We start from the raw sequence: 56,544 nt of genomic DNA, 5'->3' as shown, positions 1-56,544 counted from the left end.
ACCGTGCAGAAGCTGCGCATCCGGTACGCCAAGCGCGGCCGGCTGCGCTTCGCCTCGCACCGCGACCTCGCCCGGGCCCTGGAGCGGGCGCTGCGCCGCGCGCAGGTGCCGATGGCGTTCTCCGCCGGGTTCACCCCGCACCCCAAGATCTCCTACCTCGGGGCGGCGCCGACCGGGGCGGCCAGCGAGGCCGAGTACGTGGAGATCGGTCTCGCCGAGCGCCGCGACCCGGAGGAGGTCCGGGCCGCCCTGGACGCCGCGCTGCCGCCGGATGTCGCCGTCCTCGAGTGCGTGGAGGCGGCCGAGGGCACCGGGGCGCTGGCCGACCGGATCGACGCGGCCGTCTGGCGGATCGAGCTGCCCGGTGTCCCGCCCGCCGACCTCGCCGCCGCGCTGGCGGAGTTCCTGGCCCGCGACGTGGTCGAGGTGCCGCGGCGCACCAAGAACGGCCTGCGCGACGTCGACGCGCGGGCCGCGGTCGCCCGCGCGTCGGCGGGCGCGGAGGCAGGTTGTGCCATACTGGACGTGGTCGTCCGGCAGGTGACGCCCGCCGTTCGACCAGACGACGTGGTGGCCGCTCTCGCTGCCGTCGCCGACCTGCGCCCGCCGTCGCCCCCCCGGGCCGTGCGTGAGGCGCAGGGCCGGCTCGACGACGACGGGACCGTGGCCGATCCGCTCGGTCCCGACCGTGCGGCGCGCACCCGCTGCCAGGGGGAGCACGCGGCGGTCTGACCGGCGAACCGGCGCCCCGCCCCGTCCGCGCGCACGGCTGCCAGACGTGCCGCACCCGAAGACCCGGCACCACCGCACCACCCCGCACCACCGGTCCCGGCCCGCGGCAACCGCCGCGCAGGGACCGCCCACAGACTTCGCGGGTCGGGCGACCCGCCGCACCCCGTGCGGACGCCCGCCCGCCCTGACCCCGCGCTCCTGCGCGGCCGCCAGTCGCGAGATCGGCGCCCGGGAGCGTACGAGGAGGCCCTCGTGGCAGAGCAGAACGACGACACCGGCACCACCGCGGAGACGCCGGAGGCGGACCCCGCCGAGCAGGCGCTCCCCGGCCGGCCCGGGGAGGACGGCGCGGACGCCGACGCGACCGCGGAGGGCGAGGAGGCGGAGACCGCCGAGCCCGAACCCGAGCACGAGCCGGTCTCCCCGTTCGGCGCGCAGTTCAGCTCCCCGGAGCCGACCGCCGTCGTCGCCCGCCCGCGCCGCCGGGCCACCCGCCCGGCCGCCGCGCCCGACCCGGGTTCCCTCGAGCCGGTGCTCCCGCCGGCGCCCGTGGTCCCGGCGTTCGTCAGCTTCGTGGCCCCGCACGCCGAGGCCGCCCCGGCCCCGCGCCGGCGCAGCCGCCGTCCCGCCGAGAGCCCGGAGGCCGACGACGCCGAGCTCGCGACCGAGACCGAGCGCGACGAGGACGCCGCGCCGGCCCGCCCGCGCCGGAGCCGCTCCCGGCGCCGGCCCGAGCCCGAGGACGTCGAGGCGGCCCCCGCCGCGGACGAGGACGTCGAGGAGGTCGAGGAAGGCGCCGACGACGGCGACGCCGAGGACCGCGACGACTCCGCGACCAGCGGCAGCCGGCGGCGCCGGCGCGGCCGCCGCGGCCGCGGGCGCGGCCGCACCGCCGACGAGGCGGAGGACGCCGAGGACGCCGACGAGGCCCGCGAGGAGCAGGCCGACGAGGACGCCGACGACGACGCCGGGGACACCGACGCGGCCGACGCCGACGACGACGGCGAGACCGAGGAGGCCGAGACCGGCTCCAGCACCCGCCGCCGGCGCCGTCGCCGTCGCCGGGGCAGCAGCGAGGACCGCGGCGAGACCGGCGAGGAGGAGCGCCCTGAGCGCGCCGGCCGCGACGGCCGGACCACCAGCGACGACGACGTCCGCGGCGTCACCGGCTCCACCCGGCTGGAGGCCAAGCGGCAGCGCCGCCGGGACGGGCGCGACAACGGCCGCCGCCGGGCGCCGATCCTCACCGAGGCCGAGTTCCTGGCCCGCCGCGAGGCGGTCGACCGCAAGATGGTCATCCGCCAGCGCGGCGAGCGCACCCAGATCGCCGTGCTCGAGGACGACATCCTCGTCGAGCACTACGTGACCCAGGCGCAGGCGACGTCCTTCGCCGGCAACGTCTACCTCGGCCGCGTGCAGAACGTGCTGCCCAGCATGGAGGCGGCGTTCGTCGACATCGGCAAGGGCCGCAACGCCGTCCTCTACGCCGGCGAGGTGAACTGGGACGCCGCCGGGCTGACCGGCAAGCAGCGCTCGATCGAGCAGGCCCTGAAGTCCGGCGACAAGGTCCTCGTGCAGGTCACGAAGGACCCGATCGGCCACAAGGGCGCCCGGCTGACCCAGCAGATCAACCTCCCCGGCCGGTTCCTGGTCTACGTGCCCGGCGGCTCGATGACCGGAATCAGCCGCAAGCTGCCCGACACCGAGCGGCAGCGGCTCAAGGACATCCTCAAGAAGATCGTCCCCGAGGACGCCGGCGTGATCATCCGGACCGCCGCGGAGGGCGCCTCGGAGGAGGAGCTCACCCGCGACGTCAACCGGCTCAAGGCGCAGTGGGAGGTCATCTCGCAGAAGGCGTCGTCGACGAGCAACGCGCCGACGCTGCTCTACGGCGAGCCCGACCTGGCCATCCGGGTCATCCGCGACGTCTTCAACGAGGACTTCAAGGAGCTCGTCGTCCAGGGCGACGACGCCTGGGACACCGTCGAGGCCTACGTCGCGCACGTCTCCCCGGAGCTGGTCGGCCGGCTGACCCGCTACGCCGGCACCGGCGACGTCTTCGCCGACCTGCGCGTCGACGAGCAGCTGGCCAAGGCCCTCGACCGCAAGGTGTGGCTGCCCTCCGGCGGGTCGCTGGTGATCGACCGCACCGAGGCCATGACGGTCATCGACGTCAACACCGGCAAGTTCACCGGCTCCGGCGGCAACCTCGAGCAGACCGTCACGCGCAACAACATGGAGGCGGCCGAGGAGATCGTCCGCCAGCTCCGGCTGCGCGACATCGGCGGCATCATCGTCATCGACTTCATCGACATGGTGCTCGAGAGCAACCGCGACCTCGTGCTGCGGCGGCTCACCGAGTGCCTGGGCCGCGACCGCACCAAGCACCAGGTCGCCGAGGTCACCTCGCTCGGCCTGGTGCAGATGACCCGCAAGCGGGTCGGCCAGGGCCTGCTCGAGGTCTTCTCCGAGCCGTGCGAGCACTGCCGCGGCCGGGGCGTGCTCGTGCACACCGAGCCGGTGGACGAGCGGCGCCGGGGCGGTGGGGGCAACGGCGGCGGCAACGGCCGCCGTGACACCGGCCGCACCGAGCGCGAGCGGGACAAGGCGGACAAGGCCGCCGAGAAGGTCGCCGAGAAGGTCGAGGAGCCCGAGGAGGCGACCGCCGAGGTCACCACCGACGAGGACGGCGAGGTCGTGCGCACCGGCGGCGGCCGGCGCAACCGCGGCCGGCGCAACCGCGGCCAGGCGGGGGAGGAGCGCGCGGCCGAGGACGCCGCCGTGCTCGTCGCCACCGTGACCGGGGCGCCCGCCGAGGCGCCGGCCGATGGCCCGGTCGACGTCCCGGTCGAGGTCGGTGCCGACGCCCCGGCCACCGAGGAGCCGCCGGCCGGCGACGAGGCGGTTGTCACGGACGTCGTCGAGGACGTCGTCGAGGTCCCCGGCGAGACCGTCGCCGCCACGGCCGAGGCCGAGTTCGCGCCCGCGACCGCCGAGCCCGAGCCGGTCGCCGTCGCGGAGCCGGTCGCCGTCGCGGAGCCGGTCGCCGTCGCGGAGCCCGCCGCGGTCGCCGAGCCCGCCGCGGTCGCCGAGCCGGCGGCCGTGGCCGGGAACGGGGCGGTGGCCGAGGAGGTCTCCCCGGAGGTGGCGGCGGCACCGCGACCCCGCCGCCGTCGGGCCGCCAGCCGCCCGGCCGGTCCGCCGGCCTGACCCGGGGCCCGGTCGGCCCGTGGCGGGCGGTGGGACCCTGCAGCGGGCCCGACCGGGCTCAGGTACGCTGGTCGGGTTGCACCGCCCCGGCTGCGCACTTCCCGGTGCCGCCGCGCCGGCGAGCGCGACCCGTCCAGCACCCGGCGCCGAACCGGTTCGTGCGCGCAGGACACAGAGCGAGAAGCGAGAACGAGGAGTCAGTGGTGTACGCAGTCGTGAAGGCCGGCGGCAGCCAGCACAAGGTGGCTGTCGGGGACCGGTTCACGGTCAACCGCCTGGCTGGTGAGGCGGGCGACACCGTCACCCTCCCGGCGATCCTGCTGGTCGACGGCGCCGACGTCACCAGCGACGCCGCGGCGCTGGCCAAGGTGACCGTGACCGGCGAGATCGTCGGTCACGGCAAGGGCCCGAAGATCCGCATCCACAAGTTCAAGAACAAGACCGGCTACCACAAGCGGCAGGGTCACCGTCAGCCCCTGACCGACGTCGTGGTCCGCGACATCACGAAGGGCTGACGCCGAGATGGCACACAAGAAGGGCGCCTCGTCCTCCCGCAACGGCCGCGACTCCAACGCCCAGCGGCTCGGGGTCAAGCGCTTCGGTGGTCAGGTCGTCAAGGCCGGCGAGATCATCGTCCGCCAGCGCGGCACCCACTTCCACCCCGGCCTCGGGGTCGGTCGTGGCGGCGACGACACGCTGTTCGCGCTGCAGCCCGGTGCCGTGACCTTCGGCACCCGCCGGGGCCGCAAGACGGTGTCCATCACCGCCGTCGAGGCCTAGCAGAAGGACCCCTCTGCCCCCTCCGCTCGGGCACGCTCGCGGCGGGGTCCTGCAGAGCGGCCGAAGACTCCCGCGGGCACCCCGGCGTCGGTCTCGACGTCGGGGTGCCCGTGTTCGTGACAGCAGCTAGGAGCCCGCAGCAGTGGCCGCGTTCGTCGACCGGGTGACGGTGCACGTCGCCGCCGGCAACGGTGGGCACGGCGTCGCCTCGGTCCACCGCGAGAAGTTCAAGCCGCTCGGCGGGCCCGACGGCGGCAACGGCGGCGACGGCGGCGACGTCGTCCTCGAGGTCGACCCCAACGTGCACACGCTGCTCGACTTCCACCACCGCCCGCACCAGAAGGCCGGCAACGGCCGCCCCGGCGCCGGCAGCAACCGCAACGGCGCCCGCGGCGAGGACAAGGTGCTGCGGGTGCCCGAGGGCACGGTCGTCGTCGTGGACGGCGAGCCCGTGGCCGACCTGATGGGCGCGGGCACCCGGGTCGTGCTCGCCCGGGGCGGCAAGGGCGGGCTGGGCAACGCCGCGCTGGCCAACCCGCGGCGCAAGGCCCCCGGCTTCGCCCTGCTCGGCGAGCCCGGTGAGACGGTCGACGCCGTCCTGGAGCTCAAGAGCATCGCCGACGTCGGCCTGGTCGGGTACCCGTCGGCCGGCAAGTCGTCGCTGGTCGCCGCGATGTCCGCCGCGCGGCCGAAGATCGCCGACTACCCGTTCACCACGCTGGTGCCCAACCTCGGCGTCGTCCGCGCCGGCGACGTCACCTTCACCATGGCCGACGTCCCCGGTCTCATCCCGGGTGCGTCCACCGGCAAGGGCCTGGGGTTGCAGTTCCTGCGGCACGTCGAGCGCTGCGCCGTCCTCGTGCACGTGGTCGACATGGCCACGATGGAGCCCGGCCGCGACCCCGAGACCGACATCGACGTGCTCACCTCCGAACTGCGGGAGTACGGCGGCGACGAGCTCGACCTGGTGGGCCGGCTGCGGTTCGCCGTCCTGAACAAGATCGACGTGCCGGACGGGCGCGACCTGGTCGACCTGGTGCGCGAGCCGCTGGAGGCCCGCGGGCTGCGGGTGTTCCCGGTCAGCGCGGCCACCGGCGAGGGGCTCGCCGAGCTCGGCTACGCCCTGGCCGCCGCGGTCGAGGAGCACCGCGCCACGCTGCCGCCGCCGGAGCCGGTGCGGGTCACCCTCACCCCGCGGGCGGTCGACGACTCCGGGTTCACCGTCGAGCGCGACCCCACCGACCCGGAGGGGTTCGTCGTCCGCGGCGCCAAGCCCGAGCGCTGGGTGCGGCAGACCGACTTCACCAACGACGAGGCCGTGGGCTACCTCGCCGACCGGCTCAACCGGCTGGGCGTGGAGGAGGAGCTGGCCCGGGCGGGCGCGGTCGAGGGCGACGCGGTCACCATCGGCGACGTCACCTTCGACTGGGTGCCCACGCTGCCCGCCGGCACGCTGTCGGCCGAGGAGGCCGCCGGCCTCGGCGGCCGCGGCACCGACAACCGGCTGGAGGCGACCGGGCGGGTCGGCGCCGCCGAGCGGCTGGCCGCCAAGAAGGCCCGGCGGGTGCCCTACGAGGTCACCGACGAGGGCTGGACCGACGAGGAGCTGGAGGACCTGGAGTGATCGCGCGCCCGGACGTCGCCGAGGCGCAGCGGGTCGTGGTCAAGGTCGGCTCCTCGTCGCTGACCACGCTGCCCGGCGGGCTGGACGCCGAGCGGCTCACCGCGCTGGTCGACGTCCTCGGGGGGCTGCGCGCCGCCGGCCGCGAGGTCGTGCTGGTCTCCTCCGGCGCCATCGCCGCCGGCCTGGCGCCGCTGGGCATCGCCGGGCGGCCGCGCGACCTGGCCACCGCGCAGGCGGCCGCGAGCGTCGGGCAGCTGCGGCTGGTGGAGACCTACGCCGAGGCCTTCGCCCGGCACGGGGTGACCATCGGGCAGGTGCTGCTCACCGCCGACGACCTCACCCGGCGCAGCCACTACCGCAACGCCGAGCGCACCCTCGACCGGCTGCTGGCGCTCGGCGCCCTGCCGATCGTCAACGAGAACGACACGGTGGCCACCGAGGAGATCCGGTTCGGCGACAACGACCGGCTCGCCGCGCTGGTCGCGCACGTGGTGCGGGCCGACGCGCTCGTCCTCCTCTCCGACGTCGACGGCGTCTACGACGGCGACCCGCGCAAGGGCCCGGCCCGGCTGCTCGACACCGTCCGCGACCCGGCCGAGCTCGACGCGGTGGAGCTGGGCACCGCCCGGCGCAACGGCGTCGGCACCGGCGGCATGGCCACCAAGGTCGAGGCGGCGCTGATCGCCGCGCACGCCGGCGTGCCCGTGGTGGTCACCTCGACCCCTCGGGCCGCCGCCGCGCTGGCCGGCGAGCAGGTGGGCACGCACTTCGCGGTCATGGCCCCGCGGCCGCGCACGCGGCAGTTCTGGCTGCGCTTCGCCACCCGGCCGCGCGGGCGCCTGCTGCTCGACGCCGGTGCGGTGACCGCCGTCCGCGAGCGGCACGCCTCGCTGCTCGCCGCCGGCATCACCGGCCTGGTGGGGGAGTTCCTCGCCGACGACCCGGTGGAGCTCGTCGGCCCGGACGGCGTCGTCGTCGCCCGCGGCCTGGTGGCCTACGACTCCCGGGAGCTGCCGCGGCTCCTCGGCCGCAAGACCACCGAGCTGGAACCGGAGCACCAGCGCGAGGTCGTGCACCGCGACGAGATGGTGCTGGTCCGGCGCCCGTCCCTGGGCTGACAGACTGCGACCGTGACCGTCCGACCCATCCGCGAGCTCGGCGACCCGGTGCTGCGCACGCCCGCCGACGAGGTCAAGGCGTTCGACAAGGACCTCGCCGCCCTCGTCCGCGACCTCGAGGAGACCGTCGACCACCCCGGCCGGGCCGGGCTGGCCGGCCCGCAGATCGGCGTCAGCCTGCGGGTCTTCTCGTACAACATCGACGGCGTGATCGGGCACATGGTCAACCCGACGATCACCCATCGCTCCGAGGAGACCCAGGACGGCGACGAGGGGTGCCTGTCGGTGCCCGGCATCTGGGCGCCGACCGTGCGCGCCATGTGGTGCGTCGCCGAGGGCTTCGACGTCAACGGCAAGCCGCTGCGCCTGGAGGGGGAGGGGCTGATGGCCCGCTGCCTCCAGCACGAGGTCGACCACCTGGACGGGAAGGTCTTCCTCGACCGGCTGACCGGCGACGCCCGCAAGAACGCGCTGCGGGCGCTGCGCTCGCGCTGACCGCTCAGGGCAGGACGGCGACCGCCTCGACCTCCACCAGCAGGTCGGGCTCGCCCAGCCCCGCGACCGGCAGCAGGGTGACCGGCTTGACCGGGTCCTTGCCCATGCGGGCCGCGGCGCGGGCCACGCCCTCGCCGAGGGCGGCCAGCTTGTCGCCGCTCCAGTCGACGACGTAGACGGTGAGCTTGGCGACGTCGTCGAAGCTGCCGCCGACCGCCTCGAGGGCCGCGGCGACGTTCAGGTACGACTGCTCGACCTGGGTGGCGAGGTCGCCGGCGCCCACGGGGGTGCCGTCGGCGGTGCGGGCCACCTGGCCGGCGAGGTAGACGGTGCGCGAGCCCTGGGCGACGGCGACCTGGCGGTAGTGCTCGGGCTGGGGCAGGGCGGCGGGGTTGAGCAGCTGGACCGGCATGGCGTTCTCCCTCTCCAGGGTTGCATGACGTTGTTATGCATAACAGCTTTATGTATCCTGGGCAAGTGCCGCGCGCTGCCGATCCCGCCGTCCGGACCGCCCTCGTCGAGCGGGCGGCCGAACTGCTCGCCCGCCGCGAGCCGGTGACCCTGCGCGGCCTGGTCGAGGCCACCGGCACCTCGACGATGGCCGTCTACACCCACTTCGGCGGGATGCCGGGGCTGTGGCGGGCGGTGCGCCAGGAGGGCTTCACCCGGCTGAACGCGGCGCTGGACCGCGTGCCCCGGACCGACGACCCGGTGCGCGACCTGGCCGCGCTGGGCTCGGCCTACTGCGGCGTCGCGGTGGCGAACCCGCACCTGTACCGGGCGATGTTCGACGCCGCGGCGGAGCTGGAGGACCCCGAGGCGGCAGGTGCGGGCCTGGTGGCGCTGGCGGAGTGCGCCGGGCGGGCGCGGGAGGCGGCGCGGTTCGACGCCGACCCGCAGGACCTCGCCGTCCGCCTCTGGGCCGCGGGCCACGGGCTGGCGATGCTCGTGGTCACCGGCGTGCTGCCCGCCGACGCGCTGGACGCGCACGGGCCGGCGCTGGCCACCGCCGTGTGCCTCGAGGCCGGTGACGAGCCCGAGCGGTGCCGGCGCTCGGTCGCCGGCGGGTGGCGCGTCCCGCGCTGAGTTCTGGGTGCGAACCGGGCCGCGTACCCTCGCGGACGTGTCCGACGTCGCCGACCTGCCGCTGATCGGAGCCGCCGCGCTGCGTGCGCGCGCGGCCGCCCGCGTGCTGCGGACCCTGCCCACCGACGTGAAGGACGGCGCGCTGGCCGCCGTGGCCGACGCGCTCGTCGAACGGGCGGACGAGATCCTCGAGGCCAACGCCGCTGACGTGGCGGCCGCCCGTGCCGACGGGACGCCGGAGTCGACCGTCGACCGGCTCCGCCTGGACGCCGGCCGCGTCGCCGGGGTCGCCGACGCGCTGCGCACCCTGATCGCGCTGCCCGACCCGGTGGGCGACGTCGTCCGGGGGTCGCGGCTGCCCAACGGGCTGGAGCTGAAGCAGGTCCGGGTGCCGCTGGGCGTGGTGGGCATCGTCTACGAGGCGCGGCCGAACGTGACCGTCGACGCCGCCGGGCTGTGCCTGAAGAGCGGCAACGCGGCCCTGCTGCGCGGCTCGGCGTCGGCGTTCCGCACCAACACCGTGCTGGTGGCGGTGATGACCGAGGCGGCGGCCAAGGCGGGGCTGCCGGAGGGCTCGATCGAGCTGCTGCCGGCCGACCGCGCCTCGGTCGGGGAGCTGCTGGGCGCCCGCGGCTTCGTCGACGTCGTCATCCCGCGCGGTGGCGGGTCGCTGATCCAGCGGGTGGTGAACGAGGCGAAGGTGCCGGTCATCGAGACCGGCGAGGGCAACTGCCACGTCTACGTCGACGCCTCCGCCGACCCCGCGATCGCCGAGGCGGTCGTGCTCAACTCCAAGACCCACCGGGTCAGCGTCTGCAACTCCGCCGAGACGCTGCTGGTGCACCGCGACGTGCCGTTCCTGCCGCGGCTGCTGGCCGCGCTGGTCGAGGCCGGGGTCACCCTGCACGGCGACGACGCCGCCCGTGCCGCGCACGACGGCGTGCTGCCCGCGACCGACGAGGACTGGGCGACCGAGTACCTGTCGATGGACATGGCCGTCCGCGTCGTCGACGACCTGCCGGCCGCGCTCGACCACATCGCGCGCTGGAGCACGGGGCACACCGAGGCGATCGTCGCCGACTCGACGACGGCGATCGCCGCCTTCACCGCCGGGGTCGACGCGGCGGCGGTGATGGTCAACGCCTCCACCCGGTTCACCGACGGCGGCGAGTTCGGCTTCGGCGCCGAGATCGGCATCTCCACGCAGAAGCTGCACGCCCGGGGGCCGCTGGGGCTGCCGGAGCTGACCTCGACGACCTACGTCGTGACCGGGAACGGCCACACCCGCTAGCTAGGAGACGTCTTGCCCCTCCCGCCGACGCAGTCCCCGCAGTTCTCCTCGGTCGCGGACGTCAGCAAGCGGCTGTCGACGGCCGGCTACCTGCCCGACGCGCAGATCGCCACGACCGTCTTCCTCGCCGACCGGCTGGGCAAGCCGCTGCTGGTCGAGGGGCCGGCCGGGACGGGCAAGACCGAGCTGGCCAAGGCGCTGGCGACGGCGACGGGCGCGGAGCTGATCCGGCTGCAGTGCTACGAGGGCCTGGACGAGGCCCGCGCGCTGTACGAGTGGAACTACAAGAAGCAGCTGCTGCGCATCCAGGCCGCGCAGGGCACGGACGGCGCCGACTGGGCCACCGTGCACGACGACATCTTCGGCGAGGAGTTCCTGCTCTCCCGGCCGCTGCTCACCGCGATCCGGCGCACCGAGCCGACCGTGCTGCTCATCGACGAGACCGACAAGGCCGACGTCGAGGTGGAGGGCCTGCTGCTGGAGGTGCTCAGCGACTTCCAGGTCACCATCCCGGAGCTGGGCACGGTGACCGCGGCCCGCCGGCCGACCGTCGTCCTCACCTCGAACGCGACCCGGGAGCTGTCGGAGGCGCTCAAGCGGCGCTGCCTGTACCTGGCGCTGGACTACCCGTCGGCCGAGCGGGAGCGCGAGATCGTGCTCTCGCGGGTGCCCGACCTGGCGCCCGGGCTGGCCGAGCAGCTGGTGCGGACCATCCGCGCGCTGCGGGCGCTGGAGCTGAAGAAGTCGCCGTCGATCTCCGAGACGCTGGACTGGGCGCAGACCCTGCTGGAGCTGGGCCTGGACACCCTCGACGAGGGCGCGGTGAGGTCGACGCTGGGCGTGGTGCTCAAGCACGCCAGCGACCAGGAGCGGGCCGCGGCCGAGCTGCGGCTGAACTGATGGGCGCGCCGTCCACCTCGCTGGAGCCCGGGGGGCTGGCCGGGCACCTCGACGGCTTCGTGCGCGCGGTGCGCGAGGCCGGGATCCCGGTGGGGATCAGCCAGGCGGTCGACGCCGCCGAGATCCTCACCGTGGTCGACCTGCTCGACCGGGAGCAGCTGCGGCACGGGCTGGCGGCGGTGCTGCTGCAACGGGCCGCGCAGCGCCCGGCCTACGACGTGCTGTTCGACCTGTGGTGGCCGCTGGGCGACCGGCCGGCGGCGGCCGGACCGTCCGACGAGGACGGCGACGGCGGGGGCGAGCCCGGGACGACGCTGGACCTGCCGGACGGCGACCCGGGGCAGGTGGCCGACCTGATGCGCGAGCAGCTGCTGCAGCTGCTGCTCGACGGCGACGACGAGGCGCTGCGGCGGTTCGCCCGGCAGGCGGTCGAGCTGCTGGGCCAGGCGACGCCGTCGCCGTCGGGTCAGTCGTTCTTCAGCTACCGCGTGATGCGCGCGCTGTCGCCGGACACGCTGGTCTCGCGGCTGCTGGCCGGGCTGCTCGGCGGCGCGGAGCGCGGCGGGCTGGCCGAGCAGGTGGCCCGGCAGACGATCCGGGAGCGGCTGGCGGCGTTCCGGGCGGCGGTGGAGGCGGAGGTGCGGCGGCGCTCGGCAGAGCAGCGCGGCCGCGACCGGGTGGCGAAGAGCGCGGTGCGGCCGCTGGCCGACCAGGTGGACTTCCTGCGGGCCCAGCAGGCCGACCTGGCCGAGCTGCGCCGGACGGTGGCGCCCCTGGCCCGCCGGCTGGCGGTGCGGCTGTCGGCGCGGCGGCGGCAGGGCCGGGAGGGGCGGCTGGACTTCCGCAAGACGGTGCGCGCGTCGCTGGGCACCGGCGGCGTGCCGGTCGTCACCCACCACCGGCCGCGGAAGGCGCACAAGCCCGAGCTGGTCGTGCTCTGCGACGTGTCGGGCTCGGTGGCCGGGTTCAGCCACTTCACGCTGATGCTCACCCAGGCGCTGCGCGAGCACTTCACCGGCGTGCGGGCGTTCGCCTTCGTCGACTCGACCGACGAGGTGACCCGGTTCTTCCGGCCGGGCGCCGACGTGGTGGATGCGGTGGCCCGGATCGGGCGGGAGGCCGACGTCGTCTCCTTCGACGGGCACAGCGACTACGGCAACGCCTTCGACGTCTTCCTGGACCGGTGGCCTTCGGCGCTGGGCCCGAAGTCGTCGCTGCTCGTGCTCGGGGACGGGCGGACGAACTACCGCCGGCCGGGTGTGCCGGTGCTCGCGGAGATGGTCAAGCGGTGCCGCTCGGCGCACTGGCTCAACCCGGAGCCGCGCCGGTTGTGGGGCAGCGGGGACTCGGCGGCTGACCAGTACGGCGAGGTCGTCGACATGGTGGAGTGCCGCGACGCCGCCCAGCTCGCCGACTTCGTCACCACCCTGTGACCCGGGGCCCGGGTCGCCTCGTCGACACGGCGGCCTGTCGGCACCCCGACACGGCCGGGGCTCACCGTCGCGGCCGGGCTCGTGACCGGACGACGGATCCGGCGTCCGCGGGAGCGGGGCACGGTGCCCGGACGTCGCAGCCGGTCCCGCGCAGGCCGGCCCGGGCGGGCACCGGTTAGGCTCGATCGGTGGCCGGCGGTCGGATCGGGGTGATGGGCGGGACGTTCGATCCCATCCACCACGGCCACCTGGTCGCGGCGAGCGAGGTCGCGGGGCTGTTCGGCCTCGACGAGGTGGTGTTCGTGCCCACCGGCCAGCCGTGGCAGAAGAGCGACCGCGAGGTGGCGCCGGCCGAGGACCGCTACCTGATGACCGTCATCGCCACCGCCTCCAACCCGCGCTTCTCCGTCAGCCGGGTGGACATCGACCGCGGCGGCCCGACGTACACCATCGACACGCTGACCGACCTGAAGGTGCAGCGGCCCGACTCGGAGCTGTTCTTCATCACCGGCGCCGACGCGCTCTCGCAGATCCTCAGCTGGCGCGACAGCGAGCGCTGCTTCGCCCTGGCGCACTTCATCGGCGTCACCCGGCCGGGCTTCACGCTGGCCGACGCGCACCTGCCCGAGGGGGTGGTGAGCCTGGTCGAGGTGCCGGCGCTGGCGATCAGCTCCACCGACTGCCGCGACCGCGTCGCCCGCGGGATGCCGGTCTGGTACCTGGTGCCCGACGGGGTCGTGCAGTACATCGAGAAGCGGGGGCTCTACCGCCAGGGGCGCCCCGCCCGCCGGTCGGGCGACGTCCGCGACGGCCGGCCGGCCGGTGACCGCCCGACCTACGACCGGCCGCCACCGGCCGCGTCCAACGGCGGCCCCACCGGGTCACCGTCCTCCGAACCACCGTCCCCCCACGCTGTCGAGGTGCCCCGATGACCGCCTCCGCCGAGGCGCGAGAGACCGCGTTGGTCGCTGCCCAGGCCGCCGCCGACAAGCTGGCCACCGACGTCTCGATCGTCGACGTCAGCGACCGGCTGGCCATCACCGACGCGTTCGTCCTCGCCTCCGCGCCCAACGAGCGGCAGGTGCAGGCGATCGTCGACGAGGTCGAGGAGCGGCTGCGCCGGCAGGGCATCAAGCCGGTCCGCCGCGAGGGCGTGGCCGAGGCCCGCTGGGTGCTGCTCGACTTCGTCGACGTGGTGGTGCACGTGCAGCACGCCGAGGAGCGGGCGTACTACGCGCTCGAGCGGCTCTGGAAGGACTGCCCGGTCATCCCGTTCGTCGACCGCGACGCCGCCCGGCACGCCGCCGGCATCGACACCGGTGGGCCGGACGGGGGTGGCGACGGAGCGGGCGCGGGGCCGGCCGGGACGCTGTCGGCCGACGACGTCGACCCGGGCAGCGCCGATCCCACGCCGCTGACACCCCCGCCGGCCGCGGACCCGACCGACCGGTGACGGCCGCGCCCGCCGCGCTGCCCGTGCCGCGGCTGGTGCTGTGGCGGCACGGCCGGACGGAGTGGAACGCCGCCGGGCGCTTCCAGGGGCAGCTGGACCCGCCGCTGGACGACGAGGGCCGGCGGCAGGCCGCGCGCGTCGCTCCCGTCCTCGCCGCGGGGCTGCCGGCGGGCGACACGGTCGTGGTCTCCAGCGACCTCGGGCGCGCCGTCGAGACCGCCAGCGAGCTCACCTCGGTGCTCGGCGTCCCGATGCGCGTCGACGCCCGGCTGCGCGAGCACGGCCTCGGCTGCTGGGAGGGCCTGACCCGCGACGAGGTCGCCGACCGCTATCCGGACCAGTACGCCGACTGGATGGCCGGCCGCCCGGTCCGCGGTCGCGGTGGGGAGGAGGCCGCGCAGGTGGTCCAGCGCGCGCTCGCCGCCCTGGCCGACCTCCCGGAGGCCGCCGTGGCAGTCGTGGTGACGCACGGGGGCACCGCCGGCCGGGTGCTCGAGGCGCTGCTCGGCCTGGGCCCGGAGCACCGCCGCGTGTTCGGCCCGCTCGGCAACTGCGCGTGGAGCGAGGTGCGGTACCAGGAGCCCCGCTGGCGGCTGCTGCGGCACAACAGCTGGGTGCCGGCCGGCGTCGAGGGGGTCGGCCCCGTGCCGGGTACGGGCACCCGGGCGGGGGCGACGCCCGAGGAGGCCGCGCCGCCCGCGGCCGGTGACGCCGACGCCGCCAGTTGAGCCTTTCGGGCGACCCGGCCACCGTCGGGCGTACGGCAACCGGTCGGCGGCGGGCTAGCCTCGGCCGGTGCCCGTCGCCGTCGTCACCGATTCGACGGCCTACCTGCCCGCGGAGCTCGTCGAGCGGTACGGCATCGAGGTGGTGCCGCTGTACGTGGTCCTGCCCGGCCGCTCGGGCAGCGAGGGCCGGGACATCGGCCCGCAGGACGTCGCCGCCGCGCTGGCGGCTCGCGGGAAGGTGTCGACCTCCCGGCCCACGCCGGGGGACTTCGTGGCGGCCTACCGGCGCTGCCTCGACGGTGGGGCGGAGCGCATCGTCTCGGTGCACCTCTCCGCCGAGCTCTCGGGGACCTGGGACGCCGCCCGGCTCGCCGCCAACCAGGTCGGTGAGCACGTCGTGACGGTCATCGACTCGCGGGCCACGGCGATGGGCACCGGGTTCGCCGTGCTGGCCGCCGCGCGCGCCGCCGCGGACGGGGCGGAGGCGGCCGCGGTCGCCGACGCGGCCCGGGCGACGGCCGCGGCCACCCGCACGCTCTTCGTCGTCGACACCCTGGAGCACCTGCGCCGGGGCGGGCGGATCGGCGCCGCCGCCGCGGTCCTCGGTTCGGCGCTGGCCGTCAAACCCGTGCTGCACGTCGCCGACGGCAAGGTCGTCCCGCTGGAGAAGGTGCGCACCGCGGCCCGGGCGTTCAACCGGCTCGTGCAGCGGGCCGTGGAGACCGCGGGCAGCGGCCCGGCCTCGCTGGCGGTGCACCACCTGGCCGCCCCGGAGCGGGCCGAGCGGCTGGCCGCCGAGCTGCGGGAGCGGCTGCCGAACGCCGCGGAGCTGCACGTCAGCGAGCTCGGCGCCGCGATCGGCGCGCACGTGGGCCCCGGCGCCGTGGGCGTCGTCGTCGTGCCCGCGCCCGAGGAAGCGGCGCCCGACGCGGCGGAGGGCACGGCACCGGGACCGGAGCCCGCGGGGGAGTGAGGTCGGCACGGCGGGCAGCCTGCCCGCCGGCGGGGCGGACCCGCCGTCCGCCGTCCACAGCCGCCGCCCGGATCCACAGCTCCGTCGCGAGCCGCCCGCGCCCGGTGCCCGTTCCCTAGCGTCGCGCCGGTGCGCACCTCCTCCCGCCGCATCGACGACGCCGACGTGATCCGGGCGCGGCTGCGTGCCCTGCTGGCCGAGAGCGACCGGACCGGCGGCTGGGTGCCCGACGGCGACGGCGACCTCCCGCCGGATCCGCCGCCCCCGACGCTCGCGGACGCAGCCGGCGAGGAGCCGGAGGACGACACGGTCCCGCCCCCGGCTGTCGGCCGCCACCGGGCGCCCGCGACGGCCGTGCGGCTCGACCCCGGCCGCCGCGGTGCCCGCTCCCTCTGGATCGCCGGGCTGCTGGCCGCCCTGCTGCTCGCCGGGTGGACCTGGCTGGACCGTCCCCGGGTCGAGCCCGTCGCACCGGCCGAGCCGAGCGGCGCGGCGCCGACCGACGCGCCGTCGGTGGGCGCAGCCGCCGAGACGGCGTCCACCGTCGTGGTCTCGGTGGTGGGCCTCGTGGCGCGCCCGGGGCTGGTGACCGTGCCGTCCGGGTCGCGGGTGGCCGACGCGGTCGCGGCGGCCGGCGGGCTGCTCCCCGAGGCCGACCCGGCATCGGTGAACTTGGCCGCCGTGGTCACCGACGGCCAGCAGATCGCCGTCGGCGTCCCCGGGGCGCCCGGCGCCGCACCGGCCGGGAGCCCCGCCGGCACGGCCGGCCCGCTGGACCTGAACGCCGCCACCGAGGCCGACCTGGACGCGCTGCCCGGCATCGGGCCGGTGCTCGCCCAGCGCATCGTCGCCCACCGCGAGCGGCAGGGCCGGTTCACGACCGTCGAGCAGCTCGACGACGTGCCGGGCATCGGCCCGGCCATCTACGCCCAGCTGGTCGACCTGGTGACGGTGTGAGCACCGGCCGGCGGTGGACGTGGCTCGACCTCCGGCTGGTCCCGGCCGCCGCGACGTGCTGGCTGGTCACGCTGGCGGCGCCGGCGGTGCCGCCGGCGTGGCTGGCGGGGGTCGCCGCGGCGGCCGGCGGGCTGGCTCTCGCCCTGGGGGTGGCGCGCCGTCGGCCGGCCGTCCCGGTCGCGCTCGGCGTCCTCGCCGCGCTCGCCCTGGCCGCGACCGCCGGAGCCGTGCGCGGGTGGCAGCGGGACGCCTCGCCGCTGCGCGCGGCGGCCGCGCAGGACCGCGGCGTCGAGGTGGAGCTCGTGCTCGACGACGTGCCGCGGCGGCTGAGCGGCGGCGGTGCCGCGCGGGTCGTCGCCGACGCCACCGTGCGCAGCCTGCGCCTCGGCCCGGTGACCACGCGGGTGGACGACGCCGTGCTGCTGTTCGCCCCGGCGGAGGGCTGGGCCGAGCTGGCGCCCGGGCAGCCGGTGCGCGCGCGGGCGGGGACCTCGCTGCCGCGGGAGGGGCACGTGGTGGCGGTGCTGGGCGCCCGCGGCCCGCCGGAGCTGCTCGGGGAACCGGGCCGGGCCCAGCGCGTCGCGGCCACGGTCCGTGCCGGCCTGGCCGACTCGGCCGGGCGCGTGCTGGGACCGGAGGCGGGTGGGCTGCTCCCGGGCCTGGTGGTGGGGGACACCAGCGGGATGGACCCGGTGCTGGAGGAGGAGTTCCGCCGGACGGGGCTGGCGCACCTGACCGCCGTCTCCGGCGCGAACGTGGCGATCGTGGTGGCCGGCGTGCTCTGGCCGCTGCGCCGGCGGGCGGCCGACCGGCGGGTGCAGGCGCTGGTCGGTGGCCTGGCCCTGGCCGGCTTCGTGGTGCTCGCCGGGCCGAGCGCCAGCGTGCTGCGCGCGGCGGTGATGGGGGCGGTCGCGCTGCTGGCCCTGGCGGCGGGGCGGGAGCGGGTGGCCGTGCCGGCGCTGTGCGCGAGCGTGCTGGTGCTGCTGGCCGTCGAGCCGGCCCTGGCCGCCGACGCCGGCTTCGCCCTCTCCGTGGCCGCCACCGCCGCGATCGTGCTGCTGGCGCCCGGCTGGTCCCGCGCGCTGCGCGGGCGGGGCCTCCCGCTGCCGGTGGCCGACGCCCTCGCGGTCAGCGCGGCGGCGGGCCTGGCGACCGCCCCGCTGGTGGCCGCCCTCAGCGGCCAGGTCAGCCTCGTGTCCCTGCCCGCGAACCTCCTCGCCGCACCGGCGGTCGCGCCCGCGACCGTGCTCGGCCTGCTCGCGGCGCTGGCCGGTCCCGCGCTGCCGGCGGTGGGCGATGCCCTCGTGTGGCTGGCCGGCTGGCCGGTCCGGTGGCTCGTGCTGGTCGCCGAGCGCGGGGCGGCCGTGCCGGACGCGGCGGTGGGCTGGGCCGGGGGCCTCGGTGGAGCCGTCGGTCTCGCCGTCCTGCTGCTCGCCGGCGCCCTGGTGCTGTGGCGCTGCCCGCGCGCCCGCCCGCCGGCCCTGGCCGTCCTCGTGGGCCTGCTCCTGCTCGGCTGGCCGCTGCGCCAGGCGGTGCGCGGCTGGCCACCGCCGTCGACGGTGGTCGTGGCCTGCGACGTCGGGCAGGGCGACGCCCTCGTCGTCCCCACCGGGCCCGGGGAGGGGGTGCTGGTCGACACCGGTCCCGACGTCGCCGCGGTGGACCGGTGCCTGCACCGCCTGGGCGTCGACCGGCTGCCGATGCTCCTGCTGTCCCACCTGGACGCCGACCACGCCGGCGGGCTGGCCGGAGCCCTCGACGGGCGGCGGGTGGACGTCGTGGCGACCGGTCCGCTGTCCCCGGCCGACGAGCGCGTGGCCGCCGTCGACCGGCTCGCCGCGGCCGCCGGCGCCCGGCGGGAGGTGCTCGTGCCGGGGGACCGGCGCACGGTCGGACCCGCGCGGCTGGACGTGCTGGCGCCGCCACCGGCCGTCGCGACCGCCGGCGCCGAGCCCAACGACCTGTCCGTGGTGGCGCGGGTGACCGTGCACGGGGTGCGGGTGCTGTTCACCGGCGACCTCAGCGCGCAGGCGCAGGCCCGGATCGTCGCCCGCGGCACCGACCTGCGCGCCGACGTGCTCAAGGTCCCGCACCACGGCAGCGCCGACGTCGACCCCGGCTTCCTGGCCGCCACCGGGGCACGGGTGGCCCTGATCTCGGCCGGGGCCGACAACACCTACGGCCACCCCGCGCCGTACGCGCTGCGGCTGCTGGCCGGTGACGGCATGCGGGTGCACCGCACCGACCGGGAGGGCGACCTCGCCGTGGCCGGCACCGCGGGCGACTGGGGCGTCGCGGTCACGGGCGGCGGGGCCCTCGCGGCCGGCCCGCCGACGCGCGACGCGGGTGCGCCGGGTCTCCCCGCACCGGCCCGGGATCGTCGGCCCGCCGTGACACCATGCAGGCGTGGCAGCGGCACCTCCGGCACCGACCTCCCGGCTCCGGGTCGTGGTGGGGGAGGAGGAGCTGCTGCGCGCCCGGGCGGTGAGCGCGGTGCGCGCCGCCGTGCTCGAGCGCCACCCCGACGCCGAGGTCCACGACCTGGTCGCGGCCGGGCTGCCGGTCGGCCAGCTGGCCGACGTGCTGGCCCCCTCGCTGTTCGGCGGCCACCGGCTGGTCCTGGTCGGCGGCGTCCACGAGGCGGCCGGCGCCCTGGCCGACGCCCTCACCGCCTACACCAAGGACCCCGACCCAGACCTCACGCTGGTGATCGTGCACGCCGGCGGCAAGCGCAACGAGGCGCTGGTCAAGGCCTTCAAGGCCGCAGGCGCGGCGGTCGACGAGTGCGCCAAGATCACCTCACCCGGCGACCGGGCGGCGTTCGTGCGCAACGAGGTGCGGTCCGCCGGCGGGCGGATCACCCCCGACGCGCTCGCCGCGCTGGTCGAGGCGGTCGGCAACGACCTGCGGCAGCTCTCCTCGGCGGCGAGCCAGCTGGTCTCCGACTTCGGCGGCACCATCGACGCCGACGCGGTCGCGCGCTTCCACCGCGGGCAGGCCGAGGTCACCGGCTTCACGGTCGCCGAGAAGGTGCTGGTCGGCGACCGTCAGGGGGCGGTGGAGACGCTGCGCTGGGCGCTGGAGCGCGGCGTCGCGCACGTCCTCATCGCCGACGCGATCGCCGACGGCGTGCGGACGGCGGCCCGGGTGGCGAGCCTGAGCAGCAGCAACCCCGGCGACCTCGCGCGCACGCTGAAGATGCCGCCGTGGAAGGTCAAGCGCGCCCAGGCGCAGTCGCGCGGCTGGAGCATCGACGGGCTGCAGCGGGCCATCGGCGTGACGGCCGAGCTCAACGCCGACGTCAAGGGCGCGGCCGCCAGCGCCGACTACGCCCTCGAGCGGGCGGTGCGCCGGATCATCGAGATCCGCACCGAGACCCGGCGGGACCGCGCCGTCCGGGGGCGCTGAGCCGCGCACACCCCCGGGAACGCGACGAGCCCCCGTCCCGGCGGGGACGAGGGCTCGTGCGGAGAGCGGCGGCGCGTCAGCCCTGGAGGCCGGCGAGCTGCTTGGCCATGCCCGACTTGCGGTTGGCGGCCTGGTTCTTGTGGATGATGCCCTTGCTGGCGGCCTTGTCGAGCGCCTTGCTGGCGGTCGCCAGCGCGGTGGCCGCAGCCTCGGCGTCCCCGGCGTCGGCAGCGGTGCGGAACCGCCGGACCGCCGTCTTCAGGGCGGACTTGACCGCGACGTTGCGCTGCCGCCGCCGCTCGTTGGTCTTGATCCGCTTGATCTGGGACTTGATGTTCGCCACGCGTGAGCCTCGGTGTCTGGAAGGGAATGCCTGCTGTCCAACGTCCGGGCGCACGTGCGCACGCGGACCGGCCTGCCAAGATACCAGCGTTCGACGAGCCGTCCCACCCCGGGCCGATCCGCCGTCCGGCACCCCGCCGCGCCGGTCGGTGAACCGTCGGCGGTCCCGTGGGACGATGGCAGCACTGTGACGACTCCCGCTGCCACCGACCCGGCCCGCATCCGGAACTTCTGCATCATCGCCCACATCGACCACGGCAAGTCGACGCTGGCCGACCGGATGCTCGAGGTCACCGGGATCATCGAGGCACGGCAGATGCGCGCCCAGTACCTCGACCGGATGGACATCGAGCGCGAGCGCGGCATCACCATCAAGGCCCAGAACGTGCGGCTGCCGTGGGCGGTGGACGGGGTCGACCACGTCCTCCACATGATCGACACCCCGGGCCACGTCGACTTCACCTACGAGGTGTCCCGCTCGCTGGCCGCCTGCGAGGGCGCCGTGCTGCTCGTCGACGCCGCCCAGGGCATCGAGGCGCAGACGCTGGCCAACCTCTACCTGGCGCTCGAGAACGACCTGCACATCATCCCGGTGCTCAACAAGATCGACTTGCCGGCGGCGCAGCCCGAGCGGTATGCCGAGGAGCTCGCGCACATCATCGGCTGCGACCCCGACGACGTGCTGCGGGTCAGCGGCAAGACCGGCGAGGGCGTGCCCGCGCTGCTCGACAAGATCGTCGCGGAGATCCCGGCGCCCACCGGCAAGGCGGAGGGCCCGGCCCGCGCGCTGATCTTCGACTCGGTCTACGACATCTACCGCGGGGTCATCACCTACGTCCGCGTCGTCGACGGGCGCATCTCCGCCCGCGAGCGGATCAAGATGATGTCCACCGGCGCCACCCACGAGCTGCTCGAGATCGGCGTCATCTCCCCGGAGCCCAAGCCGGTGGACAGCCTCGGCGTCGGCGAGGTCGGCTACTTCATCACCGGCGTGAAGGACGTCCGCCAGTCGCGTGTCGGCGACACGGTCACGCTGCTGAGCACCCCGGCGGCCGAGGCGCTCGGCGGCTACCAGGACCCCAAGCCGATGGTCTACTCCGGCCTCTACCCGATCGACGGCAGCGAGTACCCGCTGCTGCGCGAGGCCCTGGACAAGCTGCTGCTCAACGACGCCGCGCTGGTGTACGAGCCCGAGACCTCCGCGGCGCTGGGTTTCGGCTTCCGCGTCGGCTTCCTCGGCCTGCTGCACCTGGAGATCGTGCGCGAGCGGCTCGAGCGCGAGGGCGGTCTCTCCCTCATCTCCACCGCGCCCAACGTCGTCTACCGCGTGATCATGGAGGACGGCACCGAGCACACGGTGACCAACCCCAGCGACTGGCCGAGCGGCAAGATCGACAAGGTCTTCGAGCCGGTGGTCAACGCCACGATCATCGCGCCGAGCGACTACACCGGCACGATCATGGAGCTCTGCCAGAGCCGCCGCGGCAGCCTCACCGGCATGGACTACCTGTCCGAGTCGCGCGTCGAGCTGCGCTACACGCTGCCCCTCGGCGAGATCATCTTCGACTTCTTCGACGCCCTGAAGTCGCGCACCCGCGGCTACGCCTCCCTCGACTACGCCGAGGCCGGCGAGCAGGAGGCGCAGCTGGTCAAGGTCGACATCCTGCTGCAGGGGGAGCCGGTCGACGCCTTCAGCGCGATCGTGCACAAGGACAAGGCCTACAGCTACGGCGTGATGATGGCCGGCAAGCTGCGCGAGCTCATCCCGCGGCAGCAGTTCGAGGTGCCGATCCAGGCCGCCGTCGGCAGCCGGGTGATCGCCCGCGAGACCATCCGCGCCATCCGCAAGGACGTGCTCGCCAAGTGCTACGGCGGTGACATCACCCGCAAGCGCAAGCTGCTGGAGAAGCAGAAGGAGGGCAAGAAGCGGATGAAGATGGTCGGCCGCGTCGAGGTGCCGCAGGAGGCCTTCGTCGCCGCCCTGTCCAACTCGTCCGAGCAGTCCTCCGCGAAGAAGTGAGCGGCCGGGAGGTGAGCGGCCGCGTCGAGGCTGTCTGCGTCTCCGGCGCCGACCTCTACCGGCTGCCCACCCGGCGCAGCGGCATCGACAAGAAGCCGGTGGCCGGCCGGGTCGCGGTCCACCCGCTCGGCCTCGACGGCGACGTGCAGGTCAACAAGAAGCACCACGGCGGCGAGGGGCAGGCGGTCTACGCCTACGCCCAGGAGGACGCCGCGTGGTGGGAGCGCGAGCTCGGCCGCGAGCTGCCGGCCGGCCGCTTCGGCGAGAACCTGCGCACCAGCGGCCTGGACCTCGACGCGGCGGTGATCGGCGAGCGGTGGCGCATCGGCACCGCGCTGTTCGAGGTGACCGCGTGGCGCACCCCGTGCGCCAACTTCGCCGAGTACTGGGGCGTCCCCGACCTGGTCAAGCGCTTCGCCGCGCGCGGCGCCACCGGCGCCTACCTGCGGGTCCTCGAGACCGGCGAGCTCGCCGCCGGCGACGACGTGCAGGTCGTCGCGCGCCCCGACCACGGGGTGACGGTCGGGGAGGCCTTCCGGATCGTGACCACCCAGCAGGCCCGGCTGCCCGAGCTCGAGCCGGTCCTGCCGTTCCTCCCGCTCAAGGACCAGCCCAAGCTGGCCCGGCGGATCGCCGCCCGGACCGCCACCCGCGCCTGACCGCGCGGGCGTCAGTGCAGCCAGGGCGCGTAGGACAGCCCGACGACGCACCCGTCCACCGACTGCAGCCGGGCCACCGTCTGCCCCCACGGCTCGGTGCGCGCGCCGTGCAGCAGCGGGAACCCCGCCTCCTGCAGCTCGGCCGCGCCGCGCGCCACGGCGTCGGCGTCGGCCAGCTCGAACTCGATGCTCACCTGCGGCACGCGGCGGTCGGCCGGCCAGGTGCCGGTGCCGAAGCACGCCTGCGCGGCCTCGGCCAGCGGCCAGACCCCGAAGTGCTTGCTGCCCCCGATCCGCTCGCTGGCGAAGTACTCGCCCTCCAGGCGCTCGAGCGGCAGGCCCAGGGCCTCGACGAGGAGCCGCCGGCTCTCCGGCGGGTCCGCCGCGACGACGCTGACGCTGGCGATGAACAGGACCTCCACCCGGCGCAGTCTGGCCCGCGACGGGGCGTCGGTGGGTCCCGCGCGCCGCGGCGCGCGCTACCGTCCCCGCGGTAGGCCGGGGCCCCTCCTGGCAACGGGGAGGTCGTCATGCTGCTGCGCCGCGCCGGCGCCGCGCTGCTCGCCGCCGGGCTCGTCCTCGCCGGGTGCGGCGGCGGCTCCGACGAGTCCGCGCCCGACCTGCTCGAGCGCGCGGAGACGACCCTCGACGCCGCCGACAGCGCCCACTTCGTGCTCAGCAGCGACGGCGCTCCCGCCACCGGCACCCTGCTGGTCGGCGGGGAGGGGGACATCCTCCGACCGGCGTCGTTCCAGGGCACGCTGCAGGTGCAGACCGCCGGGGCCACCGCCGACCTCGAGGTCGTCTCGATCGACGGCACCGTCTACGCCCAGCTGCCCTTCGTGCAGACCTGGAGCGAGATCGACCCGGCGCAGTTCGGCTTCGGCGACCCCGGCGCGCTGCTCGACCCCGACACCGGCATCTCCCAGCTGCTCGGGCAGGCCGAGAACGCCGAGCTCGGCGACGAGCGGCGGGTCGACGGCGAGGTGGTCCGCGAGGTGACCGCCGAGCTCCCCGGCCAGCTGGTCGCCGACCTGCTCACCAGCCAGGACCCCGATCGTGCGGTGCAGGCCCGCTTCGCCGTCGCCACCGAGAGCGGCGAGCTGCGGCGCGCCGAGCTCACCGGGCCGTTCTTCACCGCCGAGGACGACGGCACCTACACCCTCGAGCTCAGCGACTTCGGGGCCGATGTCGAGATCAGCGCGCCGCCCACCGGCTGAGCCGGCGACGGCCCCCGCGGTCCCCGGCCTGACCGCCGTCGTCCTCGCGACCCTCGCCGTCCTCGTCACTGCGGCCGACACCTACGTCGTCGTCCTCGCCCTGCCCGACATCCTCACCGGGGTCGGCGTCGGCATCGACGAGCTGCAGAAGGCCACGCCGGTCGTCGGCGGCTTCCTGCTCGGCTACACCGCCACCCTGCCGCTGCTCGGCCGGCTGGCCGACCTGCGCGGGCGGGCGCCGGTGCTGGTCGGCTGCCTGCTGCTGTTCGCGCTGGGCTCGCTGCTCACCGCCACCGCGGTCTCCCTGGGTCCCGCCGTCGCGGGCCGGGTGTTGCAGGGCGTCGGCGCCGGCGGGCTGGTGCCGGCCACGCTCGCCCTGGTGGCCGACCGTTGGCCGCCCGAGCGCCGCGCCCTCCCGCTCGGCGTCGTCGGCGCGGTGCAGGAGGCCGGCGCCGTCCTGGGCCCGCTGGCCGGCGCCGCGGTGCTCGCCGTCTCCGACTGGCGGGCGATCTTCTGGCTCAACCTGCTGCTCGGCCTCGGCCTCGCCGCCGGCGTGCTGGTCACCGGCCGGGCCCGCCGCCCCGACCCGGTCGGCCTCGCCCTGGCCGCCCTCGCGTCGGTCGCGCTCGGCCTGCAGCTGGCCGAGCCCGCCGCGCTGGCCGAGGACGTCACCCTGGGCCTGCTCTACGTCCCGGTGCTCGGCGCCGTCCCGGCGTCGACCCCGCTGGTGCTGACCGCGGCCGCCGCCGGCCTGGCCACGGTGGTGCGCGCGCTGACCCACCCCGACGGCGCCGTGCTGCCCCTCCGCGGGCTGCGGCGGCTGGCCCGCGAGGTGGACGTCGTCGGCTCGCTGCTGGTCGTGGTGGCCCTCGGCTGCCTGGTGTGGGCCTTCGCCGCCGCCGACCCCACCACCCAGGTGGTCGCGCACGGGCCGGTGCTGCTGCCAGTCGCCGCGCTCGCGGCGGTCGCCTTCGTGGTGCACGAGCGGCGCGCCGCCGACCCGGTCCTGCCGCTGGCGGCGCTGCGGCCGGTCGGGGCCTGGGGCGCCCTGCTGGTCAACCTGCTCGTCGGCGTCGCGCTCGTGGCCGCACTGGTCGACGTGCCCCTCTTCGCCCGCGCCACCACGACGCCCGGCGACCAGTTCGGCGCGGCGCTGGTGCTGCTGCGGCTGCTGGTCGCCGTCCCGGTCGGCGCCGTGGCCGGCGGCTGGCTGTGCCGGCGGGTGCCGCCGCGGGTGGTGGCGGCAGTGGGCACGGCGCTCACGGCGCTCGCGCTGGCGGCGATGACCCAGTGGGACGAGCGGTCGCTGGACGGCGCCGGCTCCTGGGCCGTCCTGCTCGCCGCCGGGCTCGGCTTCGGGCTGGCGATCGCGCCGGTCAACGCCGTCCTGCTGGACGTGACCGGCCCGGCCGTGCACGGCAGCGCCGGGGCGCTCGCCGTGGTGGCCCGCACGGTCGGCATGCTCGTCGGGCTCTCACTGCTCACCGCGGTGGCGCTGCGCCGGTTCACCGCCGAGGTGGCCGCGATCGGCTCGCCGGTCGAGCTCTGCCCGCGCACGCCCGCCGACTGCCCCGCCTACGACGCGGCCACCGACGCCGCCGTCCTCACCCAGCTGCACACCGTCTTCGCGGGCGCGGCGGTCGCCGCCGCGCTGGCCGCCGTCGCCGCGCTCGTGCTGCTCCGGGCGCCCCGCGCCCGACCGGTGGGCTGAGCGCGGCGCGTCAGGCGGCTTCGGGCTCCAGCGCCTCGCCGGCGTCCGGCGCGGCCTGCCGGCCGAGGCCCGCGGGGAGCCGGACGGCGGCGAGCGCGGCGACGGCGGTCAGCGCGGCCGCGGTCCAGAGCCCGGCGCGGAACCCGTCGAGGAGCCCGGGCGCGGTGCCCGCGGCGCCGGTCACCGCCCCGGCCACCCCCGCGATGCCCGCCAGCCCGAGCGCCGGGCCGAGCTCCTGCGACGTGTTGACCACGCCGGCGGCGGCGCCCCGGTCGGCGGGGGGCACCGCGGCCGTCGCCGCGACGAACACCGGCGCGTAGCTCAGCGCGCTGCCGGTGCCGACCAGCAGCAGCGCCGGCAGGACGTCGGTCCAGTACGAGCCGGAGACGCTCATCGCGCTGAGCAGCAGCATGCCGGCGGCGCTCAGGAGCAGGCCGGCCACCAGCGGCACCCGCACGCCGCGGCTGGTCACGAGCCTGGCCGCGATCGGCGACAGCGCCATGATCAGGCCGGTGATCGGCGCGAAGGCCAGACCGACGGCGAGGGCGGACCAGCCGAGCACCACCTGGAGGTACAGCGTCGTGAAGAACAGGCAGGCGGCGACCGTGGCGGCCGACGTCGCGAGGACCAGGTTCCCGGTCAGCACGCCGGGCGCGCGGAGGAGTCGCCCGTCGACGAGCGGCGCCGACGCCCGGCGCTGCTGCAGGACGAAGGCCCCCAGGACCGCCGCGGCGATCGCCAGCAGGAGCAGGGTCGGACCACGCAGCCCGCGGTCGGGCAGCGACGCGATCGCGAGGACGGCGGGCACGAGGCCGGCCACGAGGAGGACGGCGCCGCCGACGGGCAGGCGGTCGCCGGGCACCCGGGACTCCCGCAGGACGCGCAGCGCCAGGACGACCGCGGCGATCCCCACCGGCAGGTGCAGGTAGAAGATCCACCGCCACCCGAGCGTGTCCAGCACGACACCGCCGAGCACCTGGCCGGCGATCGCGCCACCGGCGCCGACGGCTCCCCACGCCCCGAGCGCCGCGTTGCGCGCGGCCGTGCTGTCGAAGCGGGCGAGGAGCAGCGCGAGCGCGTTCGGGCTGACCAGTGCGGCCCCAACACCCTGCAGCGCCCGGGCGGCGAAGAACTGCCACGGCGCCTGGGCCAGCCCGACCAGCAGCGACGACGCGGTGAAGACGACGAGGCCGGTCACGAACAGGCGACGCCGGCCGAGCACGTCACCGGAACGGCCGGCGGCGATGAGCAGGCTGCCGAACGTGACGGTGTAGGCGACCGCGGTCAGCGCGAGCTGGGTGTCGGGCAGGCCGAGCGAACCGCGCAGGGTGGGCAGGGCGACGTTCACGACGACGACGTCGACGATCAGCATGAACTGGGCTGCGCACAGCACGCCGACGGCGAGCCGGTCGCTGCGGGTCATGGTGGCTCTGCTTCCGGCCATCAGGAGCTCCTCGGGGGCGGAGGGGTCGGTGGGCCTGCGCCGCTGAATGTAAACGAACGACCATTTACTATCAACCCCGTGCGCGCTCTATCCGCGCCGGCCGCGGGAGGAGGGGTCAGCTGCGGCGGACGAGGCCGAGCAGGGCGTCCAGCCGCCGGGCGACGGCCTCCGCAGGCCGGCCGTCCGGGTCGAGGCCCCAGGACACCAGGGCGCCGTTGTAGGTCGCGTGGACGAGGGAGCCCAGCGCGTCGGGGTCGGTGTCGTCCGGCAGCTCGCCGGCGTCCCGGGCCGCGGTCAGCACGTCGACGACGGCGGCCAGGACCCCTTGCGCGTGACGACGGGCCAGGGCCTGGAACTCGGGGTCGGAGAGGTCCAGCAGCAGGAGGGACAGGTGGTTCGCGAACTCCGCCGGGGTCCGGAGCGCGGCCGCCTCGTCGCTGAGCACCTCGACCAGACCGGCCAGCTTGCGGTCACCGGTGGCGGCGGCGCGGATCCGCCGCGGTGCGGCGTCGACGTCGTGCGCCGCGAGGGCGAGCAGGAGCCCGCGCCGGGAGCCGAACCGCTGCAGCAGCGTGGCGGGCGCCAGCCCGACGCGGGTGCCGACGTCGGCGAGCGTGAGGCGGGACGGCCCGACCTCCCCGACCGCAGCGGCGGTCGCGGCGAGGATCGCCTCGTCGTCCACGGTCCGAGGGCGGGGCACGCCGCGACGGTAGCCGCTGGCGCGGCGATTCGTGGAGGAGCGCTCGGTCCGGTGCACGACGAGTCGACCCCCCGCCGGACGCGCGACCTCCGAGCGGCGCGCGGCACTACGGTGGGCCCCGGTCCGGCGGACCGCCGGACCGGGCCGCAACCCGAGCGGAGGCTCCCATGCCCGTGGGGATCGTCACCGACGTGCCGGCGCCGATCGAGGTGTACGACGCCCTCCACGCGGAACTCCTCCGCCGCTTCCCCGGAGCGGCCGCGGGGCTGCTGCTGCACGTCGCGCGGCCCACCGCGGGCGGCTTCCAGGTCCTGGAGGTCTGGGAGTCGCGGGAGGTGTTCGACCGCTACAACGCCGAGGTCGTCTTCCCGCTGATGGCCGAGCTCTCGGGCGGCGCACCGCTGCCCGCGGCCCCGCCGCCGGAGGAGTTCGAGGTCCGCGGGCTCGTCCTCCAGGGCGCCGAGGTCCGGGTCTGAGGACTCGCGCTCAGAGGGTGAAGACGATCTTCCCGTTCGTCCGCCCCTCGAGCATGCGCGCGAAGCCCTCGCGTGCCCGGGGCAGCGGCAGCTCCACGTCGATCTGCGGCCGGACGCCGGTGACCCGGCACATCTGGACGAGGTCCTCGAGCTCGTCCCGGGTCCCCATGGTGGAGCCGATGACCGACAGCTGGGTGAAGAACACCCGGTTGAGCTCCGCGCCGGGGTTGAAGCCGGTGGTCGCGCCCGAGGTCACCAGCACGCCGCCCGGCCTGAGCGACTTGACGCTGTGCGACCAGGTGGCCTCGCCGACGGTCTCCATGACGCCGTCGACGCGCTCGGGCAGCCGGGCCCCGGTCTCGAAGGCCTGGTCGGCGCCGAGGGCCAGGGCCGCCTGCCGCTTCTCCTCGCTGCGGCCGGTCACCCAGATCCGGTAGCCGGCGGCCGTGCCCAGCGCGATCAGCGCGGTGGCGACGCCGCCGCTCGCGCCCTGCACCAGCACCGTCTGCCCGGGCCGCAGGCCGGACCGCACGAACAGCATCCGGTAGGCGGTCAGCCAGGCGGTGGGCAGGCAGGCCGCCTCGGCGAAGGACAGCTCGGCCGGCTTGGGCAGCAGGTTCCGCCGGGGGACGGCGACCCGCTCGGCCATCGTGCCCTGGTGCAGCTCGCTGAACAGCGTGCGCTTGGGGTCGAGCGTCTCGTCACCGGTCCAGCCGGGGCTGGCGACGACGCCGTGGACGACGACCTCGTTGCCGTCCTCGTCGAGCCCGGCGGCGTCGGTGCCGAGGATCATCGGCATCCGCTCCTGCGGCAGGCCCACCCCGCGCAGGCTGAACAGGTCGTGGTGGTTGAGCGAGACCGCCTTGACCCGGACCGTCGTCCAGCCGTCGGGCGCCTCCGGCTCGGGGCGCTCCCCGATCTCCAGCACGGAGAGCGGGTCCTTCGGTGCGGGCGTCGAGACGAAGGCAGCGAGCATGACCCGCAAGCTAACGAACGACCACGACCGCGTCCTGGCGGGGGACGAACTCGCCGATCACCGGGGCGCCGGGCACCTCGCCGCCGAGCAGCAGCCCGCCGGAGGTCTGCGCGTCGGCGAGCAGCAGCGCCTCGCCCTCGTCGACCGCCGAGAGGTCGGCGTGCGGGCGCACCCAGTCGAGGTTGCGGCGGGTGCCGCCGGAGACGAAGCCGGCCGCCAGCGCCTCCCGGGCGCCGGCCAGGTACGGGACGGCGGCGGCGTCGACCACCGCCGTCACGCCGCTGGCCCGGGCCATCTTGTAGAGGTGGCCGAGCAGGCCGAAGCCGGTGACGTCGGTGCCGGCCCGGATGCCGGCCGCGACCGCCGCCCGGCCCGCCTCGCGGTTGAGGGCGGTCATCGAGGCGACCGCCTCCTCGGAGACCTCGCCGGTCTGCTTGTGCCGGCTGTTGAGGACGCCGACGCCCAGCGGCTTGGTCAGCGACAGCGGCGTGCCGGCGACCGCGGCGTCGTTGCGGATCACCCGGTCGACGTCGACCAGGCCGGTCACCGCCATGCCGTACTTGGGCTCGGGGTCGTCGATCGAGTGGCCGCCGCCGACGTGGCAGCCGGCCTCCCGGGCCACGTCGAGGCCGCCGCGCAGCACCTCGGCGGCCAGCTCGGCGGGCAGCACGTCGCGCGGCCAGCCGAGCAGGTTCACCGCCAGCACGGGGGTGCCGCCCATGGCGTAGACGTCGGAGAGCGCGTTGGCCGCCGCGATCCGCCCGAAGGTGTACGCGTCGTCGACGACCGGGGTGAAGAAGTCGGTGGTGAGCACGAGGCCCTGGCCGCCGGCGATCCGCACGACCGCGGCGTCGTCGCCGTCGTCGAGGCCGACGACGAGCTCGGCGGCCGGGGCGGCGGGTCCGCCGGCGGTGAGCCCGGCGACGACGGCCTCGAGCTCGCCGGGCGGGATCTTGCAGGCGCAGCCCCCGCCGTGCGCGTACTGGGTCAGCCGGATGGTGGCGGGCGCGCTGGTCACCGCCCGAATCTATGCGCGGATCAGGACTTCCCGCCCGGCAGCACGGTCAGCCGCGGCGGGGTGCCCGGCCGGGCCGGCGGCGCGGTGCGGCCGAGCGCACGGCCGGCCGGGTGGGTGCGCGAGGGGGCGCCGAACAGCGCCGGGTCGCGGCGGGGCGCGGGCTCGGTGGTGAGCTCGACGGCCTCGACGCGGTCCTCGCGGAACCAGCGCGGCGCCTGCCGCTCCCGGCACCACGCCACCAGGAACCAGTGGTCGCTGCTGCGGGCCAGCAGCTGCGGCTCCACCTCGCGGCGCGTCGCCTGCCCCTTGCCGTCGCGGTAGCGCAGGACGAGCACCCGGTGCCGGGCGACGGCCTGCTCGACGACGGCGCGCATCTCGGCCGACCGGCCGGCCTCGGCGCTGACCCACAAGCTGGTGGCCAGCAGCTGCGCGCGGCGCTGCGGGTCGGGCTCGAGGACGTCGAGGACCTTCTCCAGCGCGCCCCGGCCGGCGTCGGCGTAGGCGCCGTCGGGCTGCGCGGCGAGGGCGACGGCGACGGCCGCGGCCTCCTCGGGGGTGAGGGCGAGCGGCGGCAGCGTCGCGGCGGGGCGGTGCTCGGTGCGGGCCATGCCGGGATGGTGACGGGGGGCACCGACAGTTCTGCGCGGCCGACCGCCACGTAGGCTGCCCGGCGGAGGCGTCAGGGTGCCTGGTGGCCCCCGCGGCCTCTAAAGCCGACGTGACCGAGCAGCTCGGTCAGGCGGGTTCGATTCCCGTCCGCCTCCGCCACCTCCCTCCCGCGCCTACGCTTCGGGCGTGGTGATCACCGACCCGCGCCGGCAGGTGCCCCGCACCGACGCGCTGCTCGCCGAGCCGGCGCTCGCCGCGGCGGCCGAGGCGCTCGACCGGGCCCTGGTGAAGCGGGCCGTGCAGGAGGTCCAGCACCGGATCCGGGCCGGCGAGCTGGCGCCCGCGGCCGCGGTCGCCGCCGTCCTGGAGTCGCTGCCGCCGACCGCGAGCAGCCTGCGCCCGGTGCTCAACGCCACCGGAGTTCTGGTGCACACCAACCTCGGCCGGTCCCCGCTGTCGCCGGCCGCCGTCGCCGCCATGGCCGCCGCCGGCGGCACGACCGACGTCGAGCTGGACCTGCCCTCCGGCCGCCGCGGCCCGCGCGGGGAGGCGGCGATCGCCGCGCTGCTGGCCGCCGTCCCCGCCGCCGAGGCCGCGATCGTGGTGAACAACTGCGCCGCCGCCCTGGCGCTCGTCGCCACCGCGCTCGGCCAGGGGCGCGAGCTGGTGCTGGCCCGCGGCGAGCTGGTCGAGATCGGCGACGGCTTCCGCATCCCCGAGCTGCTCGCCTCGACCGGCGCCCGGCTGCGCGAGGTGGGGACGACGAACCGGGTCACCGTGGACGACTACCGCGACGCGCTGCACGACGACACCGGCGCCGTGCTGAAGGTGCACCCGTCGAACTTCGTCGTCCGCGGCTTCACCCGCTCGGTGCCGGTGCGGGAGCTGGCGGCCGCGCTGCACGGCAGCGGCGTGCCGCTGGTGGCCGACGTCGGCTCGGGCCTGCCCGCCCCGCACCCCGCGCTGCCCGACGAGCCCGACCTGCAGTCGACCCTGGCCGACGGCGCCGACCTCGTGCTGGCCAGCGGCGACAAGCTGCTCGGCGGACCGCAGACCGGCCTGGTCCTCGGCCGCGCCGACCTCGTGCAGCGGCTGCGCCGGCACCCGCTGTACCGGGCGCTGCGGGTCGACAAGACCACGCTGGCCGCGCTCGAGGCGACGCTGCGCGGGCCCACGCCGCCGGTGCGCGCGATGCTCGCCGCCGACGTCGAGGGGCTGCGGGCCCGCGCCCGCGCGCTCGCCGGGCGGCTCGCCGCGGCCGGGGTCGACGCCCGGGCGGTGGACAGCGAGGCCCGGGTGGGCGGGGGAGGGGCGCCCGAGCACCCGCTGCCCAGCGCGGCGGTCTCGCTGCCGCCGTCCTTCGCCGAGCCGCTGCGGCTGGGGGTGCCGCCGGTGGTCGGCCACCTGACCGACGACCGCACGCTGCTCGACCTGCGCAGCCTGCTCCCGGCCGACGACGAGGCGCTGGCCGGCGCGGTGCTGGAGGTGGCCCGCGCGTGGACGTGATCGCCACCGCCGGCCACGTCGACCACGGCAAGTCCACCCTGGTGCGGGCGCTCACCGGCATGGAGCCCGACCGCTGGGAGGAGGAGCGCCGCCGGGGGCTGACCATCGACCTCGGCTTCGCCTGGACGACGCTGCCGTCGGGCCGGCGGCTCGCGGTGGTGGACGTGCCGGGCCACGAGCGCTTCGTGGGCAACATGCTCGCCGGCGTCGGCCCGGTGCCCGCGGCGCTGGTGGTGGTCGCCGCCGACGACGGCTGGTCGGCGCAGACCGCCGAGCACGTCGCCGTCCTCGACGCCCTCGGGGTGCGGCACGCGCTGCTCGCCGTCACCAAGGCGGACCTGGCCGACCCGGCGCCGGTGCTGGCCGACGCGCGCCGGCGGCTGGCGACGACGTCCATGCGCGACGTGCCCGCGGTGGCGGTCAGCGCGGTCACCGGCGCGGGCGTCGCCGACGTCGCCGCCGCCCTCGACCGGGTGCTGGCGGCCCTGCCCGCGCCCGACCGCGCGGCGCCGGTGCGGCTGTGGGTCGACCGGGCGTTCACCATCCGCGGCGCCGGCACCGTGGTCACCGGCACGCTGGCCGCCGGCGCCGTCGCGCCCGGCGACCGGCTGGAGCTGGCCGACCGCGAGGTCGTCGTCCGGGGCGTGCACTCCCTCGGCGAGCCGGTGGAGCGGGCCGCCGCCACCGCGCGCGTGGCGCTCAACCTGCGCGGCGTCGCGCTCGAGGAGCTCTCCCGCGGCGACGCGCTGCTCACCCCCGGCGCCTTCCGCCGCACCGACCAGGTCGACGTCACCCTCGACGCGGTGCCGGAGGACCGGCTGCCCGCGGAGCCGGTGGTGCACGTCGGGTCGGCGACGGTGGCCGCGCGGCTGCGGCCGCTGGAGGGCAGCGCGCTGCGGCTGCGGCTGGCCGCGCCGCTGCCGCTGCGGGTGGGGGACCGGCTGCTGGTGCGCGATCCGGGCACCCGGCGGGTGGTCGGCGCCGACGTGCGGGACGTCGCCCCGCCGGAGCTGCGCCGGCGCGGCGCCGCCCGGCAGCGCGCGGCGGAGCTGGCCGCCCAGCTGCCGGGGGCGGCGGGCGCGGTCGCCGACCTGGCCCGGCGGCGCGTCGTGCTGGCCGACGACTTCGCGGCGATGGGCTGGCCGGTGCCCGAGGGGACGACGACGGTCGGGCCGTGGCTGGTGGCACCCGGGGTGCTCGACGAGCTGGGCGCCCGGCTGCCCGGCGTGGTGGCCCGGTACCGGCAGCTGCGGCCGCTCGAGCCGGGCCCGCCGGTCGACGTCGTGCGGCGCGCGCTGGAGCTGCCCGACGCCCAGCTGGTCGGAGCCGTCGTGCGGCCGCCGCTGGCGCTGCGCGACGGGCGCGTGGTCGAGGCGTCCGCGGGCCTGCCGCCGGCCGTGCAGCGCGCGGTGGACCAGCTGCGGGCGCGGCTGGCGGACGCTCCGTTCGCCGCTCCCGAGGCCGGTGAGCTGGCCGCGGCGGGGCTCGGCCCGCGGGAGCTGGCGGCGGCGGTGCGGGACGGCCAGCTGGTGCGGATCGCCGACGGCGTCTACCTCGCGCCCGACGTGCAGGGCCCGGCCCGCGCCGCGCTGGCCGGCCTGCCCGCGCCGTTCACCCTGAGCCAGGCCCGTCAGGCGTGGGGCACCAGCCGCCGGGTCGCCGTCCCGCTGATGGAGTGGCTCGACGCCCGAGGGGTGACCCAGCGGCTGCCGGACAACTCCCGCCGGCTGCGCTGAGCCCGGTCAGCCGGCCGCCGCGCAGGAAGGCCTCGCGCTGCTCGGTCTCCTCGTCGCGCACCGGCAGCGTGGACACGTCGGTCGTCTCGACCAGGTCCTCGGGCCGCACCGGCTCGGGCAGGTGCCGGAAGCGCTCGTCGTCGCGCCGCTCGGTCATGGCAGGAGTGTGCCGGTGCTAGTGCTCCGCTGCTAGTGCTCCGCCCACCAGGGTGGGCAGAGCACTAGGACGCCGGTACCCACCTGGCGGGCCGCTTCTCCCGGAAGGCCGCGATGCCCTCCTGGCCCTCCTCGCTCGCGAAGAACCGGGCCGAGAGCTCCAGCAGCTCGTCGAACCGCAGGGGAGGAGCGCCGGCGCGCAGCAGCCCCTTGGTCTCGGCCAGCGCCGCGGGCGCGCCGGCCGCCAGCGCGCCGACCTGCTGCGCGACCACCGCGGAGACCTCGTCGTCGGCGGTGACCAGGTCGACCAGCCCGCCGGCCGCCGCGGCGGCGGCGTCGAACACCTCACCGGTGAGCATCAGCCGGTGCGCGACGTGCGGCACCATCCGCGGCAGCACCACCGCCGAGATGACCGCGGGCACGACGCCGATCCGGACCTCGCTGAACGCGAACGTGGCCGACCGCCCCGCGACCACCACGTCGCACGCGGCCAGCAGCCCGACCCCGCCGGCCCGCGCCGGGCCGCGGACGGCGGCCAGCACCGGCTTCGGCGACGACCAGATCGCCTCGAGGATCTCGGGGAACTCGCGCACCCCCTGGTCCTGCACGCCGCCCCCCGCGGCCTCGGACAGGTCCATGCCGGAGCAGAACACCCGCCCGGTGTGGTCGAGCACGACCACCCGCACCGCGTCGTCGGCGAGCGCCTCGGTCAGCGCGGCGCGCAGCTGCGCGCGCATCGCGCGGGACAGGGCGTTCCGGTTGGCGGGGGAGTCGAGGGTCAGGGTCGCCACCCCGCGCTCGACCGTGACCTTCAGGACGTCGTCGTCGCTCACGGCCGCCGATCCTGCCGGTCGGCGCCGCCGACGGGGGACACTGGGAGCAGATGGACACCTTCGAGCTGCCGGAGACCGCCCGCGACGGCCTGGCCACCACGCCCTTCGGGCTGTACGTGCACGTGCCGTTCTGCGCCACCCGCTGCGGCTACTGCGACTTCAACACCTACACCTCCGAGGAGCTGGGCCCCGGCGCCAACCGGTCGGAGTACGCGGGGACGGCGATCGCCGAGCTGCGCGCCGCCGCGGCGGCCCTCGGCCCCGATCTCCCGACGGTGCGCACCGTCTTCGTCGGCGGCGGCACGCCCACGCTGCTGCCCACCGACGACCTGGCCGCCGTCCTCGCCGAGGTCCACCGGCTGTTCCCGGTCGCCGGCGACGTCGAGGTGACCACCGAGGCCAACCCGGAGACGGTCACCCCGGCGTCGCTGGAGCGGCTGCGCGCGGCCGGCTACACCCGGGTCAGCCTCGGCATGCAGTCGGCCGCCGAGCACGTGCTCGCCGTCCTCGACCGCCGGCACACGCCCGGCCGGGCCGTCGAGGCCGCCCACGAGGCGCGCGCCGCCGGCTTCGAGCACGTCAACCTCGACCTCATCTACGGCACGCCGGGGGAGACCGACGCCGACTGGGCGGCCTCGCTCGACGCCGTGCTCGCCGCTCCGGTCGACCACGTGAGCGCCTACGCGCTCATCGTCGAGGAGGGCACCCGGCTGGCCCGGCGGATCCGTCGCGGCGAGCTGCCGATGCCGGACGACGACGTCCTGGCCGACCGCTACGAGCAGGCCGACGCGACGCTGCGCACGGCCGGCTTCGAGTGGTACGAGGTCAGCAACTGGGCGACCGGCGACGCCGCCCGCTGCCGGCACAACGAGCTGTACTGGGCCGGCGCGAACTGGTGGGGGATCGGCCCGGGCGCGCACAGCCACGTCGGCGGCCTGCGCTGGTGGAACGTCAAGCACCCGGCCGCCTACGCCGAGCGGCTGACCCGCGGCGAGAGCCCGGCCGCCGGCAGCGAGCGGCTCGACGACGCCGACCGGGCGCTGGAGGCGATCATGCTCGGGCTGCGGCTGCGCGACGGCCTCCCGCTCACCGCGCTGTCCGACACCGGCCGCCGCCGCGCCGCCGCCGCCGTCGCCGACGGCCTGCTGGAGCCGGCGGCGCACGCCGGCGGCCGCGCCGTCCTCACCGACCGCGGGCGGCTGCTCGCCGACGCCGTCGTCCGGGACCTGACCGACTGAGCACCCCCGCATGACGGATGTCAGGGCGGACCGACGACGTCCCGCACTGCCGCCGGGGGGGTCGCCTCGGCCAGGCTCGACGCCGTGCCCATCCCGCTCGCCCTCGACGTCTCGGGGCTGACCGTCCGCTTCGGCGACACCGTCGCCGTCGACGGCGTCGACCTCGCCATCCCGCGCGGCCAGACCGTCGCCCTGCTCGGTCCCAACGGCGCCGGCAAGTCCACCACCGTGAACGCCGTCCTCGGCCTGCTCCGGCCGGCGGCCGGCACGATCCGGGTGCTCGGCCGGTCGCCGGCGGCCGCGGTCCGCGCCGGCTGCGTCGGCGCGATGCTCCAGCACGGCGGGCTGCCCAGCGAGGCGCGCGTCGGCGAGCTGCTCGACCTGGCCCGCCGCAGCTACCCGAACGCCTGGCCGCTGGACGACCTGGTCGCCACCGCCGGCATCGACGGCCTGCTCGGCCGCACGACCGACGCGCTCTCCGGCGGCCAGCGCCAGCGCGTGCTGCTCGCCCTCGCCCTGGCCGGCGAGTCGCCGCTGCTGCTGCTCGACGAGCCGACCTCGGCCATGGACGTCGAGGGCCGCCGCGCCTTCTGGACGACGATGCGCGAGCTCGCCGGGCGCGGGCACACCGTCGTCTTCGCCACCCACCACCTCGAGGAGGCCGACGCCGTCGCCGACCGCGTGGTGGTCGTCGCCGGTGGGAGGGTCGTGGCCGACGGCCCCGCCGCGCAGGTCAAGGCCCGCGCCGCGGGCCGGACCATCTCGTTCACCACGGCCGACGTCGGCCGCTTCGACCACGTGCCCGGCGTGACCGCCACCGACCGCCGCGGCGACACCGTCGCGCTCACCACCGCCGACCCCGAGGCCACCCTGCGCGCGCTCCTCGCCGACGGCGTCCCGCTGACCGATCTCGAGGTCCGCGGCGCCAGCCTCGAGGACGCCGTCCTCACCCTCACGGGAGCCGTCCGATGACCGCCCTGCTCGCCTTCCAGCTGCGCCGCATCGCGCGCAACAAGCAGTACCTGTTCTTCACCGTGCTGCTGCCGGCCCTGTTCACCGTCTTCTTCACGAAGGTCTTCGGCGGGCAGGCCGTCACGGCCGCGCAGTACCAGGACTACGCCGGGAACTTCCTCGTCTCGATGATGGCCTACGGCGCGCTCGGCGCCGCCCTGGGCGCGACCATCCGGCTCTCCTTCGACCGGGCCTCCGGCTGGCTGCGCCAGCTGCGGGTGATGCCGGTGCCGCCGTGGTCGGTGCTGGCCGTGGACGTGGTCGTCGGCGCGCTGCTGACCTTGCCCAGCCTGGTCGTCGTGGCGCTGGTCGGCCGCTTCGTCAACGGCGTCGAGCTGCCGCTGGGCACCTGGCTGGCGCTCGTGGGCGTGCTCTGGGCCGGTTCGGTGGCGTTCGTCGCCCTCGGGCTCCTCGTGGGCCTCGCCCTGGACGAGAAGGCCGCCGGCGGCGCGGTCGGCATCCTCGGCGTGGTGCTGGCGACCCTCGGCGGGCTGTGGGTGCCGGTCCAGGTCTTCCCGTCGGCGCTGCAGACGGTGGCCCGTTGGATGCCGTCGTACTGGTACGCCGAGCTCGGCCGGGAGGTGGCCGCCGGCGCGGCGCCCGGCCTGCCGACGATCCTCGCCCTGCTCGGCTTCACCGCCCTCTTCGCGGGCCTCGCCACCCTGGTGGGACGCCGCCGCCCGCTGCACGCCGTCGCGGGATGAGCCGGGCTACCGTCCGGGGCGTGGACGGACGCGGACGCCGGCAGCAGATCGGCTGGGCCCTGCCCTGGCTGCTGTTCCAGGCGTTCCCGGTCGTCGACCTGGTCTCCACGCCCCGGCCGGTCTGGGAGACGGTGCTGGCCGGGCTCGCGCTGCTGGCCTTCACCGTCGTCTACCTCGACGTGTTCCGGCGGGCCTTCAGCCCCTGCGGGCCGGTCGCGGCGCGGCTGGTGGTCGTGGTCGCCCTCGGCGTCGCGCTCGCCGTCTGGCAGGGGCCGCCCTGGGCCGGCCTGATGATCTACGTGTCGGCCGCCGTCTCGGTCGCGCTGCCCACGCGCTGGATCGCGCCGGCGGTGGTCGGGGCCGCGGCCGTGTGCGCGGCCGTGCTGGTGGCCCACGGCCAGCTCGGCGAGCTGTTCATCCTCCCGGTGATCTGCCTGCTCACCGCCTTCGCGCTGCAGGGCACCCGGCACCTGGTGTCGATCAACGCCGAGCTCACCGAGGCCCGGGAGGAGCTGGCCCGCAACGCCGTCGCCGAGGAGCGGCTGCGCTTCGCCCGCGACCTGCACGACCTGCTCGGCCACAGCCTGTCGCTCATCGCGCTCAAGAGCGAGCTCGCCGGCCGGCTGGCCGAGCGCGACCCCGCACGGGCGCGGGAGGAGATGGCCGACGTCGAGGCCGCCGCCCGCCGCGCGCTGGCCGAGGTGCGCGACGCCGTCAGCGGCTACCGGCAGGTCAGCCTCGGCCAGGCGCTGGCCGAGGCCCGCCCGGCCCTGTCGGCGGCCGGCATCGGGCTCAAGGCCCCGGCGGTGCCCGCGCTGCCCGCGGCGGTCGACGCCGCCCTCGGCTGGGTGGTGCGGGAGGCGACGACGAACGTGCTGCGGCACAGCGGCGCGCGGTCGGTCACCGTCGAGCTCGCCACCACCGACGCCGACGCCACGCTGACGGTCACCGACGACGGGAACGGCCCGGCGGGGACGGCGACCGGCGGCGCCGGGCTGGCCGGGCTCGCCGAGCGGGTCGAGGCGCTGGGGGGCTCCGTCGAGAGCGGCCCCGCCCCGGGCCGTGGCTTCCGGCTGCGGGCCCGGCTCCCGGTCACCTCCCCGGCGTCGACCCGGGTGGGCGCGCCGTGATCCGGGTGCTCATCGCCGAGGACCAGTCGATGGTCCGCGGCGCGCTGCGGGCCCTGCTCGACCTGGAGGACGACCTCGAGGTGGTGGCTGAGGTCGGCCGCGGCGACGCCGTCGTCGACGCCGCCCGGGAGCACCGGCCCGACGTCGCGCTGCTCGACATCGAGATGCCCGGCATGGACGGCCTGGAGGCCGCCCGCGCGCTGGCCGGCGCGCTGCCGGAGGTGCGCGCCGTCGTCCTCACGACCTTCGGGCGGCCGGGCTTCCTGCGGCGGGCCATGGAGGTGGGCGCGGCCGGCTTCCTGGTCAAGGACGCCCCGGTCGCCGAGCTGGCGAAGGCCATCCGCGCCGTGGTGGCGGGGGAGCGGGTCATCGACCGGGAGCTCGCCGCCGCGGCGCTCGCGATCGGCGCCACGCCGCTGTCGGCCCGGGAGGCCGACGTGCTGCGCGAGGCCGCCGACGGGGCGACGGTCGCCGAGATCGCCCGCCGGCTGTTCCTGTCCGAGGGCACGGTGCGCAACTACCTGTCCTCGGCGATCGGCAAGACCGGCGCGCGCACCCGGGTGGAGGCGGCCCGGGTGGCCGAGGAGAAGGGCTGGCTGTAGCGCTAGCGGGGGTGCGGCCCGCGCGGCTGCGGCGCGGGCACCGGCGGCTGGGCCGGCAGCGTCTCGGTGGTCGCCCCGCCGGCCCGGTGGGCCACCGGCATGAGCGCGTCGAGGTCGAGCACCCGGACGTGGATGACGTTGCGCTGCTGCAGCGCCGCCCGCAGGGCGCGGTGCAGGCCGTCCTCCAGGTAGAGCTCGCCGTGCCAGAGGACGGCGTGGGGGAACAGGTCGCCGTAGAAGGTGGAGTCGTCGGCGAGCAGGGTGTCGAGCGCCAGCTCCCGCTTGGTCGTCACCAGCGTGTCCAGCCGCACCTGCCGGGGCGGGATGAGCGCCCAGTCCTTGGTGGTCATCCCGTGGTCGGGGTAGGGACGGCCCTCGCGTACCGCTTTGAAGATCAGGGAACGACCTCCGCTCTCCTGCCCCGGCGCGGGGGCGGTCGACCGGTCCCACCCTAACGGCCGACCTCGTGCGCCGCCGTCCCCGTCGGGTGCGTCGACCCGCCGCGAGGAGCGCGACGGGGAGGACCTCCGGTCGTAGACTGAACTGGCACTCGCTCCCTGCGAGTGCCAGCCGCCGACGCGGCGTCGACCGGTACGGGGAGGTGTACGCGTGGCGCACGAGGAACGGCGCCTGGAGGTCCTGCGGGCGATCGTCCAGGACTTCGTCTCGACCAACGACCCGGTGGGCAGCAAGGCCCTCGCCGAGCGGCACGACCTGGGGGTCTCCCCGGCGACCATCCGCAACGACATGGCGGTGCTCGAGGAGCAGGGCTACATCACCCAGCCGCACACCAGCGCCGGCCGGGTGCCCACCGACAAGGGCTACCGGCTCTTCGTCGACCGGCTCTCGGCGATCAAGCCGCTCTCGATCGCCGAGCGGCGGGCCATCGAGCGCTTCCTCGACGGCGCGGTCGACCTGCACGACGTCCTGGGCCGCACCGTCCGGCTGCTCGCCCAGCTGACCCGGCAGGTCGCCGTCGTCCAGTACCCGACGCTGTCGCGCAGCTCGGTGCGGCACCTGGAGCTGGTGCCGGTGGGCGCCACCCGGCTGCTGCTGGTCCTCATCACCGACACCGGCCGGGTGGAGCAGCGGACCGTCGAGACCCCGGTCGACGTCGACCACGAGGCCGTGGCCGAGCTGCGCGGCCTGCTCAACTCCGCCTTCGTCGGGGTCAAGCTGGCCGACGCGGGGGCGAAGGTGTCCGGCCTGCTCGACACCGCCCCGGCGCACCTGCGCGGGCTGGTCGGCACCGTCAGCGCCACGCTGATGGAGACGCTGGTCGAGCCGGGGGAGGACCGGCTGGTCATCGGCGGCACGGCGAACCTCGCCCGCACCGGGGCCATGGACTTCCCCGGCAGCGTCCGGCCGCTGCTGGAGGCGCTGGAAGAACAGGTCGTGGTCCTGCGGTTGATGAGCGAGGTGGACCCGGGCACCGTGCTGGTGCGGATCGGTGAGGAGAACGCCCACGAGGCGCTCGCCGGTGCGTCGTTCGTATCAGTGGGGTACGGCTCGGGCGACCGCGCACTGGGCGGGCTGGGCGTCGTCGGCCCCACCCGCATGGACTATCCGGGCAACATCGCCGCGGTCCGCGCCGTGGCCCGCTACGTCGGCCAACTGCTGGCCGAGAGCTGAGGAAGAGAACTTGGCGACCGACTACTACGCCGTCCTCGGGCTGACCCGGGGCGCCACGGACAACGAGATCAAGCGCGCCTACCGGCGGCTGGCCCGTGACCTGCACCCCGACGTCAACCCCGACCCCGAGGCCAAGGAGCGCTTCCAGGAGGTCAACCGCGCCTACCAGGCGCTCACCGACCCCGAGAAGCGGCGCATCGTCGACCTCGGGGGCGACCCGTTCGACACCGCGGGCGCGGGCGCGGGCGGCAACCCGTTCGGCGCGGGCTTCGGCGGCCTCGGCGACATCATGGACGCGTTCTTCGGCGGGGCCACCACCCGCGGGCCGCGCAGCCGGGTGCGCGCCGGCGGCGACGCGCTGATCCGGGTCGAGCTCGACCTGGACGAGACCGTCTTCGGCACCACGAAGGAGATCACCGTCGACACGGCGGTGCTCTGCGCCACCTGCAGCGGCGCCGGCACCGCGCCGGGCACCCACCCCACCACCTGCACCACCTGCGCCGGCCGCGGCGAGGTGCAGAGCGTGCAGCGCTCCTTCCTCGGCCAGGTGGTCTCCACCCGCACCTGCCCCACCTGCGCCGGCACCGGCCAGGTCATCCCCGAGCCCTGCGCCCAGTGCGGCGGCGACGGGCGGGTCCGCGCCCGCCGGACCATCCCGGTGAAGGTGCCGGCCGGCGTGGAGGACGGGATGCGGATCCGGCTCACCGGCCACGGCGAGGTGGGCCCCGGCGGCGGCCCGGCCGGTGACCTCTACGTCGAGATCCACGAGCGGCCGCACGCGGTGTTCACCCGCGACGGCGAGGACCTGCACTGCCGGGTCACCCTGCCCATGACCTCCGCGGCGCTCGGCACCACGCTCAACCTCAAGACCCTCGACGGCGAGACCGAGCTCGACATCAAGCCCGGCACGCAGTCGGGCAGCGTGCTCACGATGCGCGGGCAGGGCGCGCCGCGGCTGCGGGCCACCGGCCGGGGCAACCTGCTGGTGCACGTCGAGGTGCAGACGCCGACCAGGCTCGACGCCGAGCAGGAGAAGCTGCTCCGCGAGCTCGCCGTGCTGCGCGGCGAGGACGCCGCCGGCTCCGGCCGCGAGAACCAGCAGGGCTTCTTCTCCCGCGTCCGCGACGCCTGGAACGGCCACTGATGGCCGCCGACACCGGCGTACCCGACCTCGACGGCGCCCCGCTGTTCCTGCTCGACGAGCTCCCCGACGCCGAGGAGCTGCTGGTCGACGGCGCCGAGGGCCGGCACGCGGTCGACGTCCTGCGCCTGGCACCCGGCGAGACCGTGCGGGTGGGCGACGGCCGGGGCATGGTCGCCGAGGGCGAGGTCGTCTCCGCCGGCCACGAGGGCCTGCGGGTGCGGGTGCGCAACCGCCTGGAGGTGCCGGCGCCCCAGCCGGAGCTGGTGCTGGTGCAGGCGCTGCCCAAGGGCGACCGTGGCCCGCTCGCCGTCGACCTGGCCACCGAGCTCGGGGTCGACCGGATCGTGCCCTGGACGGCGTCGCGCTGCGTCACCCGCTGGCGCGAGGACCGCGTCGACAAGGGCCTGGCCAAGTGGCGGGCGGCCGCGCGGGCGGCGACCAAGCAGTCCCGCCGCCCCCGCATGCCCGAGGTGACCGGGCCGATGACCACCCGGCAGGTGTGCGGGCTGCTCGCCGACGCCGACCTGGCGCTGGTCCTGCACGAGCAGGCCCGCCGGCCGCTGGCCGAGGTGCCGGCGCCCCGGCAGGGGACGATCGCCGTCGTCGTCGGGCCCGAGGGCGGGCTGACCGACGGCGAGGTGCTGGCCTTCCGCGCGGCCGGCGCCGAGGCGGTGCGGCTGGGCCCCGAGGTGCTGCGCACCTCCACCGCCGGGGCGGCCGCCCTCGCCGCGCTGAGCGTCAAGGTCCGCTGGGCCTAGCCGATCGTGTAGCGGGCCGCCACGCCGAAGTGGTCCGACGCCCACAGCGGGGCGGGCGCCGGCCGGAACGGGAACTCGCCGGTGCGCAGCACCTGGCTGACGGGCCAGTCCTCCGATGCGAGCACCAGGTCGATGCGGCGGTCCTCCCGCCTCGTCCGGTTGTCGAGCAGCTCGGCCTGGCAGCAGGTCAGCCCCGAGTTGCTCGGACCGGCCGCGGGCCAGGCATCGTGCAGCACCGCGGTGAGATTCGCGTACGTGGGCGTGTCCCCGCCGTCCGCCCGTGAGTTGAAGTCGCCCACTGCGAGAACCGGGTGCGGGCTGGCGGCGACGAGCGCGACGAACTCCTTGCCCTGCGCCACCTGGAGCGGGGCGAACGGCTGACTGGCCACTTCGAGGTGGGTGTTGAGGATCCGCACGGTCGTGCCGGGAGCGGCGTCGTAGTCGATCGAGGTCCACCCGCGGACGAACGTGACCGGTCCGATCACGGTCGGCAGGGTCAGTCGAGCGTTGTAGTTGGCGCCGGTGGAGTCGGACACCTGCGGCACCAGTGAGGTGCGCACGAGGATCACGTCCCGATCGGTGAACCGGACATCGATGAGACCGGACTGCTCCTGCACCGGCCCCTCGGCGTCGGTGTTGACCACCGCGACGACCGCGGTGTACGGCAGCCCGCGCGCCGCCAGTGCCTCCTGCAGGATCGACAGGAAGTCCAGGACGACGTGGCGGGCGTTCGGCGCGCTCGACCCGATCTGCGCAGGCCCGTTCGGGCCCATCGCCGCGATGTCGCTGGGCCTCTGCTCCCGCCAGAGGGTCACCTCCTGCAGGCCGACGACGTCGGGGCGGACCTGATCGATCTCGGCGGCGAGGGCGCGGGCGCGGGTGCGGAAGTCGCTGGCCAGCACGTCCTGCCAGGCCTCGGTGTCGGCGGCGATGCGCTGCGCCAGCGTCGGTGCCGCGATCGTCGCGGTGAGGTCGGCACCGAGGTACAGGTTCCGGGTCATCACGGTGAGCTGGGGGGCGGCGGCCTGCGCCGCCGTCGGCACGAACAGGGCCAGCACCGTGAGGACGACCACCAGCAGGCACCGGTGGCGCGGTGAACGTCCGTGTGAGAGTTCCATGGCGGCCTCCGTGGCAGCCGGCAGCCTAGACCTCCGGGAGCCCCGGCGGAGCCGGCTCGGGTGCGGCGTTTCACGGCTAGGGTCGCGGGCGTGAGCGACTGCCTGTTCTGCCGCATGGTCGCCGGGGAGATCCCGGCGGACGTCGTCCACGAGACCGATCGCGTGCTGGCCTTCCGCGACATCAACCCGCAGGCCCCCACCCACGTGCTGGTGATCCCGAAGGAGCACCACCGCAACCTCGGGGCACTGGCCGCCGCCGACGCCGAGCTGCTGGGCGAGGTGGCGCGGGCCGCGCACGCGGTGGCGCAGCAGGAGGGGCTGGTCGCCGACGGCGGGATCGAGCCGGGCTACCGGGTGGTCACCAACACCGGCCCGCAGGCCGGCCAGTCGGTCGACCACCTCCACCTGCACGTGCTGGGGGGACGCGGCCTGGGGTGGCCGCCGGGCTGACGCACGCGGCACCGCGAGATCCGCGATCTCGGGGGTCTCGCGGCCGGAAGCCCCCGAGACCGCGGAAGTCGTGCGGACGACCCGGCGTGCGACGGCGCGGCCGGTCCTGGGAGTCTCGCCGCATGAGCGACGCTGCTGCCGCGCCCGTCCGGCTCGAGCGCGACGGCGACGTCGCCGTCGTGGTCCTGGACTCCCCGCCGCTGAACCTGTTCGACGAGGCGGTGTTCGCCGGCTACGAGCGCGCGGTCGCCGACCTGGTCGAGCTCACCGACCCCGCCCGGCCCGACCGGGCCCGGGCGGTGCTGCTGGAGGCCCGCGGCCGGGTCGTGTCCGGCGGCGTCGACGTCCACCTGTTCGACGAGATCGCGCGGTCGCCGGACGGCGTCGCGCGGGGCAGCGCGCTCTGGCGGCGGCTGCTGCGGATCAGCCACACCCTCGAGGACCTGCCCGTGCCCACGGTGTTCGCCGCGCACGGGCTGACCCTGACCGCCGCCTTCGAGATCGCGCTGGCCTGCGACGTCCTGCTCGCCGCCGAGCGGGCGTCCTTCGGGCTGGTGGAGATCGTCGTCGGGCTGACGCCGTCGATGGGCGGGCCGCAGCGGCTGGCCGAGCGGGCCGGCCCGGCGCGGGCCAAGGAGCTGGTCTTCACCGGCGAGCGCTACCCGGCGACCACTCTGGCCGGCTGGAACGTGGTCAACCGCGTGCTCCCCGACGACGGGTTCGCCGAGGCCGCCCGCGACTACGCCCGGCGGGTGGCCGCGGGGCCCACCATCGCCCACGCGGCGACGAAGCGGCTGGTCACCGCCGCGGTGCGGGACGGCGTCCGCGCGGCCGACGAGCTCACGCCGTCGCTGTCCGGCGCGCTGTTCGCCACCGACGACCTCAAGGGCGCGACCCGCTCCTTCCTGACCGACGGACCGGGCAAGGCCACCTACGCAGGGCGCTGACCTGCCGGGACCGCCTGCCCCGGACGGGTAAACCAGCGGTTCGCGTGGGCGGGCGCGGGTAGACTCGTCGGGGTCCGCAACCCCTTGCAGGAAGGCAGGGTCGAGGGTTCTTGCCCGACACCTCCTCTGGCACGCCCGCCGTGCACGGCCCCACGTCGCGTGAAGCCTCGGCGCAGGCAGCCGCCACGGACGACGCCGCATCCGGTCCTGCCCCCGCGCAGCCGGCCGCCGTCCGGACCACCATCACCGTCCCCGACTCCGTCTCCATGGTCGCCCTGCTGGGCTCCGGCGACGAGCTCCTCCGGCTCGTCGAGGCCGAGGTCGACGCCGACGTCCACGTCCGCGGCAACGAGATCGCCGTGACCGGGCAGCCGGCCGACAACGCGTTCGCCGTGCGGGTGTTCGACGAGCTCATCGCGCTCCTCGGCACCGGTCAGCAGCTGCGCCCCGACTCGGTCCGCCGGGTCATCGGCATGCTGCGCAGCGGCGGCTCCGAGCGGCCGGCCGACGTCCTCAGCCTCGACATCATCAGCCGCCGCGGCCGCACGATCCGGCCGAAGACGCTGAACCAGAAGCGCTACGTCGACGCGATCGACGCGCACACGATCGTCTTCGGCATCGGCCCGGCCGGTACCGGCAAGACCTACCTGGCCATGGCCAAGGCCGTGCAGGCGCTGCAGACCAAGCAGGTCAACCGGATCATCCTGACCCGCCCGGCGGTCGAGGCCGGCGAGCGGCTGGGCTACCTGCCCGGCACGCTGTCGGAGAAGATCGACCCGTACCTGCGGCCGCTGTACGACGCGCTGCACGACATGGTCGACCCCGAGTCGATCCCGCGGCTGATGCAGGCCGGCACGATCGAGGTCGCCCCGCTGGCGTACATGCGCGGCCGCACCCTCAACGACGCCTTCGTCATCCTCGACGAGGCGCAGAACACCACCGCCGAGCAGATGAAGATGTTCCTCACCCGGCTCGGCTTCGGCTCCAAGATCGTGGTCACCGGCGACATCACCCAGGTCGACCTGCCCGGCGGCGCGCAGAGCGGCCTGAAGATCGTCCGCGAGATCCTCGACGGCATCGACGACGTGCACTTCGCGAACCTGACCAGCTCCGACGTCGTCCGGCACCGGCTGGTCGGCGACATCGTCGACGCCTACGACCGCTGGGACGCCGCCCGGCAGCAGTCCCGGCCGGCCGGCGGCCCGCCGGTGCGCGGCCCGCGTCGGCAGGGGAGCTGAGCGCGGTGCCCGTCGAGGTCGCCAACGAGAGCGAGATCGCCGTCGACGAGGCCGAGCTGGCCGGGATCTGCCGGTTCGTGCTGGCCGAGATGAAGGTCAACCCGCTCGCCGAGCTGTCGGTGCTCTGCGTCGACGCCGACTACATGAGCACGCTGCACGAGCGCTGGATGGGCGAGAAGGGCCCGACCGACGTCCTCGCCTTCCCCATGGACGAGCTCGACACCGGCCGGCCCGACGACCCCGAGCCCGGGCCGGCGATGCTCGGCGACATCGTCCTGTGCCCGTCCGTCGCCGTCCGGCAGGCCCGCGCCGCCGGCCACTCCATGGACGACGAGCTGGTGCTGCTGGCCACCCACGGCGTCCTGCACCTGCTCGGCTACGACCACATGGAGCCCGAGGAGGAGAAGGAGATGTTCGGCCTCCAGCAGAAGCTGATCGAGGGCTGGCGCTCCGCCCCGCGGGAGCCGGTCACCGGTGAGCCGGCGAGCCGGGAGACGGGGCCCCGATGACCGCGGGTGCGGTCACCCTGCTGGTGATCGCGATCCTCCTGGTCCCGCTGGCGGGGCTCTTCGGCGCGATGGACGCCGCCCTGCAGCGGGTGTCCAAGGCCCGGGTCGAGGAGATGCGCCGCGAGGGCGTCAAGCGCGCCGGCGCGCTGGAGGAGGTCCTCGGCGAGCGGGCGCGGCACGTCTCGCTGCTCCTGCTGCTGCGCATCGTCTGCGAGATGGTCGCCGCCGTCCTGGTGACCGTGCTGTTCGCCGACCTGTTCGCCACGACCTGGCAGGTGGTGCTGGCCGCCGCCGGCACCATGACGGTGGTCAGCTACGTGCTCGTCGGCGTCGGGCCGCGCACGCTCGGCCGCCAGCACGCCTACGGCGTGGCGCTCGGCACCGCGGGGCTGGTGCGGCTGCTCGGCCGGGTCCTCGGCCCGATCGCCACCCTGCTGATCCTCATCGGCAACGCGATCACCCCCGGCCGCGGCTTCCGCGACGGCCCGTTCTCCTCCGAGGTCGAGCTGCGGGAGCTGGTCGACATGGCCGAGGAGCGCGGCGTCGTGGAGTCCGGCGAGCGCAACATGATCCACTCGGTGTTCGAGCTGGGCGACACGATCGCCCGCGAGGTCATGGTGCCGCGCACCGAGGTGGTGTGGATCGAGCGCACCAAGACCGTCCGCCAGGCGATGGCGCTGATGATGCGCAGCGGGTTCAGCCGCATCCCGGTCATCGGCGAGAACGTCGACGACGTCGTCGGGGTCGTCTACCTCAAGGACCTCATCCGCCGGTCGCAGAACCTGCCGGACCGCAACGGGCCCAAGGTCGAGGAGCTCATGCGCCGGCCCTCGTTCGTGCCGGAGTCCAAGCCGGTCGACGAGCTGCTGCGGGACATGCAGGCGCAGCGCATCCACATCGCGATCGTGGTCGACGAGTACGGCGGCTTCGCCGGCCTGGTGACCATCGAGGACATCCTCGAGGAGATCGTCGGTGAGATCGCCGACGAGCACGACGCCTTCCAGCGGCCGCCGGTCGAGGAGCTGGCCGACGGGTCGTACCGGGTCACCGCCCGGCTGCCGGTGCAGGACCTGTCCGAGATCTTCCCCGACGTCGAGCTCCCCGAGGACGACGACGTCGAGACCGTCGGCGGGCTGCTCGCCCGGGCGCTGGGGATGGTGCCGATCGAGGGCTCGGCGGCCGAGGTCGACGGGCTGCGGCTGGTGGCCGAGAGCACCGGCGGCCGCCGCAACCGCATCGACACGATCCTCGTCTGCCGGGTGCCCGAGCCCGAGCAGGGGGAGGAGGCCACCCCCGCCCGCACGGAGGAGCCGGCCGGCGTGGAAGGCTGACCAGCCGTGCCCGATCTCGACCCCGAGGACGCCAAGCTGGTCACCCTCGCCCGCTCGGCCCGCGGCCGCACCGGCGCCGCCGAGGGCGCCGCGGTGCGCGACACCGACGGCCGCACCTACCTGGCGGCGAGCGTCGCGCTGCCGTCGCTGCAGCTCTCCGCGCTGCAGGCGGCCGTGGCCGCTGCGGTCTCCAGCGGCGCGACGGCGCTCGAGGCGGCGGCGGTGGTCTCGGTGGCCGAGGCGGTCGAGCAGGACGGCCTGGCCGCGGTGCACGACCTCACGCCGTCGGCCCCGGTCCTGCTCGCCGGCCCCGACGGCGCCGTCCGCGCGCGGGCCTAGGAGCCGGCACCTCGGAGCGGGTGGTCGAGCGCGTCGGCGAACGCCTCGGGGTCGCGCACCCAGACGGTGAGCGCGCGCTCGGTCTCGCCGTCGCTCGCCAGGTGGCGGACGGCGACCCGCTGCCGCCCCGGCCACCAGCCGCCCCGCCGCTTCGCCCGCGGCCAGCCCGCCGGCGGCGCCCCGCGGACGACCTCCTGCACCAGCCCGAGGGTGACCACGCCGAACGACGACGGCTGCCGCAGCCCCGCGATGTCGGTGGAGAGCCCGGAGTCGGAGACGGTGAACCGGCCGGTGGAGAACAGCACGACGAGCACCACCAGGCCGACCACCAGGGGCAGCTCGCCGGTGACCGCCTCGCCGCCGTCCCGCCAGGCGAGGAAGCCCAGCCAGGCGGCGGCCGCCGCGAGCGCCAGGACGACGACCGGCCAGCGCACCGGGTCGTACTGCCAGTACCGCAGCGGGCGCGGGGTCACCGTGACCGAGCGCCGGGGCCGGCCCGGCGTGAAGAAGCCGAACGCCGTCACCTGGGCGATGTGCCGCTCGCGGTCGCGGGCGGCCCGCACCGCCGGTGGTTCGTCGTGCCCGCTCCGCGCCCGTCCCGCCATGCCGTGATCCTCCCAACCGCCGCCGCGCCGCCGCGCTGTCGCCCCCGGGTGGGAGACTGGACGGCGTGACCGACCAGCCCGAGCAGCCGTACCGCAGCGGCTTCGCCTGCCTGGTGGGGCGGCCCAACGCGGGCAAGACCACGCTCACCAACGCCATGGTCGGCACGAAGGTCGGCATCGTCAGCAACCGGCCGCAGACCACCCGGCACGCCATCCGCGGCGTGGTCACCCGGCCCGGCGGCCAGCTGGTGCTGGTCGACACCCCCGGCCTGCACAAGCCGCGCAGCCTGCTCGGCCGCCGGCTCAACGACGTCGTCCGCGACACCCTCGCCGACGTCGACGTGATCGTCTTCTGCATCCCCGCCGACCAGCCGGTCGGCCAGGGCGACCGGTTCATCGCCCGCCAGCTGCGGGAGTTCAAGGCCCCGGTCGTCGTCGTGGTGACCAAGACCGACGCCGCGAGCAAGAAGCAGGTCGCCGAGCAGCTGCTGGCGGCCAGCTCGCTGGTCGAGGCCGCCGAGGTGGTCCCGGTCAGCGCGGTGGCGGGCGACCAGGTCGAGCTGCTCGAGGACCTCCTGGTCCGGCAGCTGCCCGAGGGCCCGCCCCTGTACCCGGAGGAGCAGCAGACCGACGACGACGTCGAGCGGCAGATCGCCGAGCTCATCCGCGAGGCGGCGCTGGAGAAGGTCTACGAGGAGGTGCCGCACTCGCTGGCCGTGACGGTCGAGGAGCTGCTCCGCCGCCCGGACCCCAAGCACCCCGGCAGGGAACTCGTCGAGGTGCGCGCGCTGCTGCACGTCGAGCGGGCCAGCCAGAAGCCGATGCTGCTCGGCCGCGGCGGCGAGATGATCAAGCGGATCGGCACCGAGGCCCGCGCGGGCCTGGAGCAGCTGCTCGGCTCGCGGGTGCACCTCGACCTGCACGTCACCGTCCTCGGCGAGTGGCAGGACGACCCCAAGAAGCTCAACCGGCTGGGGTACTGACGTGTCGACCACCCCGAAGTCGCTGTACCGGGACGAGGGCGTCGTGCTGCGCACCCAGAAGCTGGGCGAGGCCGACCGGATCGTCACCGTGCTCACCCGCCGGCACGGCAAGGTGCGCGCCGTGGCCAAGGGCGTGCGCCGCACCAAGAGCAAGTTCGGCGCTCGGCTGGAGCCGTTCAGCCACGTCGACCTGCAGTTCTACACCGGCCGCACCCTCGACATCGTGAACCAGGCGGAGTCGATCCGCGCCTACGGCGAGCCGATCGCCGGCGACTACCCGGCCTACACCGCCGGCACCGCCGTCCTCGAGACCGCCGACCGGCTCACCGCCGAGGAGAAGGAACCCTCGCTGCGGCTGTTCCTGCTCGTCATCGGCGCGCTGCGGGCGCTCGCAGACAAGACCCACCCGGCCGGGCTGGTGCTCGACGCGTTCCTGCTGCGCGCGATGTCGGTGGCCGGCTGGGAGCCGGCGCTGGGCGACTGCGCCCGCTGCGGCGAGGAGGGCCCGCACCGCCACTTCTCGGTCCCGGCCGGCGGCACGGTCTGCCCGCCCTGCCGGCCCACCGGCTCGGCGATGCCGAACCCGCTGACCATCGAGCACCTCGACGCGCTGCTGTCCGGCGACTGGGCGCGGGCCGAGGCCAGCCAGCCGCCGCAGTGCCGCGAGGGCAGCGGCCTGGTCGCCGCGCTGCTGCAGTGGCACCTCGAGCGCGGGCTGCGCTCGCTGGCGCTGGTGGACAGGACCTGATGCCCCAGCTCCCGAACCCGCACCCCTCCGGCGCGCGGCCCCCGGCCATCCCGAAGGACAAGGTGCCCCGGCACGTCGCGCTCGTCATGGACGGCAACGGCCGGTGGGCCAAGCAGCGCGGCCTGCCGCGCACCAAGGGCCACGAGGCGGGCGAGTCCTCGCTGTTCGACTGCGTCGAGGGCGCCATCGAGCTCGGCGTGAAGGCCCTCTCCGCCTACGCGTTCTCCACCGAGAACTGGCGGCGCAGCCCCGAGGAGGTCCGCTTCCTCATGGGGTTCAACCGCGACGTGATCCGCCGCCGCCGCGACGAGATGCACGCGCTCGGCGTGCGGGTGCGCTGGGCCGGCCGGCGGCCGCGGCTGTGGCGCAGCGTGATCAAGGAGCTCGAGGTCGCCGAGGAGCTCACCAAGGACAACGACGTCCTGACCCTCACCATGTGCGTGAACTACGGCGGGCGGGCCGAGATCGCCGACGCCGCAGCGGCCATCGCCCGCGAGGCCGCGGCCGGCCGGCTCGACCCCGACAAGGTGGACGAGGCGACCGTCGCCCGGTTCCTCGACGAGCCCGACATGCCCGACGTCGACCTGTTCGTCCGCAGCTCCGGCGAGAACCGCACCAGCAACTTCCTGCTCTGGCAGTCGGCCTACGCCGAGCTCGTCTTCCTCGATACCCTGTGGCCCGACTTCGACCGCCGGCACCTGTGGCGGGCGTGCGAGGAGTACGCGTCGCGGCAGCGCCGCTTCGGCAGCGCCTGACGGCTCGTGCGTCCCACGCGTCGCGTGCCTCACTGATCGGCGGCGCGAGGCCGGATCCCGTTGACACCGCACCGGCCGCCCCCGACAGTGGCGTTCCCCTTGGAAGGACGGAACAGCCCACCGTGAGCGAGAGCACCACCGCAGCCCCGAACCGCCCCGCACAGCCCGGTGACCTCACCGACCAGCTCGTCGCCACGGACATCTGGACCGACCAGATGGTGGCCGAGGCCGGCATCCCCGTCGTCGACGTCCCGTTCGTCACCGTCGGCGGCGGCGTCGGCTCGTTCGTGCTCGTGGACTACCTGCGGATCTGCGGCGTCCCCACCGAGGCGATCCGCGTGCTCACGCCGCTGCGCACGCCGTGGGAGAGCTACGAGTACCTGACGACGGTGTCGCAGATCCCGCGCGGGGAGCGGCTGCGCTCGGACTCCTCCGGCACCCCCGACAACATCTGGGGCTTCCCCGGCTACGCCATCCGGGAGGCGCTGCAGGGCAACCTGAAGATGGCGTGGAACGTCCTGGTCGAGCCGATCCTGGCCGACTACTACACCCCGCGCGCCGGCGAAGTCTTCTCCTCCATGGAGAAGGAGATGTACCGCATCCGGTGGCCGGAGATGGTCGTGCCCGGCCAGGTGCGGATGACCCGCCGGCGGGTCGGCGGCGGGTACTTCACGATCCTCACCCCGCCGGAGGGCGCCACGGCCACCCGCCGGATCGCCTACCGCAGCCAGTTCGTGCACGTGGCCGTCGGCTACCCCGGCCTGCGCTTCCTGCCCGACCTGCAGAAGTACCGCAGCGAGTTCAACGACTACGCCCGCGTGGTCAACGCCTACGAGCCGCACGAGCACGTCTACGACCGGCTGGCCGCCCGGCCCGGCACCGTGCTGGTGCGCGGCGGCGGCATCGTGGCCTCCCGGGTGCTGCAGCGGCTGATCGACGACCGCGACCGCCGGGGCCTGAACACGCAGATCGTGCACATGTTCCGCACCTACACCGACAAGCCCCACGGCCCGAGCATCTTCATGCGGCGCAAGGGCGCCGACGGCTGGGCCTACCAGGGCTTCAACTGGCCCAAGTCGACGTGGGGCGGCCAGCTGCGCTACCGCCTGGCCAAGCTCGAGGGCGAGGACCGCGCCACCCTCTACCGGCACATGGGCGGCACCAACACCCCGGTGCGCAAGGACTGGCAGGAGCAGCTCGAGCGCGGCCGCACCCAGGGCTGGTACCGCCCGGTCATCGGCACCATCGACGCCATGCGCCCGGTGGGCGAGTTCGTCGAGGTCACCGCCACCACCGACCAGGGCCCGCAGGCCGGCACCTTCGACGCCGTCATCGACTGCACCGGGCTCGAGGCCGACATCCGCGAGCACCGCGTGCTGGCCGACCTGCTCGACCACTCCAACGCCGGCCGCAACCCGCTGGGCCGCCTGGACGTCGACCCGACCTTCGAGCTGCGCGGCACCCGCAGCGGCACCGGCAAGATCTACGCCTCGGGGAGCGCCACGCTGGGCGGCTACTTCGCCGGCGTCGACAGCTTCCTGGGCCTGCTCGTCGCCGCGCAGGAGATCACCGACGACCTCGTGCGCCTGGGCTTCGCCCGGGCACTGACGCCCGGCCGGTCGACCAGCCAGTGGTGGAAGTGGGTGCGCAACCGCCCCATCTGAACCGCCCCCGCCGCCCCGCCGACCGCTCCACCCGAGAGAGATGCCGTGATCCCCACCCTCAACGGCCGCATCCAGACCCGCGTGTTCCTCCTGCTCACGGTCGGGCTGCTGTGGACCCTGATCATCACGCCGGTGCTGCCCACGGGGGCGTCGCTGGCCGACTCCTACGGCGCCACGCTGTCGGTACTGGTGATCGTCACCGTGCTCGGCGTGCTGTGGGAGCTCGTCTACCACGCGCTCATGCAGTTCCGCTGGGAGAAGGACTGGCCGACGTTCTTCACCCTGGTCACCGGCATCCCCGAGGGCCTGCTGGTGTGGTTCCTGCTCGCCGGCGGCGCCACCTGGGTCGACAGCATGGCCGGCCCCGCGTTCGCCATCCTGTTCACCACCACCTGGCTGCTGGTCTTCCTCGCGGCCAACGGCCCGATGCGGGTGCCGTTCGTGCACTGGCGCAACCGCGGCGGGCGGCTGATCTGATGACCGCCACCCCGCCGCCGGCCGGTGCCGGGGGGCCCGCCACCGTGCCCCCGTTCGACCAGGTCGCCGTCGCCGTCGCGCCCGGGCACGACCTCGTCGTCCGCCTGCCCGGGGTGCTCCTCGTCGTCGCGGTGGAGGCGGCCGCGGTGCCGGCGCCCCCGCCGGCCGCCCGGCTGGGCGGCTGGACGGCCGCGGCGCCGGCCGACCCCGCGGCGGCGCCGGCCCCGACCGGGGAGGCCGTGGTCGGCGAGCTGCTCGACCTCTGCCGCCGGGTCTCGGCGGCCGGTAGCCGGGCCCCCGGGCGGCGGCTGCACGACGAGCTGCGCACCTGGTTGCCGTCGGCCCCGCCGCTGCCGTCGTTCGCCCTGGCCGCCGCCACCGAGGAGGGCCTGGCCGTGGCCCTCGTGGGCAAGGGCGTGGCGGAGGTGCCCGACCTGGGGCTGCGGCTGACCTCGGCCGACGGCGAGCGGCTGCAGGACGGCACCCGCTTCCTCGACCGGCTGGTCGACTGGCCCCCGGCGCCGCTGCGGCTCTCCGCCGGCGCCCCCGCTGACCTGGCGCCGCACCCGCTCGCCGACCTGCACGCCGGGACCGTGCCCGGCGCGGCGGCGGTGCTGTCCCCGGCCGCGGTGCCGCCCCCCGCCGCGGCTGAGTCCCCGACGCCGACGTCGCTGGCCCGCATCCCGGCGCCGGTCCCCGCCCCGGGCGCGGCGCGGCCTCCGGTGGCGCCCGGCACACCGCCCCCGCCGCCTCCTCCGCCGGTCGCGGACCTCTCCGTGCCGCACCACCACCACGCCGGCGGGCACGCCCACCCGGTGCCCCCGGCCGTCGACGCCTCGGGGGAGGAGACCGCGGAGTCCACGCCGCCGCCGGTGGAGCTGCCCGCGCCGGTCCTGTCGGCGTCGCTGCTGGCCCCGCCGGACGACGGCCCGCGGGAGCCGCTGCCGGTGCAGGAGACCGAGCAGCCGCCGAGCGCGCTGGCGGCCGAGCCGGCCGACGGCCGCGCGCGGGTCAAGGGCTTCCTGTGCTCGCGCGGGCACCTCAACGACCCGCGGGTGCAGTTCTGCGCGCTGTGCGGCATCCGCATGGCCGAGCTCACCGGCGTCCTGGTCGAGGGGGTGCGCCCGCCGCTGGGGCTGCTGCTGTTCGACACCGGCGCCACGGTGAGCCTCGACGCCGACTACCTGCTGGGGCGGGAGCCCGAGACCGACGAGCGCGTGCGCTCGGGCGAGCTGCGGCCCCTGCTGCTGGTGGACCAGACCGGCGGGGTCAGCCGGCACCACGCCGAGATCCGGCTGGAGGGCTGGGACGTCGTCCTGACCGACATCGGGTCGGCCAACGGCACCCTCGTCGCCCACCCCGGCGCGCCCGTGTGGCAGTCGCTGATCCCGCGGCAGCCGGTGCGGCTGGTGCCGGGCACTGCCGTCCGCATGGGCGGCCGGCAGTTCGCCTTCGAGTCGCCGCACGGCGCCATGTGATCCGGGGTCGCCGCGCGGCGCCATGTGATCCGGGGTCGCCGCGCGGCGCCATGTGATCCGCGGGTGCGCCCGCCCGGTGCCGGGCGGGC

General features: G+C 76.0%; 56 protein-coding genes, 1 tRNA gene and 1 pseudogene (1 of these 58 only partly in view). 46 read left to right on the top strand and 12 right to left on the bottom strand.

The window, feature by feature from the left end; translation table 11 throughout:
• From ACI78S_RS12590 to def, 7 genes are all read left to right on the top strand, one after another.
• On the top strand, positions 1-732 hold the 3' portion of the coding sequence (locus ACI78S_RS12590; RefSeq protein WP_456973702.1) for a TIGR03936 family radical SAM-associated protein. 27 nt of this gene lie to the left of the window's left edge; 732 of the gene's 759 nt are visible here — the last part of the coding sequence; its start codon lies off the left edge, out of view; its stop codon occupies positions 730-732.
• A 252-nt stretch (positions 733-984) separates the two neighbouring features.
• Complete coding sequence (locus ACI78S_RS12585; RefSeq protein WP_456973700.1) at positions 985-3,942, top strand: Rne/Rng family ribonuclease; 2,958 nt, start codon at positions 985-987, stop codon at positions 3,940-3,942.
• A 203-nt stretch (positions 3,943-4,145) separates the two neighbouring features.
• Positions 4,146-4,457: a 50S ribosomal protein L21 gene (gene rplU / locus ACI78S_RS12580; protein WP_456973698.1), complete on the top strand. Its 312-nt coding sequence runs from the start codon at positions 4,146-4,148 to the stop codon at positions 4,455-4,457.
• Positions 4,458-4,464: 7 nt separating this feature from the next.
• On the top strand, positions 4,465-4,722 hold the full coding sequence (gene rpmA, locus ACI78S_RS12575) for a 50S ribosomal protein L27 (RefSeq protein WP_135140668.1): 258 nt from the start codon (positions 4,465-4,467) through the stop codon (positions 4,720-4,722).
• A 142-nt stretch (positions 4,723-4,864) separates the two neighbouring features.
• On the top strand, positions 4,865-6,346 hold the full coding sequence (obgE, locus tag ACI78S_RS12570; RefSeq protein WP_456973696.1) for a GTPase ObgE: 1,482 nt from the start codon (positions 4,865-4,867) through the stop codon (positions 6,344-6,346).
• Complete coding sequence (gene proB, locus ACI78S_RS12565) at positions 6,343-7,464, top strand: glutamate 5-kinase (protein ID WP_456973694.1); 1,122 nt, start codon at positions 6,343-6,345, stop codon at positions 7,462-7,464. Before obgE ends, proB begins: the two co-directional genes overlap by 4 nt.
• Positions 7,465-7,476: 12 nt before the next feature.
• Positions 7,477-7,959, top strand: coding sequence for a peptide deformylase (def, locus tag ACI78S_RS12560; protein ID WP_456973692.1), 483 nt, complete (start codon positions 7,477-7,479; stop codon positions 7,957-7,959).
• Between the two features lie 4 nt (positions 7,960-7,963).
• Here the strand turns inward: def and ACI78S_RS12555 are convergent, their stop codons facing one another.
• On the bottom strand, positions 7,964-8,371 hold the full coding sequence (locus tag ACI78S_RS12555; RefSeq protein WP_456973690.1) for a RidA family protein: 408 nt from the start codon (positions 8,369-8,371) through the stop codon (positions 7,964-7,966).
• Positions 8,372-8,436: 65 nt separating this feature from the next.
• Here ACI78S_RS12555 and ACI78S_RS12550 point away from each other — a divergent pair, with 65 nt between their 5' ends.
• The 11 genes and pseudogenes from ACI78S_RS12550 to holA all read left to right on the top strand — a co-directional run bounded on the left by ACI78S_RS12550 (position 8,437) and on the right by holA (position 20,188).
• Positions 8,437-9,045 (top strand): TetR/AcrR family transcriptional regulator, encoded by a 609-nt coding sequence (locus ACI78S_RS12550; RefSeq protein ID WP_456973688.1) that lies wholly within the window; start codon positions 8,437-8,439, stop codon positions 9,043-9,045.
• A 37-nt stretch (positions 9,046-9,082) separates the two neighbouring features.
• Positions 9,083-10,336 (top strand): glutamate-5-semialdehyde dehydrogenase, encoded by a 1,254-nt coding sequence (locus ACI78S_RS12545; protein ID WP_456973686.1) that lies wholly within the window; start codon positions 9,083-9,085, stop codon positions 10,334-10,336.
• A 12-nt stretch (positions 10,337-10,348) separates the two neighbouring features.
• Complete coding sequence (locus tag ACI78S_RS12540; RefSeq protein WP_456973684.1) at positions 10,349-11,236, top strand: AAA family ATPase; 888 nt, start codon at positions 10,349-10,351, stop codon at positions 11,234-11,236.
• Complete coding sequence (locus ACI78S_RS12535; protein ID WP_456973682.1) at positions 11,236-12,669, top strand: vWA domain-containing protein; 1,434 nt, start codon at positions 11,236-11,238, stop codon at positions 12,667-12,669. The genes ACI78S_RS12540 and ACI78S_RS12535 overlap by 1 nt, the downstream gene beginning before the upstream one ends.
• A 188-nt stretch (positions 12,670-12,857) precedes the next feature.
• The gene (gene nadD / locus ACI78S_RS12530; RefSeq protein ID WP_456973680.1) at positions 12,858-13,601 is read left to right on the top strand and encodes a nicotinate-nucleotide adenylyltransferase; all 744 of its coding nucleotides are present in this window, start codon (positions 12,858-12,860) and stop codon (positions 13,599-13,601) included.
• The gene (gene rsfS, locus ACI78S_RS12525) at positions 13,598-14,122 is read left to right on the top strand and encodes a ribosome silencing factor (protein ID WP_456973678.1); all 525 of its coding nucleotides are present in this window, start codon (positions 13,598-13,600) and stop codon (positions 14,120-14,122) included. Before nadD ends, rsfS begins: the two co-directional genes overlap by 4 nt.
• Positions 14,119-14,850: a histidine phosphatase family protein gene (locus tag ACI78S_RS12520; protein ID WP_456973676.1), complete on the top strand. Its 732-nt coding sequence runs from the start codon at positions 14,119-14,121 to the stop codon at positions 14,848-14,850. The genes rsfS and ACI78S_RS12520 overlap by 4 nt, the downstream gene beginning before the upstream one ends.
• Before the next feature lie 67 nt (positions 14,851-14,917).
• Positions 14,918-15,823 (top strand): DegV family protein, encoded by a 906-nt coding sequence (locus tag ACI78S_RS12515; protein WP_456973674.1) that lies wholly within the window; start codon positions 14,918-14,920, stop codon positions 15,821-15,823.
• A 129-nt stretch (positions 15,824-15,952) separates the two neighbouring features.
• Positions 15,953-16,780: a ComEA family DNA-binding protein gene (locus ACI78S_RS12510; RefSeq protein WP_456973672.1), complete on the top strand. Its 828-nt coding sequence runs from the start codon at positions 15,953-15,955 to the stop codon at positions 16,778-16,780.
• Positions 16,777-18,873, top strand: a pseudogene (locus ACI78S_RS12505) (ComEC/Rec2 family competence protein); the annotation flags it as partial. The gene ACI78S_RS12510 and the pseudogene ACI78S_RS12505, both read left to right, overlap by 4 nt.
• 313 nt (positions 18,874-19,186) lie before the next feature.
• Positions 19,187-20,188, top strand: coding sequence for a DNA polymerase III subunit delta (holA, locus tag ACI78S_RS12500; RefSeq protein ID WP_456973670.1), 1,002 nt, complete (start codon positions 19,187-19,189; stop codon positions 20,186-20,188).
• 76 nt (positions 20,189-20,264) lie between these two features.
• Here holA and rpsT read toward each other — a convergent pair whose 3' ends face one another.
• Positions 20,265-20,531, bottom strand: coding sequence for a 30S ribosomal protein S20 (gene rpsT / locus ACI78S_RS12495; RefSeq protein ID WP_456973668.1), 267 nt, complete (start codon positions 20,529-20,531; stop codon positions 20,265-20,267).
• A gap of 186 nt (positions 20,532-20,717) precedes the next feature.
• Here rpsT and lepA point away from each other — a divergent pair, with 186 nt between their 5' ends.
• Together lepA and ACI78S_RS12485 are read left to right on the top strand one after the other, a co-directional pair.
• Positions 20,718-22,550, top strand: a complete 1,833-nt coding sequence (gene lepA, locus ACI78S_RS12490; RefSeq protein WP_456973666.1) for a translation elongation factor 4 — start codon at positions 20,718-20,720, stop codon at positions 22,548-22,550.
• An 11-nt stretch (positions 22,551-22,561) separates the two neighbouring features.
• Complete coding sequence (locus tag ACI78S_RS12485; protein WP_456973664.1) at positions 22,562-23,209, top strand: MOSC domain-containing protein; 648 nt, start codon at positions 22,562-22,564, stop codon at positions 23,207-23,209.
• Between the two features lie 11 nt (positions 23,210-23,220).
• Here ACI78S_RS12485 and ACI78S_RS12480 read toward each other — a convergent pair whose 3' ends face one another.
• Positions 23,221-23,631 (bottom strand): hypothetical protein, encoded by a 411-nt coding sequence (locus ACI78S_RS12480; protein WP_456973662.1) that lies wholly within the window; start codon positions 23,629-23,631, stop codon positions 23,221-23,223.
• A 108-nt stretch (positions 23,632-23,739) separates the two neighbouring features.
• On the opposite strand from ACI78S_RS12480, the gene ACI78S_RS12475 reads away from it, so the two are divergent.
• Positions 23,740-24,429 (top strand): LppX_LprAFG lipoprotein, encoded by a 690-nt coding sequence (locus tag ACI78S_RS12475; protein ID WP_456973660.1) that lies wholly within the window; start codon positions 23,740-23,742, stop codon positions 24,427-24,429.
• Positions 24,398-26,140 carry an MFS transporter gene (locus ACI78S_RS12470; RefSeq protein WP_456973658.1) on the top strand — a complete coding sequence of 581 codons (1,743 nt, stop codon included), beginning with the start codon at positions 24,398-24,400 and terminating at the stop codon, positions 26,138-26,140. The genes ACI78S_RS12475 and ACI78S_RS12470 overlap by 32 nt, the downstream gene beginning before the upstream one ends.
• Positions 26,141-26,150: 10 nt before the next feature.
• Here the strand turns inward: ACI78S_RS12470 and ACI78S_RS12465 are convergent, their stop codons facing one another.
• The gene (locus ACI78S_RS12465) at positions 26,151-27,563 is read right to left on the bottom strand and encodes an MFS transporter (RefSeq protein ID WP_456973656.1); all 1,413 of its coding nucleotides are present in this window, start codon (positions 27,561-27,563) and stop codon (positions 26,151-26,153) included.
• A 136-nt stretch (positions 27,564-27,699) separates the two neighbouring features.
• The gene (locus ACI78S_RS12460) at positions 27,700-28,284 is read right to left on the bottom strand and encodes a TetR/AcrR family transcriptional regulator (RefSeq protein WP_456973654.1); all 585 of its coding nucleotides are present in this window, start codon (positions 28,282-28,284) and stop codon (positions 27,700-27,702) included.
• A gap of 167 nt (positions 28,285-28,451) precedes the next feature.
• Here ACI78S_RS12460 and ACI78S_RS12455 point away from each other — a divergent pair, with 167 nt between their 5' ends.
• Positions 28,452-28,760 carry a hypothetical protein gene (locus ACI78S_RS12455; protein WP_456973652.1) on the top strand — a complete coding sequence of 103 codons (309 nt, stop codon included), beginning with the start codon at positions 28,452-28,454 and terminating at the stop codon, positions 28,758-28,760.
• Between the two features lie 10 nt (positions 28,761-28,770).
• Here ACI78S_RS12455 and ACI78S_RS12450 read toward each other — a convergent pair whose 3' ends face one another.
• The 3 genes from ACI78S_RS12450 to ACI78S_RS12440 are packed head-to-tail and all read right to left on the bottom strand — an operon-like array spanning position 28,771 to position 31,362.
• The gene (locus ACI78S_RS12450) at positions 28,771-29,736 is read right to left on the bottom strand and encodes a zinc-binding dehydrogenase (protein WP_456973651.1); all 966 of its coding nucleotides are present in this window, start codon (positions 29,734-29,736) and stop codon (positions 28,771-28,773) included.
• 10 nt (positions 29,737-29,746) lie between these two features.
• On the bottom strand, positions 29,747-30,754 hold the full coding sequence (gene selD / locus ACI78S_RS12445) for a selenide, water dikinase SelD (RefSeq protein ID WP_456973649.1): 1,008 nt from the start codon (positions 30,752-30,754) through the stop codon (positions 29,747-29,749).
• Positions 30,755-30,774: 20 nt separating this feature from the next.
• On the bottom strand, positions 30,775-31,362 hold the full coding sequence (locus ACI78S_RS12440) for a helix-turn-helix transcriptional regulator (RefSeq protein ID WP_456973647.1): 588 nt from the start codon (positions 31,360-31,362) through the stop codon (positions 30,775-30,777).
• Positions 31,363-31,426: 64 nt separating this feature from the next.
• On the opposite strand from ACI78S_RS12440, the gene ACI78S_RS12435 reads away from it, so the two are divergent.
• From ACI78S_RS12435 to selB, 3 genes are all read left to right on the top strand, one after another.
• Positions 31,427-31,522, top strand: a tRNA-OTHER gene (locus ACI78S_RS12435).
• Positions 31,523-31,549: 27 nt separating this feature from the next.
• Positions 31,550-32,869: an L-seryl-tRNA(Sec) selenium transferase gene (gene selA / locus ACI78S_RS12430; protein WP_456973645.1), complete on the top strand. Its 1,320-nt coding sequence runs from the start codon at positions 31,550-31,552 to the stop codon at positions 32,867-32,869.
• Positions 32,860-34,605: a selenocysteine-specific translation elongation factor gene (gene selB, locus ACI78S_RS12425; RefSeq protein ID WP_456973643.1), complete on the top strand. Its 1,746-nt coding sequence runs from the start codon at positions 32,860-32,862 to the stop codon at positions 34,603-34,605. The genes selA and selB overlap by 10 nt, the downstream gene beginning before the upstream one ends.
• Positions 34,606-34,826: 221 nt before the next feature.
• On the opposite strand, the gene ACI78S_RS12420 is transcribed toward selB, so the two are convergent.
• The gene (locus ACI78S_RS12420) at positions 34,827-35,594 is read right to left on the bottom strand and encodes an enoyl-CoA hydratase-related protein (protein ID WP_456973641.1); all 768 of its coding nucleotides are present in this window, start codon (positions 35,592-35,594) and stop codon (positions 34,827-34,829) included.
• Positions 35,595-35,644: 50 nt separating this feature from the next.
• Here ACI78S_RS12420 and hemW point away from each other — a divergent pair, with 50 nt between their 5' ends.
• The 5 genes from hemW (at position 35,645) to ACI78S_RS12395 (ending at position 40,279) form a co-directional block, all read left to right on the top strand.
• Positions 35,645-36,832 carry a radical SAM family heme chaperone HemW gene (gene hemW / locus ACI78S_RS12415; protein WP_456973639.1) on the top strand — a complete coding sequence of 396 codons (1,188 nt, stop codon included), beginning with the start codon at positions 35,645-35,647 and terminating at the stop codon, positions 36,830-36,832.
• An 84-nt stretch (positions 36,833-36,916) separates the two neighbouring features.
• Complete coding sequence (locus tag ACI78S_RS12410; protein WP_456973637.1) at positions 36,917-37,804, top strand: ATP-binding cassette domain-containing protein; 888 nt, start codon at positions 36,917-36,919, stop codon at positions 37,802-37,804.
• Complete coding sequence (locus ACI78S_RS12405; protein ID WP_456973635.1) at positions 37,801-38,547, top strand: ABC transporter permease; 747 nt, start codon at positions 37,801-37,803, stop codon at positions 38,545-38,547. Before ACI78S_RS12410 ends, ACI78S_RS12405 begins: the two co-directional genes overlap by 4 nt.
• A gap of 20 nt (positions 38,548-38,567) precedes the next feature.
• Positions 38,568-39,677, top strand: coding sequence for a sensor histidine kinase (locus ACI78S_RS12400; protein ID WP_456973633.1), 1,110 nt, complete (start codon positions 38,568-38,570; stop codon positions 39,675-39,677).
• Positions 39,674-40,279 carry a response regulator transcription factor gene (locus tag ACI78S_RS12395; RefSeq protein ID WP_456973631.1) on the top strand — a complete coding sequence of 202 codons (606 nt, stop codon included), beginning with the start codon at positions 39,674-39,676 and terminating at the stop codon, positions 40,277-40,279. The genes ACI78S_RS12400 and ACI78S_RS12395 overlap by 4 nt, the downstream gene beginning before the upstream one ends.
• Before the next feature lie 2 nt (positions 40,280-40,281).
• Here ACI78S_RS12395 and ACI78S_RS12390 read toward each other — a convergent pair whose 3' ends face one another.
• Entirely contained in the window at positions 40,282-40,953 is a 672-nt protein-coding gene (locus tag ACI78S_RS12390; protein WP_456973629.1) for a type II toxin-antitoxin system VapB family antitoxin, read from the bottom strand.
• Between ACI78S_RS12390 and hrcA the strand changes: the two genes are divergently transcribed.
• Genes hrcA through ACI78S_RS12375 form a run of 3 tightly spaced genes read left to right on the top strand, consistent with a single transcriptional unit; the run spans position 40,889 to position 43,813 of the window.
• A complete protein-coding gene (gene hrcA / locus ACI78S_RS12385; protein ID WP_456973628.1) occupies positions 40,889-41,911 on the top strand; it encodes a heat-inducible transcriptional repressor HrcA in 1,023 nt (340 codons plus the stop codon). The two genes, ACI78S_RS12390 and hrcA, sit on opposite strands and share 65 nt — an antisense overlap.
• A gap of 10 nt (positions 41,912-41,921) precedes the next feature.
• Positions 41,922-43,055 (top strand): molecular chaperone DnaJ, encoded by a 1,134-nt coding sequence (gene dnaJ, locus ACI78S_RS12380; protein ID WP_456973626.1) that lies wholly within the window; start codon positions 41,922-41,924, stop codon positions 43,053-43,055.
• A complete protein-coding gene (locus ACI78S_RS12375) occupies positions 43,055-43,813 on the top strand; it encodes a 16S rRNA (uracil(1498)-N(3))-methyltransferase (RefSeq protein WP_456973624.1) in 759 nt (252 codons plus the stop codon). Before dnaJ ends, ACI78S_RS12375 begins: the two co-directional genes overlap by 1 nt.
• On the opposite strand, the gene ACI78S_RS12370 is transcribed toward ACI78S_RS12375, so the two are convergent.
• The gene (locus ACI78S_RS12370; RefSeq protein ID WP_456973622.1) at positions 43,810-44,931 is read right to left on the bottom strand and encodes an endonuclease/exonuclease/phosphatase family protein; all 1,122 of its coding nucleotides are present in this window, start codon (positions 44,929-44,931) and stop codon (positions 43,810-43,812) included. The genes ACI78S_RS12375 and ACI78S_RS12370 overlap by 4 nt on opposite strands.
• A gap of 90 nt (positions 44,932-45,021) precedes the next feature.
• Between ACI78S_RS12370 and ACI78S_RS12365 the strand changes: the two genes are divergently transcribed.
• From ACI78S_RS12365 to ACI78S_RS12340, 6 genes are all read left to right on the top strand, one after another.
• Positions 45,022-45,381 carry a histidine triad nucleotide-binding protein gene (locus ACI78S_RS12365; protein ID WP_456973620.1) on the top strand — a complete coding sequence of 120 codons (360 nt, stop codon included), beginning with the start codon at positions 45,022-45,024 and terminating at the stop codon, positions 45,379-45,381.
• A 122-nt stretch (positions 45,382-45,503) separates the two neighbouring features.
• Entirely contained in the window at positions 45,504-46,328 is an 825-nt protein-coding gene (locus ACI78S_RS12360; RefSeq protein ID WP_456973618.1) for an enoyl-CoA hydratase/isomerase family protein, read from the top strand.
• Positions 46,329-46,594: 266 nt separating this feature from the next.
• Positions 46,595-47,566: a PhoH family protein gene (locus ACI78S_RS12355; protein ID WP_456973616.1), complete on the top strand. Its 972-nt coding sequence runs from the start codon at positions 46,595-46,597 to the stop codon at positions 47,564-47,566.
• Positions 47,567-47,571: 5 nt separating this feature from the next.
• Positions 47,572-48,075, top strand: coding sequence for an rRNA maturation RNase YbeY (ybeY, locus tag ACI78S_RS12350; protein WP_456973614.1), 504 nt, complete (start codon positions 47,572-47,574; stop codon positions 48,073-48,075).
• Positions 48,072-49,406 (top strand): hemolysin family protein, encoded by a 1,335-nt coding sequence (locus ACI78S_RS12345; protein ID WP_456973612.1) that lies wholly within the window; start codon positions 48,072-48,074, stop codon positions 49,404-49,406. Before ybeY ends, ACI78S_RS12345 begins: the two co-directional genes overlap by 4 nt.
• 6 nt (positions 49,407-49,412) lie before the next feature.
• Entirely contained in the window at positions 49,413-49,745 is a 333-nt protein-coding gene (locus tag ACI78S_RS12340; protein ID WP_456973610.1) for a cytidine deaminase, read from the top strand.
• Here ACI78S_RS12340 and ACI78S_RS12335 read toward each other — a convergent pair.
• Complete coding sequence (locus ACI78S_RS12335; protein ID WP_456973608.1) at positions 49,742-50,350, bottom strand: hypothetical protein; 609 nt, start codon at positions 50,348-50,350, stop codon at positions 49,742-49,744. The two genes, ACI78S_RS12340 and ACI78S_RS12335, sit on opposite strands and share 4 nt — an antisense overlap.
• Positions 50,351-50,415: 65 nt before the next feature.
• Here ACI78S_RS12335 and era point away from each other — a divergent pair, with 65 nt between their 5' ends.
• From era to ACI78S_RS12305, 6 genes are all read left to right on the top strand, one after another.
• Entirely contained in the window at positions 50,416-51,333 is a 918-nt protein-coding gene (era, locus tag ACI78S_RS12330; protein WP_456973606.1) for a GTPase Era, read from the top strand.
• 1 nt (position 51,334) lies between these two features.
• A complete protein-coding gene (gene recO / locus ACI78S_RS12325) occupies positions 51,335-52,081 on the top strand; it encodes a DNA repair protein RecO (RefSeq protein ID WP_456973604.1) in 747 nt (248 codons plus the stop codon).
• Positions 52,081-52,836: an isoprenyl transferase gene (locus ACI78S_RS12320; RefSeq protein ID WP_456973602.1), complete on the top strand. Its 756-nt coding sequence runs from the start codon at positions 52,081-52,083 to the stop codon at positions 52,834-52,836. The genes recO and ACI78S_RS12320 overlap by 1 nt, the downstream gene beginning before the upstream one ends.
• Before the next feature lie 122 nt (positions 52,837-52,958).
• A complete protein-coding gene (locus ACI78S_RS12315) occupies positions 52,959-54,500 on the top strand; it encodes a hypothetical protein (protein ID WP_456973600.1) in 1,542 nt (513 codons plus the stop codon).
• A 45-nt stretch (positions 54,501-54,545) separates the two neighbouring features.
• Positions 54,546-54,977: a hypothetical protein gene (locus tag ACI78S_RS12310; RefSeq protein WP_456973598.1), complete on the top strand. Its 432-nt coding sequence runs from the start codon at positions 54,546-54,548 to the stop codon at positions 54,975-54,977.
• Positions 54,977-56,455 carry an FHA domain-containing protein gene (locus ACI78S_RS12305; protein ID WP_456973596.1) on the top strand — a complete coding sequence of 493 codons (1,479 nt, stop codon included), beginning with the start codon at positions 54,977-54,979 and terminating at the stop codon, positions 56,453-56,455. The genes ACI78S_RS12310 and ACI78S_RS12305 overlap by 1 nt, the downstream gene beginning before the upstream one ends.
• Positions 56,456-56,544 lie beyond the last annotated feature (89 nt).

Source organism: Geodermatophilus sp. SYSU D00815 (assembly GCF_054050035.1).
The sequence above is the reverse complement of the archived record's forward strand: the minus strand, read 5'-3'. Positions and strand labels throughout refer to the sequence as shown.

Bases quoted from the DNA above. Each gene is read 5' to 3' on its own strand.
- ACI78S_RS12555 (WP_456973690.1), bottom strand. From the start codon at position 8,371: ATGCCGGTCCAGCTGCTCAACCCCGCCGCCCTGCCCCAGCCCGAGCAC.
- ACI78S_RS12450 (WP_456973651.1), bottom strand. From the start codon at position 29,736: ATGCTCGCTGCCTTCGTCTCGACGCCCGCACCGAAGGACCCGCTCTCC.
- ACI78S_RS12355 (WP_456973616.1), top strand. From the start codon at position 46,595: ATGGTCGCCCTGCTGGGCTCCGGCGACGAGCTCCTCCGGCTCGTCGAG.
- ACI78S_RS12305 (WP_456973596.1), top strand. From the start codon at position 54,977: ATGACCGCCACCCCGCCGCCGGCCGGTGCCGGGGGGCCCGCCACCGTG.
- rsfS (WP_456973678.1), top strand. From the start codon at position 13,598: ATGACCGCCTCCGCCGAGGCGCGAGAGACCGCGTTGGTCGCTGCCCAG.
- ACI78S_RS12475 (WP_456973660.1), top strand. From the start codon at position 23,740: ATGCTGCTGCGCCGCGCCGGCGCCGCGCTGCTCGCCGCCGGGCTCGTC.
- ACI78S_RS12465 (WP_456973656.1), bottom strand. From the start codon at position 27,563: ATGACCCGCAGCGACCGGCTCGCCGTCGGCGTGCTGTGCGCAGCCCAG.
- ACI78S_RS12370 (WP_456973622.1), bottom strand. From the start codon at position 44,931: ATGGAACTCTCACACGGACGTTCACCGCGCCACCGGTGCCTGCTGGTG.
- ACI78S_RS12335 (WP_456973608.1), bottom strand. From the start codon at position 50,350: ATGGCGGGACGGGCGCGGAGCGGGCACGACGAACCACCGGCGGTGCGG.
- rpmA (WP_135140668.1), top strand. From the start codon at position 4,465: ATGGCACACAAGAAGGGCGCCTCGTCCTCCCGCAACGGCCGCGACTCC.
- ACI78S_RS12535 (WP_456973682.1), top strand. From the start codon at position 11,236: ATGGGCGCGCCGTCCACCTCGCTGGAGCCCGGGGGGCTGGCCGGGCAC.
- ACI78S_RS12440 (WP_456973647.1), bottom strand. From the start codon at position 31,362: ATGGCCCGCACCGAGCACCGCCCCGCCGCGACGCTGCCGCCGCTCGCC.
- ACI78S_RS12360 (WP_456973618.1), top strand. From the start codon at position 45,504: ATGAGCGACGCTGCTGCCGCGCCCGTCCGGCTCGAGCGCGACGGCGAC.
- ACI78S_RS12405 (WP_456973635.1), top strand. From the start codon at position 37,801: ATGACCGCCCTGCTCGCCTTCCAGCTGCGCCGCATCGCGCGCAACAAG.
- ACI78S_RS12375 (WP_456973624.1), top strand. From the start codon at position 43,055: ATGGCCGCCGACACCGGCGTACCCGACCTCGACGGCGCCCCGCTGTTC.
- ACI78S_RS12470 (WP_456973658.1), top strand. From the start codon at position 24,398: ATGTCGAGATCAGCGCGCCGCCCACCGGCTGAGCCGGCGACGGCCCCC.
- ACI78S_RS12455 (WP_456973652.1), top strand. From the start codon at position 28,452: ATGCCCGTGGGGATCGTCACCGACGTGCCGGCGCCGATCGAGGTGTAC.
- ACI78S_RS12320 (WP_456973602.1), top strand. From the start codon at position 52,081: ATGCCCCAGCTCCCGAACCCGCACCCCTCCGGCGCGCGGCCCCCGGCC.
- ACI78S_RS12345 (WP_456973612.1), top strand. From the start codon at position 48,072: ATGACCGCGGGTGCGGTCACCCTGCTGGTGATCGCGATCCTCCTGGTC.
- hemW (WP_456973639.1), top strand. From the start codon at position 35,645: ATGGACACCTTCGAGCTGCCGGAGACCGCCCGCGACGGCCTGGCCACC.